We start from the raw sequence: 57671 nt of genomic DNA, 5'->3' as shown, positions 1-57671 counted from the left end.
AAACGCTGACTCAGGAGGTCAAAGTTACCCTGGCGGGATCGGAAACCGCGTTTCGTTTTTTGGCTCCCAGCTCAATCGTCGTCTCTCTCGATTTGGAAGATGTCGCGGCGGGCAAACGACAATTCAATGTGACTCCTGACACGGTACGCCATCCAAACAACCTACGCGTGACAGCCATCGAGCCACGCTCGGTTCGTGTGAAGGTCGAACCGCATTAGCCTTCCAAGGATCGGCAACGTCGACGTTTGTCGCGTTCAGGGTTTGCGTCGAAACGTTTCCTTGCGAAGCCCGTGACGCTTCATCATCAAATACAGTGATCGGGTACTCAGCCCGGACGTTTTTGCGGTTTGGCTGATCCGCCCACCGGCTGCTTTCAAGTGATGATCCAAGTACGCATATTCGAGTTGCCTCGCCACCAGCGGTCGCAACGTGGACCAGTGCAGCGATTGCCACTCGCTCGGAAGCGGAATGGCATCGCCTGATTCGATCGCCGGGGGCGCATACGGTTGGTCACGCGAGGCCCCGCCGATTTCTGGTGGCAGATCAGCAAGCGTGATCTCGTCCCCTTCGCACAGCAGCGCCGCACGCTCGACGACATTGATGAGTTCACGCACATTTCCAGGCCACGCGTACTGACAAAGGGCAGTGATCGCGAGCGGTGAATAACTCAAGTCGGGCTTGCGAACCGTTGTGCGAAACTCGTTGAGATAGCGATCCAGTAGCGAGGGGATGTCTTCGGGGTGCTCACGCAGTGAGGGGATCGCGAGCGTCACCACGCTCAGCCGATAGTACAAGTCACGGCGAAACCGGCGGGCCTCCATTTCTTCGGTCAGATCGCGATTGGTTGCCGCCATGATCCGCACGTCGATCGGAATTGACTCTTCGCTGCCGAGTCGCTGAATCTGTCGCTCTTGCAAAACCCGCAGCAATTTCACCTGCACATACTTCGGCACTTCGCCGATCTCGTCCAAAAAGATCGTTCCGCCATGCGCCATTTCAAAACAGCCTCGGCGGTCCGATGACGCCCCCGTGAACGCACCTTCCTCATGGCCGAACAACTCGCTTTCGAGCAGCGATTCTGGAAACGCGGCGCAGTTCACCGGCACGAAGGGACGCTCGCCGCGTGGACTCGCTTCGTGAATCGCGCGGGCCAACCGCTCTTTACCCACCCCCGTCTCACCCAAAATCAACAGGGAACTGTCGGCTTGCACAACGCGGCGGACTGTTCGCATGAACCGCTGCATCGCTGGGCTTTCCGAAGCGAAGTCTGACAACCGCGTTTCCGTCGCGTCCCGCATGTCACTTTGGACTTGGCTATCGAGTTCCGCTTGGCGACGTTCGACCAACGCCAAAATCGTTTCGCGGAAGATGTCATCGGAAATCGTGGTCGAGAGGAGCGCGTATGCACCAGCGGCCAACAGTTCGGCGCGGTCATTGGCATCCTCGGTATCAATCAGCACAACGGTTTCGGGAAAGCTGGGAAGCTCGGCAATTGACTCAATGGTTTCGGCTGCGGGTTCAGGAATCCGGTTACGGCTGATTAACAACAAATCGGCCGGCTCGCCGACCGCGTCCCAAAACACAGCCGACTGATCCGCAACTATCAAAACGCAGGCAACGTCGAGGAGACAACGCTGCACTCGCTCGCAAGTGGATTCACGGTCGATGACGAGCTGGATGCGAGGAAGCATGGCTTTCGGCACTTTGGTTCACGAAACGCGGATTCAGCAATCTATTGCGCGCTAAACCGTACCTTATATGCTGATTTGTTGTTGACGCAGAGAGCTCAAAGTGATCGCTGTTTCGTAACTGCTTGCTAGCAGGCGACTTGCGCGGCAGTGCGGTTTAATTGGCACAGCTTGTGCATTAATTACGTCCTAACCAAGGCGACTCCGCTTTTGGCACCTCCCACAGTTTGCAAAAGGATTTTGAAATGCTTGTTCTCTCACGCAAGGAAGGCCAGTCCATTCACATCGGCAACGACATCGTGATTCAAATCTCGCGTATTCAGGGCAACCGGGTCCGCGTGGCAATTGACGCACCGCTGGAAGTGTCCATTCGCCGAGGTGAGCTGGTTGGAAAACTCGAGGCTGCCAAGACGACTCGGGCTACCGATCCAACCCCTGTTCAACGTCATTGCGGCTAGCACCGCAACCTTCTCTCGCTGCGCAACTTCGCGACCCGAGACTCCTCTGAATTTTTTGGAAGGCCGATCCCATGCACGACGTCATCCGCTCAACCCGTCTCAACGAAGATGTTTCGATCGACGGCGAACTGATCTGTGAAGCCACCTCGTCAATTGGATTAACGGCGTGCGATGAACGAACGTTTGTCTTAAAATCTTATGCGCTGCGCGGCGGCGGGTTCGCCGTTGTGATCGAGTTCCGATCATCCAGCAGCGGCATTCTCGATATTGTCGAAGTGGAGCTAGTCGATACTGCCACGGATGTCGAAATGGTATTTGCGACGTTCGAGCCGACAGAGTTTGTCAGCCGAAAAACGCTTTACGGCGACTCGCAGTTTTCGCAGCGTTGCGACCGGATGCGGAAACGGCTGAGCCAGGCCTACTACAAACCGCTGAACATCGTTCAGCGAGCGACTGAGGCCTACGTGTCGGCACATCCCGGATGCGAATATATCAAGCCGTTACCACCGTCACCGGCGAGTCCCAATCGGATCCTCAGGTTCCTCGGACTGATCAAGTAGTTGTGGACTCTGTTTCGATATCCGATCGCTAATCAGTGACGCATCGAAAAGAGGGCAACAGGAGCGTTCAGCGATTAGGAAATCACCAGCGCGCTCGCATGTTTTGAGATCGCGTATTGGATCGCCCATGCGATGGTCGTCCCAGAAGTGAGTACCAGAAAAGCGAATGGACGGCACCTAAAGTCGTAAAAAGTTTGTTTCGACGTCCGGATTGACTTAGATTGATCAACGTCTCGACCGTGATTTTCTGAGGTGTATCCATGTCGCTTGCAAAACTAGATCGACGCCCCCGCCATTGCGTATTAGGGATCGGTTACGAGCTCATGCTGGCGGGGGCGGAAACCGATGACGGCTACGAATTGATGCGGTTCCTCGTGCCTCCCGGAATGAGCCCGCCCCCGCACGTGCATCACTACGAGGACGAGTGTTTTTATCTTGTCAACGGCCAGCTTGTCGTCCAGCGCGGCACGAAACAAATCTCCGTTTCGCCTGGCGATTCGATTCACATGCCTCGTGGCGTCCCGCACACGTTCCGCAACGAGTCCGACGGGTTTGCCGAATTTCTCTGTTGGGTACGCCCGGCAACCCTCGAATCATTCTTCGCCGCTTTCATGCAGGATTGGCCTGAGGACGAAGACCTGCCGCCGGCACCGACGCAAGAGCATCTCGATGCGATGATGGCGTCGGCAAGTGAACATCACATGGAAATCCTGTTGTGACCGATTGCGACATCGTGTCTGAGACCGGACGGTACGTGGCGTTCCGCTAGGCTTTTTAGCGGCAGCCCGCGAGCCCTCCGGTTCGAGCACCCCTCAAAGAAAGTGAGGTTACTTGGTGGATTTCACCTGAAATCGGCTTGGTTAAGATTTCTAGTCAATTCATACGCAATCAGATGACAAGCATTGACCGTTTAACACTCGAACCGAACGCCACATCGATCTTTTGCCTGGCCCTTCCATACATTCCCGGAAGGAAACGTGTGGTCATCAATGAACTCTTCATGAAACTCCAGCCCCCAGCCGGGAGCGGTCGGCGTGACGTATCGGCCTTCACGCACGGCGACAGGGTGTTCGACGGACTCCTGAAGGAAATCAATGTACTCGACCAATTGCGTGTTCGAATGACCGCTGACCGCGATCTGATCCCACATTGAAAAGTGCTGGATCATGTTGCAAAGCGCAATCCCACCTCCATGCGGGCAGACAGGTACGTCAAATTTGGCGGCCATCAGAATGATTGCCATGACATCGTTGACACCAGCAACCCGAACCGCGTCGATCTGGCAATATCCGATCGCGTGGGCCTTGAGTAATTGCTTGAAGATTACCGGTGAAGCCGCATGTTCTCCACACGCGAACTGAAAAGAAGCGTCTTTGAATGTTTGAGAAAGCTCGATGTAACCCAGAACGTCATCGCGAGCGATCGGTTCCTCCACCCACTTCAGTCCGTACGGACGGTATCGTTCGATCTGCTCTTTCGCCTCACCAACTCCCCAAAATTGATTCGCGTCGACCATCAAGTCGCAATCGGGGCCGATCGCGTCCCGCATGAACGCGATCCGATCAACATCACTTTTGGGATTCTGGCCCACTTTCAGTTTGAAAGCATTGAAGCCATTCTGACGTAGCTTCTGGATCGTTTCCAAAATCTGTTCGTTCGACAGTCCCAACCAGCCGGCGGTACAGTACGCCGGTGGGCCGAGTTCCGACATCTCGGCTTCACGCCGGTCTTGATTGGCCTTGGCTTTGTTGAGGATCGCCAATGCCTCGTCCGGGGTCAGCGCGTCCTTGAGATTTCGCCAATCGATGCACCCGATGACAAACTCAGGTTCGAGGTCAACCAATAGCTTCCAGAGCGGTTTGTTCTCTGATTTTGCCCACAGATCCCACATCGCGTTGAGGATCGCGCCGCACGCCATTCGGAACACACCATCGTGCAACCAGCGAAGTTGATGGTGATCGATCAAACGACGGTAAAGCGTCAAAGGCGACTGGATGAAGTCCGCCAAGTCACTTCCGATGACGAGCTGCGCGAGATCTTTGACACCGTGGCACACCCAGTCGGTTCCCGCTCCTACGGTGAACACCACTGAAACGCCTCGAAGCCCCTCATCCGTTTCCAAATGAAGCAACGCTGACGAGTAGTCGGGTTTGATATGAAATGGATCCGACCCGAGCATTTTGTCTGAAGTCGGAACACGCAGATCAATCACCCTGGCGGACGTTATTTTCATACTTGGTGCGTTGGAATGGAGAGAGACTTGTGGTTGAAGATCGAGAAAGTTTGGGTAGTTCGCATGCGGTCGTGCCCCAGTTCAGTCCTCCTGAACGGCAATCTGTTTTTGGGCTCCCAGTCCGGCAATCCCCAACTCAACGACGTCACCGGCTTGCAGATACTTGGGCGGTTGATGCCCAAGTCCGACCCCAGACGGGGTTCCCGTCGACACCACATCGCCGGGCAGCAATGTCATGAATTGACTGATGTAGCTGACAACTTGCTGGACGTTGAAGATGAAATCGGATGTGTTGCTGGACTGTACTTTGTCGCCGTTCAAATTAAGCCACAAATCAAGATTATTGGGATCAGAGATTTCATCTTTGGTCGCCATGAACGGGCCGAACGGTGCAAAGGTGTCAGCCGATTTCCCTTTCACCCACTGCCCCAATCTTTCCAACTGCCACTCACGCTCGGAATAGTCATTGTGTACTCCGTAGCCGGCAACGTACTCCAAGGCAGATTCCTCGGGAACGTATTTCGCTTTCTTGCCGATGACGATCGCAAGTTCGACTTCCCAATCTGTCTTCGTTGAGTTCCGCGGAATCACGACGTTGTCGTTTGGTCCCGACCAGGCACTCGATGCTTTGAAGAAGAGAACCGGTTCCGAAGGAGCATCCATCCCGGATTCGGAAGCGTGCGCCGCGTAGTTGAGGCCGACGCAAACGATCTTTGACGGACGTGCGACCGCTGGAGCCAACTGGACGTCCGATCGATTGAACTTGGGAGCTCGCTCTTGATTGGCAGAGAGCCAATTTGAAAGCTGATTGATCCCATCGTTTTCAAAAAAAGCCTCGTTCCAGTCCTGTCCGAATTCGGAACAATCGAGGATCTCGGTTTCTGATACGAATACACCGGGAGTAATGGATCCCGATTGGTTTCGGATGCGTGTCAGTTTCATGAAATCGGTCGTCAGCAGTGAACAAATACGGAAACAAAGACATCGAGCCGGAAGACTTTAGTGGAGCGTTGCAAAAACTCCAACCTACCCCAACACGGTGTCACCGCCTTCGATGCGGTAGGGATCGATAAGGTAGGCCATAGCCGTGATGAAAGAAGGCTGTTTGATACACAGAAACGAGCGCAGATCGGCGAAATCATCCGACTGCCCATTTGGTAGAGCGGCTGAAAATCGGAACGCGTTTCAAGCATCACTGGGCGGTTGGATTTCCTTGGTCGTTGCATGTGCGGCACGGTCGTTTGATTTAACGATCACGGCGTATGACATCTGCTAGTTGCCGCGATCACTCTGCCGAATCCCAGGCTTGGCTTCAGCGACGACAACGTTACGCATGTCTACTACGTGTGCTCTCGAAAACCGAGCGGAAATTAAATCGCAAGCGAAAAACATAGCACGCTACACCTTTCCGAGATTAAGCCAATGGCGCGAGCGCCTTCAGAATTTCCCTTAAAATTGCTGCCGGTGATTCTGTCGCAGCAACATGAGCGTTCTGGCCGCGATACGATGTTGCGGATATCCGTTGAATGACCTCATGACGAAGCGTCACGCCTGACCGACGAACACGCAGGGGCAAGGCAAATCGCGCCAGCGGTTACGTCGTTGCGATTTTGGGATGTCTGCGAATGGTCATGTTTCAGGCCAACGTGATTGCAACCGGTCTTGCGGCAGCCCGAGTTCCGATCTGCTCCGCAACTGAACTTCCCGTTGCATCGCTTTGGGGGTGATGGGCAAAGTGAAGGCGATTCCACGGCCAACCGTTTCGAGCCAATACCACAAGTCCCTTTGATTTATTCGTGTTCAATTTCCTTCGAAACGCAGCCGGATGCATGTCGATGTACCGAACACACCCATTGACTTGGCGTCGACTCGGCAGGTTATCGGTGGCGTTGTTGCTTGTATCGCTAGGCGGCTGCCCATCGGGCGATCCTGGCGACAAAACACGGCGGCTGAAGATGGCGCATGTGTACGAATTTAATGCGCCGACGCATTCCTACGGGACGGCTCATTTCAACGAGCGACTGCAGCAAGCTGGCAGCGACCTGACTGTCACCGTCTATCCCGCCGCCCAGCTCGGCAGTGAACAAGAACTGCTCGAACAACTGGTTGCCGGCGAATTGGACTTGGCGATTTCCGGCCCTTCGTTTCTGGCCATGTGGCATCCGCCGTTGGGAGTCTTGGACGCCGCGTATGCCTCTCGCGATTTGGATCACATGTTGGAGACGGCGCGAGGTGATGAACTGGCACCGCACTGGGACGAACTCCGCAAACGTTTCGACGTGCGGGTGTTGGACACTTGGGCATATGGGTCTCGGCACATCACGTCCAACTTCCCGATCCGCCGTCCGGACGATTTGAGCGGTTTTCGTTTGCGGATGCCGGCCGCGCAGGTCTGGCAGGCTTCCGGTGCCGCGTTGGGAGCGAGCCCGATGCCGATTTCATTCGCCGAAGTGTATCTCGCCCTGCAACAGGGAATCGCTGATGGACAAGAAAATCCTGTTCCGGTGATCAAGGCGAAGGGGTTTCATGAGGTGCAGAAATGCCTCAATCTGACCGGTCACATTCAATCTTCGGTGCAGATCCTGATGAACGAACGCGCGTGGCAGCGATTGGACGCCCGTCAGCGGGCCGCCTTGCAGAAGGTGGTGCGAGACTTAGGCGAAGAAGTTTACCGCGGGGTGGTCGAGGATGAACAAAAACTCATTGCCGAGTGGCGAGAAAACGGCACGATGCAAGTCGTCGACGATGTGGATGTCGACGCTTTTCAAAAGCGGGCCAAGAAACATTTTTCGAGCGGGTACCCGTTTAGCGAACTGTACAACCAGATCACATCGCAACACGTCCGAGTGGATGGCCAGGGCGATGCAGCTCAATGATATTCATGATGAGAAAGTTAACCGCAATGAACTCTGCGAATCTCGACGAAGTGTTAAGCGAGGAGCATTCCGCGAACCATGCATCGGAGAACTCGTTGCCCTTTTCTTGCTGCGTGCGTTGGATGATTGCTGCAGAACAGGTCCTCGCGGCTTTGTTTCTATTGCTGATTTTGGCCTCGATGGGTTCGCAAGTGTTTGCCCGTTATTTCTTTGGAGCTCCGTTTTCATGGAGTGAAGAGGTTGCTCGATTCGCATTGATCTGGCTAACGTTCATGGCGGCGGCATTCACGATGGCGGAAGGCCGGCACATTACAGTCGACGTGCTTTCGCCAAGGCTTAGCGTGCGCGGAAAACTCTGGCTCGAGTGCCTCAGTCACGGCATCGTTGCGGGGGCGTGCTTGATGTTGCTCATCGGTGGAAGTCGATTCGTTTGGTATGTGGGCAAAGTCGGGTCGCCCTCGTTAGGGCTTCCCATGAGTTGGTGGTATGGCGGGGTCGGCGTCGGCTTGCTGCTGATGGCCATTCATTCAATCGTGAGCCTGATCCAGGCGTTGGCGACGGGGAGGCCGATCGTCATTGAGAGGGCGAGCGAAAGTATGGTCGAAGAAGAATCGCTTCATCTCGAATTGGAGCAGGGCGAATGATTCTTGCTGCGTTAGTCTGCGCCATGCTGGTGCTGTTGTTTATTCGAATCCCGGTCGCCATCAGTATGTTGCTGCCATGCCTCGTTTATGTGGCATGGTCTCCCGATATTTCACTGGGCGTTGCCTTGCAGCGCTGCATGGCGGCCATCAATTCGTTTCCGCTGCTAGCGGTGCCGCTGTTTATCATGACCGGATACCTGAGCAACGCCGGTGGACTTGCCGACCGATTGTTTCGTTTGCTGCTCTGCCTGTTCGGGAAAATTCCCGGCAGCCTGGGTTATGTCAACGTGATTAGCAGTTTGTTGTTTTCATGGATGAGCGGAGCTGCGATCGCCGACGCGGCAGGGTTGGGGGCCGTGTTGGTTCCGGCGATGAAGAAACGAGGATACGCCAATGGATTCGCTCTGGGGCTGACTGGAGCATCCTCATTGATCGGTCCGATCATGCCGCCCAGCATTCCGGCGATCGTGTACGCAGTTTCGGCGGGAGTCTCAGTGGGGGCGTTGTTCTTTGCGGGCATCTTGCCGGCGTTAGTGCTGACCGCGATTTTGTGCGTGTTTGTATTTGTGGATGCCCGCCGTAACCCACAACGAAGCGAAGACGCCGGGCCACGAATCCCGCTGAAGAAAGCGGTTGGTGCCGCACTCCCAGTTTTGCTAACGCCCGTGATCATATTGGGCGGCATTCTTGGGGGTGTGTTTACACCGACCGAAGCCGCCGCAGCGGCTGTCATGTGGGTGCTGTTCTTGAGTGTGTGCTATCGGTCGCTTTCGCTCCGCGACTTTCACGGTGTGCTGATCAAGACAGCGTCAACAAGCGGAACCATTTTGCTGGTTGTGGCAGCAGCCGGACTGTTCGGCTGGGTGATCGCGCGCGAGCAGGGGCCGCAAGCGGTCACGGAAGCCATGCTGCGGCTGACCGACAATCCTTATGTCTTCCTGTTGCTGATCAATGTCGCGCTGCTCTTGACTGGAATGCTGCTCGAGCCGGTGGCCGGATTGTTAATCACCGTTCCGGTATTGTTGCCAGCCGCAATGGAATTCGGCATCGATCCTTTGCAACTGGGGATCGTCATGATCCTCAATCTTGTTTTGGGATTGCTGACTCCACCGGTGGGTTTGGTGCTGTACGTGCTGAGCTCGGTAACGGGCACTTCGGTTCAGCAGGTCATTCGTGGGACCGTTCCGTTTCTGATACCGCTGCTGATCACGCTGTTGCTGATCACATTCATTCCCGCGTTCAGTTTGTGGCTGCCGAGCCTGCTGACCAAGTAATTTTGAATGACCAAACTACCAGCAAGATGCGGCTTCACGGCAGCTTGTTAAACGGACCTCGCGTTCGTTATAACCAAGTTCACCACGGCTGCTGCGGAAGTTTCCCGTTGGCGATATCGCTGAGTTGCTCGTCGTCGTACGGCGAGGCAACGACATCGGGTGACAGATGCCGGGTGCGAAACAGGTTCACGATGTATCCCATCCGTTGATGCAAGTCCCGCCAATCGTTCGCTTTGGTGTTGATCAATTGGTCACGGCCTACGTCCCAACCGGAATCGCCGTGCAGGAACACGCGGAGTTCGGTCGAATCGATATCGATGAGTGTGGGCGGAAAAGGCGTCTCGCTGAGCGGCGGAACATCATCATGCACCGCGAGCTGAGTCTCCCCGACGCTGTACGTCATCAGACGCTGCGTCACGCAACGGCTGATCAAGAACGGAAGTGACCGGGCGATGATCGGTTGCAGCCGATAGTGTTCATGCAGCACGGCGAGGCAGTTGCCGAAATAGGCTTGCTCATGTTTGGTTTTCAAATCATTGCTCGTCCGCGCTGCTTCGTAGCACGCAAACGCCCGGCCGAGCAAATCTTGCCCGTCGTCCTCACTCTTGCCCGGCCGCAGTGACGCTCGCCATTTTGCAAACTCCGCAGCACTCGCATTATCGCCGTTGTTATCCCCGGTGTCCTCGCGGCCACGCCTTAGAAAATCGAGATAACTCGCGGTCACTCGCCCGATGTCGTCGAGCACGATGCGGTTGCCCTGCAAAATCAACTTCGCTGCGCGGACCCGAGTGTATCTCGCCAGAAACCATCCACTGATGCCGCCGCAAACGATTCCCGTGAGGACCCAGATTGCAAGCGACGTCGGCAATCCGATGCTGGTGGCTCGGCTCATTCCCCACCCGGTCGCCACGCCGACCAGCCCGCCGACGATCCCGGCCACGATCGTTGCGTCGCGTGAAGCTTGATCCCGGTCGGCCTGCCGGATCGTGACGCCCGCTTTGCGCGAGCCCCAGATCGCCCACGAATGAAAGTTGGCACCGACGTTGTCACCGAGTTCCTCCGCCAACGCGTTGGACAGCAACCAGTGCACGCGGGTGATTTTGAAATTCGATACCCACGGATCACCCGTCCGGATCGCATCATCAATGAGCCCGTTCCAATCGCTGCTGGTCGTCACACTGCCGTTCATCATGCACACGCACTCCGCTGTTGATTCCACGTATCGATACTTATTTATCGGCTCAGGCTCGATCAGCGGACTGGCTTTGTGCGGCCGCATCGCCAGCATTGGTGATATCCACGCTCCACGGCCGATCCGCATGTGGGGCAATCCCATCCGGTGTCGTAGAGCCGGAGTTCGTTGAGCAAGATCTGGCGGGCTTCGTTGAATCGCTCCGCCTCCACCACGACGCTTGAAAAGTCGAGCGCGTCGAGGTGTGGTGTCGTCACGTGACATCCTGCGACGTGTTCGGTCGCGACATTCGCCAATTGTCGTCCGGCGCTGGCCTCCCAGGTTTCGTTTGCGCCGACGTTATCTGCAGACGTGAGATCAACGAGATGGTTGTGCGTGAAGCATCGAATCTCGTGCGATTGCAGCAGTGACAGGATGTAGTTTGATTCCGCATCGGTGCGGCAAATCGCCAGCGTGTCAAACATCGCGTGCCCGGCACGTGTCGCAACAGCACGATCGGGGCGGACCAAAATCCCGGTCGGGTCGTACGGTCCGCTACCGAGAACGTTGGGTGAGTTTTGCGAAGCGGCGAGGAACAACGCGTCGATGGGACGCACGTTTTCGTTGGCTGAGGAGTGTCCGGCAACGGGTACCGTGCGGATCGGAACGCTGATCGCGGTCAGCAATCGTCGCCACGTTTTCATCGGTGAGAGATGCAGGTCGCGCATGTCGCTGAGCACGATGTCGAAGCGAAAGTCCTCACGCAGTTTGATCTCGCCGGATGAGTGTCGGATGTGATTACGCAGCTTTTTCGATAACTCGCTAAGCCCGGCGCGATACTTGCCCAATTCAATGATGCGATCGACATGAGCCGTCGACTCGGCTTGCTCGCTTTCGATTTCCGCTTGCAGGCTGCGAATGCGTGCGCAGATTTGGTCGTCGACCGGCGACTCGGTGCAGGCGGCATAGACGGCCAGCGTATCGGGCTGCGACGACTTCAAGAATTCGGAATAGATCGCTAACGCCTTTTGGTAATATTCCCCATTGATGTCTTCGGCGACTTGCAGGTCCGATTCTAAAATCGCGCGATCCCATTTGGCTTCGGTGCATTCTCGCTCAAGCGATTCGACTTGTTCGGCGAGTTTGTCGCGTAACAGGGTTTGTTCCTCGACGCCGTGAATCTCTGCCGCCCGTCCACGAGCGGCTTCGAGAGCGACGAGCAATTGTTTGTAACGTTCTTGTTTTTCGCGAATCAGGTTGTTGATCGAATCCGGTGCTTCGGTGAGATACTCGTAGCTCGCGTTGGCCTTGTCAAAATCGATCAGCCTTGCGATCCAGCGATCCCACCGCCGTTCGAGTCCGGTCTTGGTGTACAGCGGCGTGCCATAGTTCTGCTCCCGCAGATAGCGAAACAGTTCGCACTCTTCAAAATCGGGCAATTTCTTCTGCGCATCCGCGGCGACGTATTCGAGTGCTGCGATTCCTCGTTGGATCTCTTGATCGACCTCGGTGATCTCAGCGGACAAACGAGAGATCTCGGGATCTTCACGCAACGCTTTTTGAAAGTTGCCGGTTTTGGAGAGCAGGTCCCTGCGTGCCTTCTCGAATCGCTCGGTCGTTTCGGCGAGCTGGTGTTCGAGATGGTCGCACCGGTCGTTGAGTTTGGAGAGATGGACCTGCATTTGTCGGCACGCATCGGACTGGGCCAGCAAGACTTCGCGGATGCGGCCGTGGACTTCGTGCCATGCCTGAGCGAGCGTTTGCTGAGTGAGGGCCGGCAGGTAGTGCTCGGCAAGCCGCACGAAAGCGTCGGTGCGTTTTTCGATTAATGCCGTGATTCGATGAGCGGACGCACGGTTGGACTGACGAATCGACTCGATCAGCCCGCCCGCCGATGCAATCTCGTCATCGATTTGGCGAAACAGGTCTTGAGCGGTTTGTGGCATGACGTAGTTGGGGGCGATGTCGTGACAAGCACAAGAGCGAGGGCTTTTCTTCTAGCATACCCGCCAAGGTGGTAGGCTCGCTGACGGGACCCCCTTTTTCTATGTTGGGGCGACGACGTGAGTTCATCCACAGTCGGATTGGCCAACGACCGAGTGTGTTGGCTCAGCAATTTCCGCGACACATCTACCAACCTCTCTTCACCGCCCGTATTCCTCAGACCTCGATTCTCATGACCTTCTCCACGCGTATCAACGAAGCCATCACACGGACCGGATCGGTAGCCTGCGTCGGGCTCGATCCACGCAAGTCTCAATTGCCCGCCCCGATTCGTGACGCGGTGCCAAACGAGTCCGCAGACGCTTGGGCGGCCGCCTACACGCAGTTTTGCTGCGAGATCGTCGATGTGGTGAAAGGCATTGTGCCGTGTGTGAAGCCTCAAGCGGCGTTCTTCGAGCAACTCGGCCCGGCCGGGATGGTGTCGCTCGGCCAGGTCATCAAGTACGCCGCTGATGCGGGATTGATTGTGATCACTGACGGCAAACGCAACGACATCGGCAGCACCGCGACCGCCTACGCCGACGCCTATTTGGGCAGCGCCGCTGGGATCTCGGCGGCGGGCGGCGATCCCGCCACGGCGAGCCCGTGGGGGGGCGACGCATTGACGGTGAGCCCGTATTTGGGCCGCGACAGCCTCGAACCGTTTGTCGAAGTCTGCGATCGCCGGGCGGCAGGCATTTTTGTCCTGGTCAAAACCTCCAACCCAGGCGGCGGCTATCTGCAAGACCTCAAGTGTGACGGACAAACGGTCTACCAAAGCGTCGCGAGCCTCGTCACGGAACTCAACACGGGGCGAGTCGACGCGGACGGCTATGGCCCCATCGGTGCCGTCGTTGGCGCGACATACCCGGAACAACTCGTCGAACTCCGCGCCGCGATGCCGCACAGCATCCTGTTGGTGCCGGGATTTGGTGCCCAGGGCGGATCGGCTGACGACGTGCGGGCGGCGTTAGACTCATCGGGACGAGGTGCCGTGATCAACAATTCTCGCGGAATTATCTTCGCTCACGCGCGTGCCGAGTTCGCAGATACCTACGGGGACGCCCGGTGGCAGGACGCGGTCCGCGCCGCGACGGTGGGCATGAACGATCAGCTCCGTGGCTGATAAGGGCGGTTGTGTCCGCGGAAGGCCCTTCGGAGGGCATTTTGGGAAGCTGACGCGACCTAGGAGGGTGGTGTCAGATCGTCCGAAAAAAACGATTCTGCAAGCGCCCTTTTCAGCCGCGACAATATGGACTCTCCTGTGCGACACAATGTCGCGGATCGAGCGCTGGCCTTGTCGCCGGAGCGGTCTGCGGCTGATAATCCCTGCCCTCAATCTTCGTTAGATGACAACTCTCAATCCTCTCGCTCGCAGGCAACGTTGCTGCTCCGCAGTTGAATGGGTGTTTTCAGGGGCGATTTCCCTGGAACCCGGTTCCGAGTTTCAGAAGCAGGGACGTGAGTTTTATTGCCGCAGAGTTCATTAGGTCGATCATGAAGCGATTTCTGTTCCCTCGTTGGATTAATCCATTCCTGGGTGTGCTCGGTTTAGCAGCCGTTGGCGGTGGCGTGTACGCTGCCGCGATGGGTGGCCTGATCACTGATCCGAAAACGCTCAACGTCGGTTACATGCCGACCCAGCCGGTGCCGTTCAGCCACGCGTTGCACGCCGGTCAGCTGAAAATGGATTGTCGGTACTGCCACAACACCGTCTTTGACGCCGCCCACGCCGCGGTTCCCCCGACGGCGACCTGCGTCAACTGCCACTCGCCGGCGGGCGAAGACGGCCAGCCGCCAGCACTCGGTGCCGTCCGCACCGAAAGCGCCAAATTGCAGCCGATCCACCAGAGTTGGAAGTCCGGCCGCAGTATCGCGTGGAAACGAATCCACAACCTGCCCGAGTTCGTTTACTTCAACCACGCCGCGCACGTGAACTCAGGCGTGAGCTGCAAGTCGTGCCACGGACGGATCGACCAAATGGAGGTCGTTTACCAAGCCGAGGAGTTGTCGATGGCGTGGTGCATCACCTGTCACCGCAACCCCGATGAGCACCTCCGCCCGCAGGAGTTCGTGACCAAGCTCGACTGGACGCCGCCCGAGGATTGGGACCAGGACGAGTTTGCGAAAGCACACCGGGAGAAACACAATATCAATCCACAAACTCATTGTGCTGTTTGTCACCGTTGAGAAAACGTTTCCTTTTTTAGCCTGTCTGTTTGACGACTTAATCGTTTCCAGCTAACCGCATAGCCATCCCTGCAGAATATGACCACCACTTCGCACTCCAACGATTCGTCCGGCGTCAACGGTTCTGATGCCACCACAGAGTCGGCTAGCCCGCGATACTGGCGCAGCCTGTCCGAGCTCCAAGGCGACGAATCGTTTGTGAACGATTATCTGCATCGTGAGTTTCCAGTCGCGGCATCGGAGTTCCCTGAGGGGGTTTCGCGTCGACGCTGGATGCAACTGATGGGCGCTTCGCTGGCGATGGCGGGTGTTGCCGGTTGTCGCTATCCCGAAGAGCTGATCTCGCCGTTCGTCGTACGTCCGGCCGGGCGTATTCCCGGCGAGTCCTATTCCTCCGCCACCAATGTTGAAATCGCCGGCGACGTTTACCACCTCTTGATGAGTTGCGTCGACGGTCGCCCTACTAAGGTCGAGCCGAATGCAGAGCACCCTGCCGGTGCGGTTGCTGGAACCTACGCCCAGGCCTCGGTTCTCGGTCTGTATGACCCCGATCGGCTTCGTGGCGAAACGGGCGTTCCCCTTCGTCGCGACGGCAAGAAACGCGTCGAATCGGATTGGCAATCGTTTAACAACTATGGCGCCGCGTTGGTCCGCTCGGCGGGCAAAGGCGAACGTTTGGCTGTCCTGATGGGCCCCACCACCTCGCCGACGACGTTGCGAATGTTGTCGAAGTTGAAGTCCAAGTTGCCTGCCGCGACGATCTGCGTTTACGACCCGATCCACGGTGACGTGGTCAACGAAGCGACCACGAAGGTTTTTGGCAAGCCCGCACGTCAGGATTTCGATTTCACTGACGCGAAAGTGATCGTGTCGTTGCAGTCGGACTTCATCGGCAACCAAAACGGATCGCTGACCAATGCGAAGTCATTCGCAAAGGCGCGCGACCCGCTCGCTGGTGACATGAGCCGGTTGTACGTCGCCGAAGGCGGCTACACGACCACGGGAGTCTCGGCCGATGCCCGTTTGGCGATTCGTCCGAGCCAGATGCCCGCACTGCTCGCTGAGCTCGGCCGCCGCGTCGAAAAGGCGAAGTCTGGATCGCTAGACAAAGCCAATTTGGCGGTCGAAGCCGTCATCGAAGAGAAGCAAGCGTATAACGAAGTCGGGCCGCAAGAACGGCTCGAGCGATTCCTTGATTCCGCCGCTGCCGACTTGGCTGCTGCTGGCGATAAGGGTGTCGTGGTCGTTGGTGAAACGCTCGGCGCGGACATGATCGCCGCCGGTATCGACATGAACTCGAAGCTCGGCTCGCTCGGTTCGATTCAGAAGTTCACGCCGGCCCCAGAGACCGCTCTGAAAAATCGCGTCAGCCTGGGCGAGTTGGTTGGCAAGATGAAGCGTGGCCAAGTCGACGAGCTTTTGATCTTCGACACCAACGTGGTTTTCACGGCGCCCGGTGACATCGACTTTGCTGAGGCACTTGCTCACGTCGAACACTCGATCTACCTCGGCATGTACGACGACGAAACCGCCGTCCAGTGCGAGTGGTCATTGCCGATGTGTCACCAATTCGAAAGTTGGGGCGACTGCGTCGGACGCAACGGCCACTACGGTGTTTGCCAGCCGCAAATCCTGCCGCTTCTCGGTGGCAAAACGCCTGCCGAACTGCTCGCCGTGATGCTGGGCGAAAAGGTCACCGATGGCGAGCAACTCGTCCGTCAAACCGCTAACAGCGTTACCGACTCTGCGATCAGCGATCGTCAGTGGCGTAAGTTGTTGCATGACGGTTTTGCCGAAGACCTCGTCGTCGAAGCACAGGCTCTCCAGCCTAAGTCCGTTTCGGTCGAGCTGCCCGCGGAAGGCCCGCAGGTTTCGTTGGATTACGAAGATGAGTCGTTCCGCGATACTTTCGAGGTCATTTTCACGCCAGCCGAATCGCTCTACGACGGGCGGTTTGCCAACATCGGTTGGTTGCAAGAATTGCCTCAGTCGGTCACCAAGCTGACCTGGGACAACGCGGCCATCATGAGCCCGCGTTCGGCCAGGGCATTGGGGACCAAGCATGGCCTGATGGTCGCGCTGCGTCGCGGCGAAACGACCGTCGAGCTGCCCGTTTTTGAGATTCCCGGCTGTGCCCCAGGCGTGGTCAGCGTCGCGATCGGATACGGTCGCAAACGAGTCGGCATGGTCGGCGGGTTGCCCGAGGAAGACGTGCCCACCGTCGGTGTCGACGTCTCGCCGATCCGTACCTCGGACTCGATGATGATGGTCGCACCTGTCGAAGCACGACCGCGACTCAACGAATACGAGCTGTGCACGACCCAAGATCACTGGGCAATTGATGAGCTCGGCCGTGACGAAGCCCAGGCACGCAGCTACATGCTGATCCGTGAAGGCACGACGGCGTTGCTCGAAAAACTGCCTGAGTTCACCGAGTCGAAAGGCCCGCACGTCCCTGCCGTCGGTAACGACGGTTCACTTTGGCAAGAGCCGATTGCGGCCATCGAAGAAACTCGCGAGAAAGTACCGCAGTGGGGCATGTCGATCGACTTGACCAAATGCATCGGTTGCAACGGATGTGTGATCGCGTGTCAAAGCGAGAACAACGTGCCGATCGTTGGTAAGGAACAGGTCGGTAATAGCCGCGAAATGCACTGGCTGCGGATCGACCGTTATTTCCAAGGTGACGAAGACATCGCGGACATCGTCCAAGAGCCGGTCGCTTGCATGCACTGCGAAACCGCCCCTTGCGAGCAAGTTTGCCCGGTTGCCGCAACGGTTCACACCGATGAAGGCATCAACGCGATGGCTTACAACCGCTGCATCGGAACGCGGTACTGTGCGAACAACTGTCCTTACAAAGTGCGCCGGTTTAACTACTTCAACTACAACCAAGACGTTGGTGTCGGTTACGGTATTGACGCTTATCCGGGAACGATCGAGTCGGCTAGCCGCAAGTTGCAGGCGCTCGTGCTGAACCCCGAAGTCACGGTTCGCGGTCGTGGTGTGATGGAAAAATGCACCTACTGCGTGCAGCGGGTTGAGAAGGCCAAGATCGAGGCACGCAAAGATGGCGGGCGACCGGTGGCCGATGGCGAAATCATCACCGCATGCCAGGCCGCTTGCCCGACCAGCGCAATCGAATTTGGTAACGTTGCCGATCCGAACTCGCGAGTATCGAAAGCGAAAGCCGACGTTCGGTCTTATGGCATGCTCGGCCAGCTCAATGTCAAGCCGCGGACGACCTACCTGTCCCGCATCCGCAACACTCCCGTTTCGCTGATGACTCGGGTTCAACTGGTTGACCTGACCACACTCGAGGCGCCTCACCACGGTCATGGCGGCCACGGCGAAGAAGGGCATGGCCACGATGACCACGGTCATGAAGAGAATGGTCACGACGACCATGGCCACGACGACCATGCTCATGACAACGACGAGAAGCACTCGCGTCGCATCCGCGGCAAGTTCCAGTTGCCCATCGTTTGATCCGCGATTTTCGCCCTAAAGTTTTTTCATACTTCTCACTTCTAATTTCCCAATTCGTTCCATGTCGCTCGCAGTTCCCAACGGTCTGGACAATTCGGTCGAACGCCCCGGCACACGTGCCCCGCTCGTGCTCGGCGAATCGAGTTACCATTCGATTACCGAAGCGGTTTGCAAGATTGCCGAGAACCCGCCGTCCAAATTGTGGGTGATCAGTTTCTTGGTCGCCGTACACTTGGCCACGATGTTGGGTCTTTGCATCGCCTACCTCTTCTACACCGGTGTCGGTGTTTGGGGTAACCGGAACCCGGTGTTCTGGGGCTGGCCGATTGTGAACTTCGTGTTCTGGGTCGGTATCGGTCACGCCGGTACGTTGATTAGTGCGATTTTGTATTTGTTCCGCCAAGAGTGGCGGACGAGTATCAACCGAACCGCTGAGGCGATGACAATTTTCGCGGTTGTTTGTGCGGGAACGTTCCCCGGCATTCACGTCGGTCGTGCTTGGTTGGCGTTCTGGTTGGCTCCGTATCCAAGTTTGAACTTGTGGATGTGGCCACAATTCCGCAGCCCGCTGTTGTGGGACGTTTTTGCCGTGAGTACCTATGCGACGGTATCGTTGTTGTTCTGGTACATGGGGATGGTGCCCGATTTGGCAACGTTCCGCGATCGCAGCAAGCATCCCGTCCGCCGCGCCGTTTACGGTGTGTTGTCGCTCGGTTGGAGCGGTTCGTCACGTCACTGGATGCGTTATGAAAAAGCCTATGCGTTGCTGGCCGCTTTCGCCGCTCCGCTGGTTCTTTCGGTGCACACGATCGTGTCGTTTGACTTCGCGGTTTCGCAGGTTCCTGGATGGCACACCACGATCTTCCCACCGTACTTCGTCGCCGGGGCTATTTTCTCTGGCTTCGCGATGGTGATCACCCTGATGGTTCCGGCCCGATCAATCTTCAATATTGAAAAGCTGATCACGATCCGGCACCTCGAAAACATGTGCAAGATCATTCTGACAACCGGCATGATCGTCGGTCTGGCGTACGGCACCGAGTTCTTCATCGCTTGGTACGGTCAGGTGACCGAAGAGAAATTCGCGTTCATCAACCGGGCAATGGGGCCTTATTGGTGGGCGTACTGGACGATGATTACGTGCAACGTGATTTCGCCGAACATCTTCTGGTGGAAGAAAGCTCGGACAACACCATGGATCATGTTCGTCGTCTCGATCTTCGTGAACATCGGAATGTGGTTCGAACGATTCGTGATCACCGTGACGAGCTTGTCGCGGGATTACCTGCCCAGTGCCTGGGCGTACTTCGAACCGACCTGGGTTGACTGGGCGATGTTGATCGGATCGTTCGGTTTGTTCTTCACATTGTTCCTGTTGTTCTGCCGCTTGATGCCGATCATCAACATGGCTGAAACAAAAGCGACCCTCGCGAAAGAGCTTCATATGGCCCACAAAGACGCCCATTAGAGCTCGAGCGATTCGCACCTGCTTCTCGATTCACATTTGATTTCTGACATTCGTAATTTTTCATAACGGTCTCTCTCATGAGTGAAACCAAACCTGCTCCAAAGACAGTCGCCGACGGGAACACCGTTCATGGCGTGGTTGCGGAGTTTTCCGACGTCGATTCCTTGCTCGCCGCATGCGAACGAGTTCGCGACGCCGGATACACGAAGGCGGACGCGTTCACACCGTTCCCCGTGCACGGCATCGACAAAGCCCTCGGCATCAAACCGACCGTTTTGCCATGGATCGCGTTGACCGCCGGTGCCATTGGAACGTGCACCGCGTTGACGATGCAAATCTGGATGAACGGGATCGATTACCAATACATCATCTCGGGCAAACCGTACATTTCGTTGCCGGCATTCATTCCGGTTTCGTTCGAATTGACGATTCTGTTTGCGTCTTTCGGAACGTTCTTCGGAATGTGGGCACTCAATGGACTGCCTCGCTTTAGCAATCCGATGTTCACGAGCCCGCGTTTTGACCGGGCCACCGACGACACCTTCTTCCTGTTCCTCGACGCCAAAGATAAACGGTTCGACGAAGCGGGTGCGAAGGTGCTGCTCGGCGATCTCGGTGGCGAATTCGTGGAGCCCGTCGTGGAAGACGACTCGCCGAAAAAGATCCCGAGCTTTTTGTTGATCGGGCTGGCGTTGGTGATCGCGTTCTCGATGATCCCGGCGTTGTTGGTCGCCCGCATGCGGGTCACCAAGAGCTCCTCGCCGCGATTCCATGTCTTCCCCGACATGGACTTTTCGCCTGCCAAAGACGCTCAGCAAATCTCGACGCTGTTTGCCGACGGACGTGCGATGCGTCCCGATGTTCCCGGCACGGTCAATCGTGGTGAATTGGACTGGGATGTTGATTTCCAGACCGGCATCGACATGGAGAAACTTGCCCAAATCGATGCTCCTCGCGCTCGTCAGCTCGTCGCGATGATGCAGTCGGACACCGAAATCGGTGAGGGCGATGGCGAAGTCGCCGGCGAAGAATCGCCAGCGGAAGAGGCCGTCGAAGAAGTCACCGAAGAGCCGCAAACCGAAGAACCGGCTGCGGAAGAACCGATGGCAGACGAGCCCGCAACGGAAGAGCCCGCTGCGGACGAGCCAGCCGCGGAAGAACCTGCCGCCGATGAGCCCGAAGCGGAAATGCAGGAAGAGCCCGAGTCGGTAAAAGAAGAGTCCGCCTCGGAAGAGCCTACTGCTGAAGAAACGGCGACCGAAGAGCCTGCCTCGGAAGAGCCAGCTGCTGAAGCACCCGCCGAAGAGATGGCTGCCGAAGAAGCTCCCGCTGAAGAAACACCCGCTGAGACGGCTCCCGAAGAAGCCGCCACACCCGCGGAAGCCGAACCACCCACTGAAAAACCGGCCGCTCCTGCCTCACTCGCACCGGCATCGGGTCCGACCGTGGACACGACGCCTTGGCTCACCGAAAACCCGCTCACGGTCGATGCGGAGGTGCTCGCCCGCGGCCAACAGCAGTTCAATATTTACTGCTCGGTTTGCCACGGCATGAACGGACGCGGAAACGGGTTGGTCAACCAACGTGCCCAACAAATTTTGGCAACGACCTGGACGCCGCCTTCGAGCTTGCACGACCAAACGCTTTACCAGGACGCATATCCTGACGGCAAGTTGTTCAGCACGATCAGCAACGGAGTTCGCAAGATGCCGGGCTACGCCGCTCAGATTCGCGCCAAAGATCGCTGGGCAATTGTCTCCTACGTCCGAGCGTTACAAGCGAGCCAGAACGCGACGTTAGACGACGTCCCGGCATCGCAACGCAAAGCACTCCAAGCCAAACAAGCCGAGGTTCAAGCCGAACTCGAAAAGGCCGCGGCGAAAGCAGCAGCGGACGCTCAACAGTCCGCAACCTGATTCCGCCACTCGAATTATTCACTCAGCCCTCAGTACTCAGCCCTCACTCCTCTCATGTCTCACCATCAAGCAGTCGCTCCCAAGCCCGCTGACGATCCGGCGTTCACGATGCCAGCGTTGCTGTCCGGTTTGTCTCTCCCATTGTGCATCGGCGGCCTGATCGCATTGGTCGGCGGTGCGTTTTTGGGGACCACTTCGCTGGGCGGCCGTTTCGGCATGTCGGTTTACCTGACCGCCTTCATGTACGCGTTCACGATCGCGCTCGGGTCGCTGTTCTTCGTCCTGATCCAGCACCTGTCGCGGGCCGGTTGGAGCGTGGTGGTTCGCCGCGTCGCCGAGCTGATGATGGTCATGGTTTTGCCTTTGGCGATTCTGTTTCTCCCGATCGCGTATTCGGTTTGGTTCGGATCGCTGTACTCTTGGACAGATGCGGGTTACCAAGCTGAACATGGTGTGCCGATCGCGGTCTGGAGCGAAAAGCTTCGCTGGCTCAATCCGCAATGGTTCACGTTCCGCGCGTGCTTGTATTTGGTCATTTGGGGCAGCACCGCATGGTGGTACTACTCCAAGAGCCAACGCCAAGACGAAACTGGTGAAATCACACTGACCGAATCGATGCAAGCTCGCAGCGGACCGGCGGTCATTTTGTTCTCGTTCTGCACCGCATTCGCAGCGTTTGACTGGGTGATGAGTTTGGCACCGATGTGGTTCTCGACCATGTTCGGCGTTTATATTTTCACCGGCAGCGTCTTGTCAGCTCACTGTGCGATCGCACTTTTGTGCTATGTCTTGCAGCGACAGGGTGCGATTCGCGACGAAGTCACGGTGGAACATTACCACGACCTCGGCAAACTGATCTTCGGCTTCATTTGCTTTTGGGGATACATCGCGTTCAGCCAGTACATGCTGATCTGGTACGCGAACATTCCGGAAGAAACGCACTGGTTTGCCGCTCGCTATCCCGGTTTCTCGTCTACATTTGGCCCGATTTCGATCGCCCTGATGGTCCTGCACTGGGGACTTCCGTTCCTCGGAATCATGAGCCGGCACGTTCGCCGCCGCCCGTGGGCGGTTGCCATTTGGTCGGCCTACATACTGATCATGCACTTCGTCGACCTGTATTGGGCGATCATGCCCGAAGCCAGCCTTGGCGCCGGTGGTGCCGTGGGTGTGTTGTCGTCGCTGTTATGCGTGATCGGAATGGTCGCATTGATGCTGGGGCTGATCATTACCGTTGGCTCGGGTACCCGTTTGATCCCGGTTCGCGATCCGCGACTGGGCGAATCGCTGGCCTTTGAAAATATCTAGGCCAGACACGCTTATTATCTCGCTGATTCCCATTCCCGTATTCACATTACCTCCATCTCAGAATCTCCCATGGCTGCCTACGACGATCTCAATGGCAAACGAATTGCGACGATCAGTGTGATCTCGATCGCGGTGACTGCGGTTACCGTGCTAGCGGTCCAGGTGATCTATTTTGCACTGGCCGATTTGGTCGATTCGCAAAAGATCAAAGATTCCCGATACACCCGCTCGAACCAAGTGCTGTCGCAACAGGCAGACGAAATCAGCGGCTATGGCGTTGACCCGGACACCGGAAATATCACGATCCCCGTCAGTGAAGTGATGAAAAAGATGGCGGCCGAAAGCAAAAATCGCAAGAATGAAGAACAGGTGAGCGTGCCCACCCAACCCCAACCGATCTCCTAATCGAATCCCCGGACGAACCCATCATGTCAGCCTTGACGCCCTATCGAGCACCGATTCACGCAGGTCATCTCCTGATCGTGGGTTGTGTGCTGGTTGCGTCGATGTGCGGCGGCATGAGTGTATCCGCCCAGCCCATTTCGGGTGCCGCGCAGGACGGTTCGGCCGACGTGCTCCTCAACGACCGCATGCCCCGCGAAGTCCGCGACGTGACGGTTAAGCAGAACCTTGGCGATCAAGTCACGCGTGAACTGCCGCTGATCAACTCTCAGGGCGAGGAAGTCACCCTTGGTGATTACTTAGACGGTGAGCATCCCCTGATTTTGACTCTCAACTACAGCAACTGTCCGATGCTCTGCAACGTGCAGCTGAATCAACTCGCCCAATCGCTTGAGAAGGGTGACTTGAAGATCGGCGAAGACTTTCGCTGCATCAGCATCAGCATCGACCCGACCGAGACCAACGAGCGATTGCGGGAAACACAGGCTCGCTACGTCGAACAAGTGCCTTCGCACCCTAATGCTCAAACGGGGTGGGCATTTTGTCGCACAACGCAAAACGTCATCGATCAGTTAGCCAAGGAAGTCGGATTTTCGTACAATTACAACGAAGCCACCGGCGAATACGCTCACCCGGCCATGCTCGCATTTTTGACTCCGGAAGGTGTGATCACGCGGTACTCACTTGGTGTCGCGTTTCCTCCCGATCAGATGAAGCTTGCCCTGGTCGAGGCCGGTCAAGGCGAAGTCGGCAGTTACATCGATCAGTTCGTGATGCTGTGTTACACGTTTGATCCCGCCGCGGGCAGTTATGTCCCGGAGGCGTGGAAGATCATGCGGTTGGGCGGCGCGATTACGATCGGATTACTCGGCATCGCATTGCTTCCCTATTGGCTCGGCCGGAAGGGTAACCCGCTTCGTCGAGAGAAACCGAACAACTCCCCCGAAGCCGCTGCACCGTCCGCAGACGGCACCGTGCCGCTCAAACCCACGCAGTGGTTCGGCGGATAAGACCTTCCGTCAGTCTGACCGCGAGACGTTCACACGCCCGACGGTTCACCTGATCGCCAAACACTCCCATCCTCAACGTATTCCTTTTTTAACGCCACTTCGGCCTGTACGACTATGACCCCGGTACTTACTAACTTGATGCGACCGATGCCGTTCCTCGCAGACGTCGAAGATAGTTTTTGGTTCCCCAAACAGGCGTCCTCGTTCGCGAGCGAAGTCGACTGGGTGTACGACTTCATCCTTTACATCTGCGTGGCGTTCTTCGTTCCCATGATGGCCTTCATGCTGTGGACGATGATCAAGTACACCAAGAAAAAAGGTGAGAAGGCGGAAAGCCAAGTCACGCACAACACGCCTCTCGAATTGGCATGGTCGATCGGACCGTCGGTCTTGCTGGTTTGGATGTTCGTGCAAGGCTCGATCTCTTACCTCGACATGCGGACCCCGCCGGAAGGCTCCTACGACGTCGGTGTGACCGCGTTCAAATGGGGCTGGACGATGGATTACGGAGCGGGCACGTTCCATCCTGAACTGCACATCGTCAAAGACGAGCCAACCAAGTTGTCGATGCGGAGCACCGACGTCATCCACAGTCTCTACATCCCTGCGTTCCGGGCCAAAAAAGACATCGTGCCGGGCCGTTACAACTACATGTGGTTCAAACCGACCGTCGCCAGCGAAAAGGTTTCCGACGAGGAACTCGCCAAAGCCAAGAAACAAAGCGAAGGCAGCGATGGTTGGGACTATGACAAGTACCAATTCACCCCCGACGGATACACGTTCTTCGACCTCTACTGCGCCGAGTACTGCGGAACCAACCACTCGCAAATGCAGACGGTCGTCGTGGTTCACGAAACGCAAGAAGAACTTCAAGCGTGGATCAAAGCTAACAGTTCGCGTCCCGAAGACCAGACGCCTGCCGAGTGGGGCCAACTCCTCTACAACCGTCGCGGTTGCTCAGGATGTCACTCCAACGACGGCAGCAAACTGGTCGGTCCCTCGTTTAAAGAATTGTACGGTTCCACCCACGCACTCGCGGCCGGTAGCGACATCACGGTCACCGACAACTACATCCGCGAATCGATCATTGATCCCAAAGCAAAGGTGGTCGCCGGTTATCAACCGGTCATGCCTAGCTACAAGGGGCAACTCAGCGACGACGATATCGCTTCGATCATCGCGTACCTGCAATCGCTCAGTTCCAACGTCGCTGAACCAGCGGCCGCCGCAGCAGAATAACAATACCGGAAAGCCCGACAGGGTCAGTGACCTGACGCTGTCGGCACCCCAGCAATCCCCATCCAAAATCACTTTCGATCGTCTTCCAAGAGGACACTCCTGATATGTCCACCTCCACCATCAGCCGCGACCCCGGCTACCCGACCGATCGCGAAAACTACCTGACCAACTCGTCGGGCATCCTGAGCTGGATGTTCACTCTCGATCACAAACGCATCGGTTTGATGTATTTGATCGGTGTGATGACCGCTTTCGCGGTGGGTGGTTTGCTCGCCTTGGGCATCCGCTTGCATCTTCTCGATCCGGAAGGCTGGATGTTCACGGGTGCGGAAGCGAACAACATCTACAACCAGGTCTTCACCCTCCACGGTGCGATCATGGTGTTCCTGTTCATCATCCCGAGTGTGCCCGCGGCACTGGGTAACTTCCTCGTTCCGGTGATGCTGGGGGCGAAAGACGTTGCCTTCCCGCGATTGAACCTGAGCAGTTTTTACCTGTGGTGTTTCGGGGCGATCTTCTTCGTCTCGGCTCTCTTTAGCAGTGGGCTTGATACCGGTTGGACGTTCTACACACCGTACAGCACGACGACCGACACCTCGGTGATCTTGGCGACCCTCGGTGCATTCATCCTCGGATTCAGTTCGATCTTCACCGGTTTGAACTTCATCGTCACGATTAACACGATGCGTCCACCAGGGATGACTTGGTTCAAGATGCCTTTGTTCCTGTGGGCAACCTACGCGACGAGCATCATCCAAGTTTTGGCAACGCCTGTTCTCGGTATTACGCTGTTGCTCCTCATCGCCGAACGTACGATGCACGTCGGGATTTTTGATCCTGAATTCAACGGCGACCCGGTCACCTATCAGCACTTCTTCTGGTTCTACAGCCACCCTGCGGTTTACATCATGATTTTGCCGGCTTTCGGCATCATCAGTGAATTGATCAGCGTTCACAGTCACAAGCATATCTTCGGATATCGATTCATCGCTTACTCCTCGATCGCGATCGCCCTCCTGGGCTTTCTCGTCTGGGGACACCACATGTTCACCTCGGGCATGAGCTCGTTGACGACGATCATTTTCTCCGCATTGACGTTCACCGTTTCGGTGCCGTCGGCGATCAAGGTGTTTAACTGGCTCGCGACGATGTACAAGGGTTCGATCAGTTTGACGACCCCGATGTGCTACGCGATCTCGTTTATCTTCCTGTTCACGATCGGTGGTTTGACCGGCTTGTTCCTCGGAACGCTCGCAACCGACTTGCACCTCCACGACACGTACTTTGTCGTCGCTCACTTTCACTACGTGATGGTAGGTGGAACGTTGATCGCGTTCTTGGGCGGCGTATTCCACTGGTGGCCGAAAATGGTCGGCAAAATGTACAACGAGTCCCATGGCCGGATTGCTTCGCTGTTGGTCTTCCTGGGATTCAACGGCACGTTCCTACCACAATTTGTCCTCGGCAGCCGCGGGATGCCTCGTCGCTATGCGACCTACGATCCTGAGTTCGCATTCCTGCATCAAATGAGTACCTACGGTGCCTTGCTGCTCGGCTGCGGATTGCTTTACGCGTTCATCGTCCTGATGCTGTCGCTGGCCAAGGGACGACGTGCCCCGGCCAACCCTTGGGGTGGAGCGACGCTCGAGTGGGCATGCACCAGCCCGCCGCCATACTACAACTTTGAACGTCCGCCGGTTGTGGGCGATCCTTATGACTTCCACAACATCGAGTGGGACGCTAAGGAAGAGAAGTACATCTCGACTGAGCCAGAACGCAAACTGGTTCCCGAAGAGACTCCGGGCCAAGTTCCGGCTCACCACTAGGAAACCAGGCGTTTACGAGTTTCAAAGAAAAAAAGTAGCGGCAGGCTAATCCCCTTCCGCTTTCCAGCCGCGGGTGGCATCAGCCGCCCCGCCCAATAGTTTTCATTTCACTTCGACACATTCATGCGTGGTTGCCCTCATTGAGGGCATTTCATCAGCGAACGGTTTTCGGCACATGGCAACGATCGACTCCCTCTCCTCCGAATCGGAAACGCACGACGAACATGGTCACGACCATGACCATCCCGCGTGGCTGGCTCACCACTTCGACACGCCCGAGCAACAATTCGACAGCGGCAAGCTGGGAATTTGGTTGTTCTTGGTAACGGAAGTGCTGTTCTTCAGCGGGATGTTCTGTGCCTACGCGATGTTTCGTATGTTGCGGCCAGAAGTCTTCGAAGGTTGTAGCCAGTTCCTCAACACCAAACTCGGTGCGATTAACACCGGGGTGCTGCTGTTCAGTTCATTGACGATGGCGTGGGCCGTTCGTTGTGCCCAAACCGAAGAGTACAAAAAACTTGTCGTCATGATCGCCAGCACGCTGTCCTGTGCGATGGTCTTCCTCGGCGTGAAGTCGATCGAGTATTCGCACAAGTGGGGCATGGGGCTCCTGCCTCCGGGAAGCTATTTCTATGACGAAGCCAACCCGCACCCGACGGCTCAACAAATTGTTGACCAGCACGGGTTCTCCGAAAGCGCCGCTTACTTCTTGACCCACAGTCTTTACTTCCTCTGTGCACCCTTTCTGATCTTGCTGATCGGAGTGGCCATTTGGGCGGTGTACTCGAAAGTGACTGACAAGCAGTTCCAGTATGCATGTGCCAAACCGTTGCTCGTCGTTTGCTTGAGCTTCTTCGGTGGCGTCGGCCTCGGCATGATCCTTGAAAGTGGTGGTGGCGAACACGCGGTCGCACACGTCGATGGTGAACATGCCGGTGACCATGGTGATGCCGACCACGCTCATGCCGATCACAGTCACGATGCACCTGCCGAGGTCGCAGCGACCCACGCCGTTCCGGCATTCGATATCGAGAGCGATGACGCAGCGATCGAATTGCTCGCCGAAAGCGAGCTCAACACCGGTGCCCGCGCGATGCTCGAAGCCAAGCAGGCTCAAGCCGAAATGGCGACGGGGCAAATTGTTGCTGCCGGCGTGGAAGCCGACTTGGGTATCCACAGGATCGAGCAAGACGTGCAAACCAAGCGTCAGGCGGGTGTGTTCTTTGGAATCTATTACTGCATGACCGGCGTTCACGCGATTCACATTCTTGGCGGTATCGGCGTCCTGGTTTGGTTGCTGATCCGCTCGATTCGCCAAGACTTTAACCGTCAGTACTTTGGACCTGTCGATTACGTCGGTCTGTATTGGCACTTGGTCGACTTGATTTGGATCTACCTATTCCCGCTCCTGTATCTGATCCGCTAGTAGGCGACATCCACACGCTCGCGACTCAATCTTCCACTCACCCACTTTCCATCCTAAACGCTCTTATGGCTGCTCACGGACACTCTGACGACGGAACCGATTTCGCACACCCAATGCCCCTGCCGGTATTGTTGGCCGTGTTTTTCGCCCTGGTCATTTTGACGATCATTACCGTCGCCCAGGCAAGTCTCGACTTGGGCAGCTTTGATGTGGCTGTCGTGATGGGAATCGCAACGATCAAAGCGATCCTGGTGGGAGCATTCTTCATGCACCTGATCGCGGACAAACCGTTCAACATCATCGTGTTTTTGTCGTCGTTCGTCTTTGTCGGCCTGTTCGTGATCTTCACGCTGAGCGATAGCAAGATGACCTCGCCCGCGTTTGAGCCCAAGATTGACGAACCGGCCGCAACCGCCGGCATGTAATTTCCCGTTCGATGCATGCGTTAGGATGCGTCGGACGTTTCGAATGCGATGGCCGGCCTCTCGGTAAGCTGCAACGGGAACTCGTCTCAAGAATTCTCTACGCAAGTCGGCTCTCTGCCGGCGTTTATCGTGACGGCACAGTTTGGAAGGTGACTGCACGGCAATGAACATCTCCTGGTTCCGCACCTTCATTGCGATCGTATTTCTATCGTCGCCCGCGTTCGGCGAAACGCCGACCGATTCCACTGCAACGGACTCGAACGTTCCGCACAATCTTCTGGCGTTGCCGGGCGGTATCTACTGCGGAGCCCAGCCCGAGGGCGACGATCAGTTCAAGTCACTCGCCGAACTTGGCGTGCGCACCGTTGTCAGTGTCGACGGAGCGATCCCGGATCTGGCGTCCGCTGAAGCACACGGACTCCGGTACATCCATATTCCGATCGGATACGACGGCGTGGACGAGCAAGCCGGGTTGTCGATCGCACGTTTGGTGCGAGAAATCAAAGGCCCCATCTACGTCCACTGTCATCACGGCCAACACCGCGGTCCTGCCGCCGCAGCGATCGCGTGCATTGCGGGCGGATTTGCCGACAACGACAGTGCCACGGAAATCCTGCGTCGTGCCGGGACCAGCGACAACTATGCCGGATTGTGGCGAGACGTAGCCGCGTATGTCCCGCCGCCCGAAGACGCCGAATTCCCCGAACTCGTATCAGTTGCTCCGGTCGACAGTTTTGTTACCGCGATGGCGAATACCGGCGTGGCCATGGAGCATCTTCGTCTCTGCCAGAAGGCTGATTGGTCATCGCCGGAGCAGCACCCCGACTTGGTTCCGACTCAAGTCGCGTTGTTGGTCCGCGAAGGGCTGCACGAATCGCAACGCCACGCTCCCGATGACGTCGATGCGCGTTTTCGCGAGTCGATGCAATCGTCAAACGACATCGCGGCGCAGTTGCAAGCGGCACTCCAAGCGAACCGCACGGGTGACGCCGATGTCCTGATCGGAAGACTGGAAACATCCTGTTCCCAGTGTCACCGCGACTTTCGCAACTAGGGCATCGACTCATCGACGATCAATCCACCAGCGCGTTCATCATTGAGCTTGCTCGCAACCTTCATGCGAGCGGTTCGCCCGCGTATGAACTCGACCAACGGATGGAGACCGTCGCCCAATCGCTAGGCAATCCGGCGACGTTTTTCTCGACACCGACCGCGATCTTCGTCTCCTTCGAATCCGTTCCGGCATCGACGCGACTGATTCGTGTCTATCCCGTCGATGTGAACTTGGCGAAATACGCCAATCTGTATGAACTGCAACGGGAGATCGACGAACAGTCGCTGCCAATCGCCGAAGCATGGCGACGTCTCAAAGAGATCGAACATAAGAACGACGACTATCCGACTTGGCTAAATATCATTGCGTTCGGTCTCGCGGGATCCACGATCGCGGTGTTGGTCGGTGGCAACGTGATTGCCCAGGCCACCGCGGGTTTCATTGGTCTGATCATCGGTATTGTCGTGTCGATATTGATGCATTGGAAATTCCCGACGCACCTCGTCAACGTGATCGCAGGTTTCGTCGCGATGATGTTGACCGGCGCGTTTCACTCGTTCTTTCCTGGCGGTAACGTCACGTTAACCGTGCTTTCGGCGCTCGTGGTTCTGCTGCCCGGGTTGCAGTTAACGGTGAGCGTCAATGAACTCGCCACACAGAACTTGGCGTCGGGATCGGCGAGAATTGCTGGAGCAATGACGACGTTACTGACAATGATCTTTGGCGTGGTCATGGGACATGGTTTTATCAGTTCGCTAGTCAAAGTTCCGATCTCAGCGCCGCCACTGACGCCAGATCTGTACCAATCACTGCTCACGCTCATCCCGATCACGCTGGCATTCGGGATACTCTTTCGCGCCCGCGTCCGAGACGGTTTTTGGATGTTGCTGTCGACCGTGATCGCGTTCGGGTCATTGAGTTTCGCGCGAGCGTTCATGGGGCCACTTGGAGCGGTGGCGGTGGCGGCATTGATCGTCGGCGTGTCGAGTAACCTGTTTGCGCGATGGAAGGGGCTGCCCTCAGCGATCATGTTGATGCCGGGATTGCTGTTGCTCGTGCCTGGTAGTCTTGGATTCTTCGGGATGTCGGCGATGTTGATCAGCGACGACTTTCCGGGCGGTTTTCGGCTGATTGTCAACATGATGTTGGTCACCGTGTCGATCGTTGCCGGCTTGTTGCTCGCCGGCGTCGTGTTCCCGGCCGAGCCGGCTGCGTCGACTTGGCGCATGGCGGAATCCCCGGCCCCTCTTGCCGACGAGCGGACGAAAGACAACGATAAATGACCGTGGTGCCGGCGAATTTCTCAAGAAAATCGGTCAGCACGTTTGTTTCGTTTCGCTCGCCTGATAGACCCCTCTCATGAGTGTCGCCACTTCGACCGTTTCTACACCTACGTTTTCCGCCCCTGGAACCTACGACGCGCTCGCCGAACGAGTGCTCGCGGGCGGTTCGATCACGCGTGAGGAAGCTCTGTCGATCCTCGAAGCACCCAATTTGGACGTCCCTGCGATTTTGTCTGCGGGATATCGCATCCGTCATCACTATTTCGGCAACTCGGTTCAGCTGTATTTTCTGATGAACGCGAAGAGCGGCCTGTGCCCCGAAGATTGCCACTACTGCAGCCAATCGAAGGTGTCTGACGCTCCGGTCCCGAAATACAACATTCTCAAACGAGACGAGCTGCTCGATGCCGCACGCGTGGCCGCCGAACGGGGCGCGAAAACCTACTGCCTCGTCATTAGCGCCCGCGGACCTAACGAGCGTGAGATGAGCGCCGTCGAAGCGATCGTTCCCGAAATCAAACAAAAGTACGGCTTGGACATCTGTGCCTGCTTGGGGCTGCTTAGTGTCGAGCAAGCCGAACGGCTCAAGGCATGTGGTGTCGATCGGGTTAACCACAATCTGAACTCGAGCGAATCGCATTACGAGAAGATCTGCACGACTCACACCTACGCCGACCGAGTTCAGACGCTCCGCAACGTCCGCGACGCTGGTATGGAAATGTGCAGCGGTGGGATCATCGGAATGGGCGAATCCAAAGAGGACATCGTTGCGATGGCATTCGACTTGGCCGATCTCGGCGTGCAGTCGATTCCCGTGAATATTCTCAACGCCATCGATGGCACGCCGCTCGAAGGCACCGACGCGATGTCGGCACAGGATGCGTTGAAGGCGCTCGCGATGTTCCGCTTCGTGGCACCGAATCGTGAACTGCGAATCGCAGGCGGTCGCGAACTGCACTTGCGTACGTTGCAACCGATGGGCCTCTACGTTGCCAACAGCCTGTTCGTTGGCGATTACCTGACGACTAAAGGTCAAGCACCGCAAGCCGACTACGACATGATCACCGATCTCGGTTTTGAGATCACCGGATCGTGCGAAGAAGTGAGCTTGGATCGTTGAGCTTGTCTCCGCCGAATTTAAGCACTCCGAAAAGTTTGGCGGTCGCACGCACGAGTCTGCAGGCCACATTCGATTGCGACGCCCCCGTGGCACTCGTCACCGGCAGCGGTGCGGCACGAGTGGGGCGTTGCATCGCGGAAGAGTTGTCGAGGCGCGGTTGTCATGTCGCCTTGCATGCCAACACGAGCGCCGACGAGGCAACCGACGCGGCTGAACGTTGGCGAGAGCGTTTTGGTCGAGAAGCGTTCGTGGTGACCGGTTCACTCGAAGACGACGCCACATGCGACCGAATCGTTGATCAAACGCATCAGCACTTCGGTCGGCTCGACATCCTGATCAACAGCGCCGCGATCTGGACGCCGACGAGTCTTGAACAGATCACCGGCGACGAGATCCGGCGATACTTTCAAATCAACTCGGTCGCGTCACTGCTTTGCGGCCGGGCCGCTGGACGTTGGATGCTCGACCAACCTCAAGGCGGTTCCATCATCAATATCGGGGATTGGGCGACCGGACGCCCCTACGCCGACCACGCTGCGTATTTCCCGAGCAAAGGCGCCGTGGAAACCATCACGCGCTCGCTCGCCGTCGAGCTCGGCAGCCGTCATCCGCGAGTGCGTGTCAACTGTGTGCAGCCCGGCCCGGTCATGCTCGCTCCCGATGTCGACGCGACGACAGTTCAATCACTCGCTGAGAGCACACTGGTCGGTCGCATCGGAAGCGGCGAAGACGTTGCCGGGGCGGTGGCGTTCTTATGCGAAAACACGTTTGTGACCGGCGTCTGTCTGCCGGTCGATGGCGGGCGTGGAATTTTTGCCCCCGATGGTCTGCAGGTGGGACGAAACACCGGGTAATCGGTTATTCTCTGTTACCCACGACGCACCTCAACGCAAATTGCTTTTTACTCCAGCCCGAGCCGCCAACTTTGAGTGAATCGTCCCTGCCACCCGTCCTACCAACCGAAGCCGTCGCGGCACCTCCGGTAAACCCCGAGTTCCACGCGGTCGGGCAACTCTTCGAGCGAATCCAAGCCGAAGTCGCCAAGTTGTACGTTGGACAAGACGAACTCGTACTCGGAACACTCACCGCGTTGTTCTCGGGTGGACACGTGTTGATCGAAAGCGTCCCGGGATTGGGCAAGACACTGTTCGTACGCACGCTCGGGCGGATTCTCGGGTGCGAGTTCGGGCGGATTCAGTTCACCGCCGACCTGATGCCATCGGACATCACCGGCGCCCCCGTGTTCGACATGCAAAAGAGCGAGTTCCGTTTTCGCCCGGGCCCCGTCTTCACGCAATTGTTGCTCGCCGATGAGATCAACCGCTCACCCGCGAAGACGCACGCGGCGCTGCTCGAGATCATGCAGGAGTACAGCGTCACGATCGACGGCACGACTCACCCGGTCCCCCGCCCGTTTCTCGTCCTCGCCACGCAGAACCCGCTCGAAAGCGAAGGCACCTACAACCTGCCTGAGGCGCAGCTAGACCGGTTCATGTTCAAACTCCAAGTCGATTACCCATCGGCGATTGAAGAAACCGAGATTCTGAAGCTGCATTCCCAACAACTGGATTTCGGCAAACGTCTCGAGGCGGAGATTCAAGCAATCACCACCCCCGATGTCGTTTCACGGGTAATCTCGACGTGTGCCAAAGTACGGGTCGAAGACAGCCTCGTCGGCTACATCAGCTCGCTGGTGCGGGCGACCCGCGATTGGCCGGCGTTCCACATCGGTGCCTCGCCGCGGGCAGGAATCTCGCTGATGCAAGCGGCGAGAACGTTGGCGGCGTTCTCCTCACGGGATTTTGCGGTTCCTGACGACGTCACGCAAATCGCACTGCCCGTGCTCCGACACCGGGTTTCACTGACCGCGGAAGCCGAAATCGAAGGCAAACAGGTCGACGAAGAACTGCGCGCGATGATGCGTGGTATCGAAGTACCGCGTTCGTAGTGTTTCATGCCGGTTTGTGGCCGCAGCCACGGAATCCAGGAAACGCCCCTGCGGCCCCCCGCTTACTCGGTGAAACACGTTGACAGGGTTCGTTCGGATTTGATAGTTCGCAGGGAGACAAAGTGGAATCTATCCAGACTCCTCCGCGAACAAATCTTTGAAAACCGCCCAATCTCCCTCCATCGACTTCGCACACGCGGACGGCTTGCTCCAAAAGTCGCGTCAGTGCGGACCTGCGCGACCATTCGCGGCATCGATTCTGGTGATGGCGGTTTGCGGTCTCGTCTCGCTCGCCGGTTGCCGGGGACGTGCCCAGGAAGACCTCTACCGACAAACACTGCAACGAGAAGTCCGCACGCTCGAAGACCAGCTCTACGAAGCCGACTACGAAAACCGCATCCTGATTGAGAAATTGCGGCGCGAACGGTCGGCAAAGGCCGCAGTCCAGTCGTACCGCGATCCGTCGATGCGTGACTCATCCATGAGTCATGATCCGGGTTACGTGCCCGCCGATTCAGACCGTTTTGATCTTGGCGATGGACTCGACGACCTCGAAGCTGACGACGCGTTTGACTCAAACGGCGGATCAACAAACCAATCACAACCGCTCCCCAAACCTCGTCCGCTTCGGGATCCGAAAGGCGATGGCACCCGACCGAGCGACTCCTCCGGTTCGGGCGAGCGACCTGCCCCGGTTCCCGATCCAAACAGCAGCGGTGCGGACGACGACGATGGTCTTCCCGACATGGATTCGCTTGTCGATCCAGGCGAACTGGTTGATCCGGGCGAATTGGTCGATCCGGGAACACTCGTCGATCCAGGGAAACTCATCGACCCCCAAACGCTGCAAAACTCCGGTTCTTCAAGCCGTTCTGGAGGCTCCAATCAGGGCACGCTGCAACGTCCAATTCCGACCCCGGATCCCAACAGTTCCAACGGCTCAGGTGGCGGCTTCCAATTGCCCGATCCTGAACTTCTGCCACCTCCCGGTGGCCCGATGCCTCCTGGAACACCAGATCTACAAATCGATCCGATCGAACCCGGTGATCCGTTGCCGCCGAACTCGCCCAACGGCCGGCCTGATGGCCCGCCCGGTAAGATCAACTTGCCCGGCGTCAGCATGCTCGGCGGACTCGGCCAAGTCGCCGGCTCGACGCCCAAAATCGTGCTGCAACCGTCCAAGGTTCACATCGACGCGACCGCTACTTACGTCCGTGTCGTCCATGAAAACGGAATGAATCCCGATGCGGAAAAAGACGCCAAGTCGTCTGATTCGACACCAGCTGTCTTGACCGAAGGTGTCGACCTCGTGATCCGAGCCGACGATCAGTACGGCCATCCGATCGCCTTGCTCGGCCGTAGCCACGATCCGACCGACCAACTCCGTCCGTCCAACACAGTCGCAACACGTCCACTCCCGAAAAACGTGACGCGTTTGAGCGTGATCGCGCTCGATCCGACCAAAACGGGTGAAGACGCCCAATTGGGCCGGTGGGATTTTGATACCGAGCAATTGCGGCAACTCGAAACCGCCAGTCTCGCGACGGCAAGCAACGGATACGCAACCACGGTCCCGATCCGGTGGCGCGATCGCGTCCCGATGGGCGAAACGGTTATCTTTTTTGCCCGCTTGGAAACGGACCAACGTGACCTGCGGTGCGAGTCCGAAATCGGTCTCAAAAAGCAGCCCTCCGTCGCCGGATGGCTTCCCCGCCGCTAACCGGGCTGAGGCTAAACCGAGATTCGAGATCCAACGAGTCATTCCGAACCCGGTTGCGCCAGTTTTCAAGTTGCCAGTCTTAACTTCACCCTCCCGCGTGGGACGTTGATTGTTTGAGTGCCTTTTTTAGCGGAACGGCGCAAGCCGTCCGGTCCCGAGTCACCGGACGGCTCGCGCCGTTCCGCTACGTTTGAAATCCTTCAGTTATACAATCGACGTCCCGTGCGGGAGGGTCGGACGCGCTAGCGGCCGGGGAGGGCCTTCTCCAACCCTGCAATCCCAACAGTCAAGTGGAGGCAACATCAGCGAGGATCGCATCACGATCCATTTTCCCTCACTCACGCAGCGGTTTGTCTGAACACGCAGTTTCAGCGTATCCGAGCGACCGGTCACCTGGGATTTGTCGCTCACGCGTCGGCCGGAACAGCCAATTGCCCGTGATGCCAAGTGGCCATAATTGCACCCCCTCGTCCCTCAGAGGGCATTAAGGGCGGATAATGGTTTGTTTTGCGGTGGATTAGAAGTCATACTACTAGTCCCCACAAACTCATGCCCTCGCTGGGTAGCAACGTTATCGCCCCAGGCCCTTGCAACCGTGTGCCTCTCTCGACACATAATCGCCGCCATCGTTCTCGGCGTTGCATTCGCTTTGTCGGCGTCCTGGAACGCTGACCAGGTCTACGCTGACGGACCGCTCGCAATGAGGAACGCGACCGTTGTCGGCGAGTCCGCGCCGGCAACAAGAATCGCGATGGCCCCCCAACGACCGACTCCACCGGGATCGGGTGAGTCGGGCAAAGAGGGTGAAAAGCCGGGCGGTAAAAAAGACGGTGAAGAGGGAAAGCCCGGCGCTGAGTCGGCGACCCCGAAAGTCGTTCGCCGCGACGGTCTCGATCTTCCCGAAGGCGACCCCGCCGAACTCAAGGCGACCGTGGGCGAAGATGGCAAAGTCTCCTTTCGCTTTCGCAACCAAGGCTGGATCGACCTGATCGGCTGGCTATCCGACATCTCCGCCCAACCGATCGATTGGCAAGAACTCCCCGGTGACGCCGTCAACCTGGTCAGCCCCACACGTTTGTCCGTCTCCGAGACCGCCGATCTGATCAATCGCCACTTGCTCTCGCGCGGTTACACGATGCTGCAACTCGATGGCGGAATCACGATCACCCAAACCGCTGAGATCAATCCGGGAATGGTTGGGCGTGTCAGCACGCAAGAGCTCGAAAAGCTGCCCGATCACACTTACGTTCGAACCATGTTGGATGCCGGATGGTTGTCGGCTGAGAAACTCTCCGAAGAGTTAAAACCGATGCTCAGTAAATCGGGGAAACTCACCGCACTGGCAACAACGAACCGCATCGAAGCGATGGACGCCGCCGTGAACCTGCGCCAGATCGCTCGCCTGCTTTCGGAAGAACGTGACGTCGCCAGTCGTGATGCGCTTGCCCCCGAATTTCGTCTCCGGCACATCCCGGCCGAAGAAGCCAAGCGTTTGCTCGAAGAATTCCTCGGTGTCGAAAAGAAAGAGAAGACGCCGATGACGCCTGAGCAGATGCAGATGATGCAGCGGATGCAACAACAGAACGGAGGCAAGCCGCCGCAGCCCAAACCAGAAGTCGAGATCTCCATCGTCGCCAACGTTCGTCAAAACTCAGTCCTCGTGCGGGCACCGATCGATCGAGTCGCGATCGCTGCCGAGTTCATCAAACGGATTGACGTTCCCGGCGGCTCACTGCGTTCTCTTACCGATGCGACCGCCCGTGTCGATGTGTTCCGGCTCGTCTCGTTGGACCCGGAAAAACTAATCGAGATCGCGATGGAAATGAACGTGCTCGAACCGACCACGCGGATCCGTGTCGACAAAGACAACGACGCGGTGATCGTTTCGGGATCCGCCGCCGATCGCTTCATTGTCAAATCGTTGATCGAGCGACTCGATGGCGGTAAACGACGTTTTGAAGTCCTTCAGCTCCGCCGGCTTGAAGCCGCTGCCGTGGCTGAATCGATTTCGTTCCTGATGGGCGAAGAAAAAGACGAAGACAAGAACAGCAACCGTAGTCGGTATTCGTATTACGGATGGGGCGGCAGCAATAACGACGACAAGAAAGACGAAGACAAATTCCGAGTCGCCGCCAACACGCGTTACCGCCAAGTCTTGCTGTGGGCAAACGAATCGGAAATGGAAGAGGTCCGATCACTCCTGATCAAACTCGGCGAAATGCCTCCGCCGGGAGGCAGCGGACAAACGATGCGACTCATCGAAGCATCTGCAACGCCCGAAACGCTCGAGTATCTTAAAATGCTCAAAGAACGATGGAAATCCATCTCGCCCAACGAGCTGCTGTTACCCGACGAGAGCGAGTTCACTGACCCGAGTCTTGATACCGACGCCGAAATCGAGGAAGACGCCGGGGACGATAAGAATACCGACGCGTCGGGTGATGGCGAGGCGAACCCGAACAATTCGAACGGGCCGAGCGACGATGCGAATGAATCCGAAGAAGAACTTAACGGCGGCAATGTTTCGGATCCAATCGTTGCACTCGAGTCTGCAACGTCCCCGTGGGCAACGGACGCAAACGCAACGCAAGACGACTCCTTCACGTTGACCATGCAACAAGGAGCTACAAACGCCAACGGTTCCAGCCAACGGCCACCGGTCGAAATTCGACTCGACGCGAATGGCAATTTGATCCTTTCGAGCAACGACACCAAAGCACTCGATGCTCTCGAGAACTTGATGCTCGACATGAAACCGCCATCGCGTCCGTATCACGTCTTCCATGTCAAAAATGCTTCAGTCACGCTCCTTACGCTCGACCTCGAAGACTATTTCAAAGAGGACGACGAACAGGACGACAGCAACGACAGTTTCTCTCGTTGGTACTTCGGCTTCGGTAACGACGATGACGACAAAGGGCCGACCGGGCTCGCGAAAGGGGGCAAACTTAAGTTTTTGCCCAATTCGGATACCGGCACGATCATTGTGTCTGGCGCGACGAGCAGCCAATTGCAAACAATCAAAGAATTGATTTCTTTATGGGATGTTGCCGAACCGCTCAACCCAAAACGTAGCCGGTTCACAAAACTCGTTACAATCCGTTATGGTCGCTCTGAGAAGATCGCGGAAACGGTAAAAGATGCCTACCGTGATCTGCTCAGCAGCAACGACAAAGCGTTCGCGAGAGGCGGTGGCGGACAAAACGGCGGAAGACGATCGTCTAACCGCAGTGAAGGTACCAGCCTAGAGGACTCCGGGAGTGGCCAAGATGGGGGTGGCAATGACTTCTCCTTTAGCGGAAAACTCTCTCTAGGCGTCGACGAGATCGGCAACACTTTGTTGGTGAGTGCCGAAGGCGAACCCTTATTAGACCTCATCGTTTCAATGATTGAAAAACTAGACATGGCCGCCCAACCCGGCGGCGACATTGAGATCGTGCGATTCTCGGGAGATGTTTCGCCGGAAACGCTTCGGCAAGCCATGTCGGCATTTGGCGTCACCGCCGAGACACCTGCTCGAAACGACCGATCGAGCTCGCGGTCACGTGATAACGACCGCGGGCGTTCACGAGATCGGTCGTCGCGTGACTAAGCCATCATCGCGTTTCGCACACGTCGTCATCTCCCACGCAAAACTCATCGTGATCGTGTGGGTGCTGCTCGCCGTGTTCGCCAAGACGATGGCCCCCTCGTGGAAGTCGGTCGCACTCGATGGCGACTTTGACTATCTCCCCAGCACCAGAATCAGCGTCGCGGGAGGGCGGTTACTCGATCAGGCGTTCAAAGGAACCCGCTCGCGTAGCCAGATGGTGGTGGCGTTGGCACGCGACAGCGAGCAATGGACCGTCCAAGATCGTTTGCTCGGGCTCGACATCCTGCGGCGTCTGTACCATCGACTTGGCGAAGTCTGTTGGCTGCGATCCGAAGAAATCGTTTGCGGAGAAGTCGACCAATCCAAAATTCTCATACCGCATCCCGACGCTCAAGCCGATGCGACCGATAAACCGAACGCGGACGAACGCGGTTCTGAATATACGATTTCCACCAACACGGTCGAGTCAGCCGGGCCGGTCGGTAACGCCGCATCTTTAGAACAAAGTCCTGCCCAGCGTTGGCTCGGTGTTGCGGTGGAAGCGTTCGACCAAGCGATCGAAATTGATGCGGAGTTCTACAAACTGCTCGGCGATCGTGTCCCGCCGAATGCCCCCACCGCCTACGAACCTCGCATGGCGATTGCATACTGGGATCGTGGCCAACTTGCCATGGCACGCTGCGCCGACCCCAAGCTAATCGAGCAAGACCTCGAGTCCGCCCGCGTCCTCGACCCCAACATCGCCTCGACCGCACTGCCAATCATGGAGCGGGATCTCGAAGCTTGGACGGTGCTGTTGGACGTTTATAGCTGGAAGGAATCCGTCATCGGTGGCCAGCTACGAAAGACTCGCTCTCGCATCGCCGTGCTGACCTTGGCCAGCGAACTGGCGGCGACGGGAAACATCGCGTTGCTCGAACAACTGCAGGAAATCGTCGACCGCTGCGTCGAATATCAATCGGAATACTTGCCGCCCGAAGAACGCGGCCAAGCTCGCGATTTGAAAGTGAAAATCACCGGTTCGGCCGCGATCGGTGGCGAAACTCTGTTGGCGGCCCGGTCCGCCATCACCTACACCGAATGGTTCACCGTGGGCATGATTTTGATCATCCTCGCGGTCGTCTACCGAGCGCCTTTGTTAGTCGCCGTTCCGCTCGTTTCGATCGCGGTGGCCGTGATGGTGGCCACTGCCGTGGTCACCATGTTGACTTCGCTCTCCGACTCTGCGGATTGGTTTTGGCTGGACCTCAAGGTATACACGACGAGCCGCATCTTCGTCGTCGTGATCCTGTTTGGTGCCGGCACCGATTACTGTTTGTTCTTGATCGCCCGTTTGCGTGAAGAAGCCGCCGTGCATCCGTGGCCGGTCGCGTGTGAGCGGGCACTCGGCAATGTCAGCGGCGCGTTGCTGGGCAGCGCACTCACCACGATCGTCGGTTTGGGCATGTTGTGGTTTGCCGACTTCGGAAAATTCCACCACACCGGTCCGATCATCGCGATCTGTCTGTGTGTCGGATTACTGGTCTGCATGACGATGACCCCGGCGTGTCTCCGACTGCTCGGACCAAAAGTCTTCTGGCCAGCTTCGCTCGAAGAACAAGCTGACCGTCCCGTCGTTGCCCTGCTGTCTAACCGTGACATCAACAGCGGCGATTCCACCACCAGCGGCCACTCGACAAAAAGCGGCTTGATGTCAGGCAGCCGGATGTGGAATGCGACCGCGATCGCGCTGACACGCTATCCGGCATGGACCCTCGCCGCGGGATGGCTGCTGTTGATCTTGCCCGCCGCCGGAGGTCTGTACCACGAACAAGACGTGACCTACGACCTCAGCGGGCAATTGCACCAAACCGCGGGCAGTCGGCAGGGGATGCAACTGCTCGATCGAAACTTTGGCGTCGGGGAGTTAGCCCCGATTTCGATCTTGGCCCTCGCGGAAACTGATCAATCCGAAGATTCCTTAGTCACGACCAGCGACCGACTCATCAAACGGCTGTACTCACTCGACGGCGTTCGACGGGTGAGATCACTGAGCGACCCGCTCGGTGACTTCCCGCCCGAACGCGAAATGGGATTACTCAGCAAGGAAGCCTGGCGACGACGCACATTGCAGAATCACCGCCTCGCACGACTGCACTTCGTCGCCAACGAACCCACCTACACCCATCGCTTGATCCGGCTCGATGCAATCGTCCAAGAAGATCCGTTTTCGCAAACCGCAGCGGCCAAGCTGAAATACATTTCTGACGAAATCGGCACCGTCCTCGCACAAATCGAAGCTGAAACAGGAACCCGCTGGAAACTGTATACGACCGGCACGACCGCCTCCATCGTCGACCTCCGCGAAGTCACGCTGCGGGACACACGCCGAATCAAGGTCGCGGTCATCCTCGCCGTCCTCGCCGTTTTGATCGTCGTCATCCGGCGACTCGCTCTCTCGCTGTACCTGATCGCCACAGTCTTGCTGAGCTATTACGCGACGCTCGGATTGACGTATTGGTTTTTCCGTGCAATCGACGGCCCAGACTTTTTGGGCTTGGACTGGAAACTGCCACTGTTCCTATTCGTAATCCTGGTCGCCATCGGCCAAGACTACAACGTTTACCTCGTGACCCGCATCATGGAGGAACGCAAACGCCTCGGTTCGCTCGCCGCCGTCCGCCGCGCCGTTGCCAGAACAGGCGGAATCGTCACGGCCTGCGGGTTCGTCATGGCGGCAACATTTTTTAGCATGACAGCGTCGGCGTGGTGGCCGCCACTGAGCCAACTGGTTTGGCCATCGAACGTCGCCGAGGCCACCCAGCAGACCACCCTCCGCGGCATCACCGAACTCGGCTTCGCGCTGGCCCTAGGCGTCATGATTGACACCCTCTATGTCCGCACCGTTCTCGTACCGAGCTTCGTCGTTCTGCAAGATCGCTTCCGAAAACGACCCTCGACGCATCACGCGAACCAGCCGAAGCAGTCAAACCAGCCGAACCATTAAGATTCGCGGTGAATGCGACTCGCTATTGAACAGGATTCCCCGACGATGTGGTTAATCGCCATCGATGAAGCCGGCTACGGACCCAAGCTCGGACCGCTCGTGGTCGCCGCAACGGCCTGGCACCTTGATGACGCGAGTCCAGGTGCGAAATCGCAAATCAATCACGATGTCTCGAGCGATCAAATTACACCTGACCCTTTTCTGAATGTTGCGTCGCCGATCCGCGTCGGTAACGCAACCATTCGTGTCGACGACTCTAAAAATATCTTCCGAGGCGGTTCGCTCTCAACGCTGCACGCGATCTTTTCGGTCGCCAACCACGCACGCGGCCGCAGCGATGCGACGCTGGCCGACTGTCTGCCTACGCTGCTGCCTCTAGACCACGAATCGATCCTCGACATCGCATGGTTGAAAACGACCAGTGGCCCCGCCTCCAAGCCGATCGAACTCGTCCCCATCGCGCAGGCTCGAGCCGCAGTCGATCAATGGAATCGGTGCGAGTGGAAACTGCGTGACGTCGCCGCTCGCATGATTGATGCCGGTGCGTTCAATCAATTCTGCAGCGGTAACGGGTCAAACATCCTCCCACGTGGGAACAAGAGCGACCTGCTCGGCGAAACCAGCCTCCGTTTAGCCGTCGACCTACTCGATCGGGCAACCGCTTCGACAGTAACGCCCGCGAAAGCAACCAAACGTCGCACCGGAGCTAAGCCGTCCCAACGCAAAACCACGCCGCCGGAACCCGTCCAGATTTTCTTCGATCGCCACGGCGGCCGCCGGTACTATGCCGGCATGATCCAAGAAATCTTCGGCGGTGGTCCGGTTCGCATTCTCAGCGAGAGCAAAACGCAGAGCGTTTACGAAACCGTTCGAGACAATCGAAACGTGCGGTTGCATTTCACCGTCAAAGGCGACCGGTTTGTCCCGGTCGCACTGAGTTCGCTGCACGCAAAGTATCTGCGAGAACTCGCGATGGCATCCTTCAACGCCTACTTCCGCGAGGCGATGCAGGTCGCGTCAGCGTCTCCATCAACAAAGAAAACCGAAGCAACCGAGTTCCGCCCCACTGCGGGCTATCCCGTCGACGCGGACCGTTTCATCGACATGATCCGCCCCGTGATGAAGGCAAATGGGATCACCGATGCCGAATTGATCCGCTGTCGTTAAGACGAATCCCGCCGCCGATCCGATTTCGCCATCCATGCGACAATGCGTGACTTCGCCATCCAGCCCGATTCACCCACGACTCCATTTTGATACGATAGGGCATCGCCAAAATGCCGCCTGGCAATTCCCCGCTCGCGGGCGTTCCCAACTCCTCACCGGCGAGCTCGCTCGAGCATTTTCCCCACTTCGACGTCCGTCCTCTTTTGCAGCCCTCTTCTTATGAGCGAACCGAACTACACCCAACGTCAACGGCAGCTGCGAAACCTCGTGGTCATGGCGCTCGCCGACGGCTCAATCGGCGGACGCGAAGTTGCGTTTTTGGCCGACCGCTGTGTTGAATTAGGGCTCGGCCAAGCCGAATTGCAGTCGGCGTTGGAGTTCGGCCTCGGGGACGATGCCGCCCTCGAACTGCCGGCCGATGAAGCGACCCGTGAAGAATTGCTCGCCGACTTGATCGTCATGATGGCCGCTGACGGTGTTCTCGCCGAAACCGAAAAACGACTCTTCGCACTCGCTGCCGCTCACATGAATATCGTCGGCGACCGGCTGCAACAAATCATCTCGTCGGTCATCGCAGACAAAGCCAGCTCTGGACCGAAAGACGCCTCGTCGTGAACGACTCCAAACCGGCATCCGTGAAAGTCCTGATCACCTCCGGCCCGACCAGACAATACCTCGATCCTGTCCGTTACCTGACCAACGCGTCGAGCGGCCGGATGGGCGCCGCACTCGCCGAAGCGGTGCTCAAACTCGGCCATGACGTTGTGGTCGTGTCAGGCCCCGTCGCCGTCAAATATCCAGCCGCCGCCGAGGTTGTCGAAGTCATCACCACCGATGACATGCTCCGCGTTGCCAACGAAATTTTCCCGCATTGCGACGGCGCGATCGGTGCCGCCGCCCCGTGCGACTACAAACCGTTGCACGTTTCCGACCAAAAACTCTCCAAGACCGGACGGCCATTGCAACTCGACCTCGTCGAAACTCCCGATGTGATCGCGGTTCTCGGCGAGTCCAAACGCAACGACCAATGGGTCGTCGGCTTCGCACTCGAGACCGATGACCGCCGCTTCCGAGCCACCGTCAAACTCGAAAAAAAACACTGCGACCTGATGGTCAGCAACGGGCCCGAAGCCATTGACGCCTCCGACAACCATGTCGAGTTGCTCGACCGCGACGGTAGCGTGATCGAAACCATTTCAGGCAACAAGCAACACGTTGCCAATCGCCTCATCCAACAAATTCATAACCGATTGATTCTCCAATGACTTCGCTGACCGATGTGAACGCCCCCACGCTGCAGACAAGCCTGGGTCGACTCGTCCTGCCCAACCCGATCATGGTCGCTTCTGGCACGTTTGGGTACGCGCGCGAAATGCAAGAAATCGTCGACCTCAATCGGCTCGGCGGGATCCTGCCCAAGACCATCACCGCCGAACCACGCATTGGCAACGCACCCTGGCGAACGGTTGAAACGTCCGCGGGACTGCTTAACGCGATCGGTCTCGATAACGATGGCGTCGACGCGTTCATCGAATATCACCTGCCCTACCTGACTTCACTCTCGGCGCCGATCGTTGTCAGCGTCGCCGGCCGAACCGTCGAAGACTTCACCAACCTCGCTAGCCGCGTCGGGCAATGCCAAGGCGTCGCGGCGATCGAACTGAACCTTTCCTGCCCCAATGTCAGCGGCGGCATCGACTTCGGCACTAACGCCGAATCCTGCCAACGGGTCGTCGCATCCGCACGCGAAGCCACCGAGGTTCCGATCCTGGCCAAACTGACACCCAACGTAACCAGCATCGCGGATATCGCACGCGGCGCCGCCGAGGGTGGAGCCGATGCGGTCTGCCTCACCAACACGGTTCTCGGCATGGCAGTCGACTGGCGCAAACAACGCCCCATCCTCGGCAACGGCATGGGCGGCTTGAGCGGCCCAGCGATCAAACCGATCGCACTGCGGTGCGTCCACCAAGTCCGCCAAGCCGTCGACATCCCGATCATCGGCATCGGAGGCATCGCCTCACTCGACGACGTGATGCAGTTCCTCGTTACTGGAGCGTCGGCGGTCCAAATCGGAACCGCAAACTACTACGATCCCACGCTTTCGATGCGGCTCATCGACGAACTCCCCGCCGCCCTCAGCGAACTCGGCGCCACCCAAATCAGCGACATCGTGGGTACCCTCAAACTCAAGTAAAAATTCACCCTTCATCGACCGATTGCCATTTTTCACTATCTCCTCAACCGTTTCGTTCTTCGCCCATCGCGTCATCCGATCCAACCGGAAGGATTGATTCGGTGTGAGATTCCAGTTCCAAACGTTGGGAAATCTCAACGCGGTGAGAAGTCGATACTTGACACCTTTGTCGCAACGAACCTGACGCCCGGTGCGCTACCGACTTCGCCCGAGCCCACCGACCTGACGCGCGACTGGCGCACCATCCCACCACCGCAAACCCTGCTTCTCAAATTCCCCGGGACCGCCGGACGCGCCGAACGCTCGTCCGCCTTTCCCGCCAACTTGGTACCGCCTCACGACGACAACCGTTATCACGATCTCGGCAACCACTACGAAGCTTGGACGTGGAACCCGCCAGGGTACGGCCGCAGTAGTGGTCGGGCGACGCTGAAATCGTTCGCCCCCGCAGCCGAAACGTTTGCATCCCAAGTCCTTGAGGCACGGTTTGCACCGAACACGCAAGTTTGGATTTGCGGCAACAGCCTCGGGTGCTTGCCCGCCCTCTCGCTCGCCGCTCGACTCGACCAGTGGCGTCCCAATGATGTCGCCAAGGATCGCTTCTCGCTCTGGCTCCGCAACCCACCGCATCTTTCTGACGTCGTCTTGGGTGTTGCCGATCGGTACGCCGCCAGACGATTGATGAAGCCCGTTATCTCACGGATCCCCGATTCGCTTCACGCCATCGAATCCGCCTCGCGATCCCAGATCCCGGCAGTGTTTTTGATGTCCGAACGCGATGAACTCGTGCTCCCGACGATCCAGCAAAAGATTCACGCCGCTTATGCGGGAGAGCATCGCATCGTCACGCTGGCGGATCTCGATCACGGCGGCTTGATCGACGAGCAGCACCGAGAGGAAGTCGAACGGGCCGCGAAATGGCTCGCCTCCCTACACGTCTGATCACAAATGTTGCGAAACGCACGGTCACATGAAGCTCGTCCGCGTTTCGATCGAGCAGAAGTTAATCGTCTCGTTCGATGCTAGCATCCGCGAACTGGACATCAAGACTTTTCACGTAGCTCGGTCTCTCCGGGCATCGATTGTTCTAGTGCTTTTCTTAGCGGAACGGCGCAAGCCGTCCGGTCCCACGTTACCGGACGGTTTGCGCCGTTCTGCTACTTCTGAAATCCCGCAGTAATTAAATTGGTGTCCCCAAAGACCGGGAATTGAAGCGTTTCAGAGATGCAATAACTCCAATACGTCTGCCAGAAAGTGGCGTTATCCAGCCACAGCAGTTCTATTTTCGCCGTAGCCACCGTCGCCAGACGGTGGGCAACGTTCTGGCAAGACCCACTAGGCCTTACTTGTCGCCCAACTTGTACAGCGGCAGGTGACGGTAATAAACCTCGAGGCAATAGATCGAGAAGCATGTCGTGTACAGTCGACCCGACGCGTTGCCGTGTTCATCCGCTTGAGGTGACCAGCTCCCGGCTTCCGATCCACGTTTCACTTGCATCCGGGGCAACACCACTTTCATGTTGCTGTTCCAGATCTCCCATGCCGAACCGCCGTAGTGATGCAGTGCTTGGGTGGCGTAGTACCAGTAATAGACGTTCATCGATTCACGATTGATCGGCCAATCCTGCACCAACGTGCTCAAGCCAAGCGACATCGCTTGACGGTCGCGATTCCAACCAAGGTACTGACGACAGAGCAGTCCCTCCGCTGTCATCGATGGGCTCGGTGGCCGTCCTCTCTGATAACAATAGCCGGCCCCATTTTCGACCGCGACCGTATCTAAGTACCCGTTGATGAACGCAAGCGTCGAAGGCTCCACCGCGATCCCCGCCGCTTGGGCACTCGACAATGCCATCACATACCAACCCGTCACCGACAGGTCGGAATCCCCACGTGGATCGTATCGCCAACCGCCCTCGCGCCCTTGAGCACGGACCGAATAGTCGATCGCCGCTTCGGATGGAACTCGCAATTTCGAGTCCTTCGTCATGCCATAAAGTTCGCACAGCGCGATCGTCGCCTGAGCATGTGCGTAGGCGCGTTGGTGATCCGGTTCACCCCCCGCAAAGAAGCCGTCGCGGCGACTCTGTTTGTTTAAAAGATATTTAAGTCCCTTTTCGACGACCTTCGCATACGGGCCGTCGAAATGGGTGTTGCCGTCACCTTGGAACGCCAGCAACGCCATCGCCGTCGCTGCCGTGCGGTTCTCTTGGAACGATCCATCGTCGTACGGACCACGCATGCTCCACGAACCGTTGTTTTGCTGTTGGCGGGCCAACCACTTCAGCCCCAGATCGACCGCTTCGACGGTATCGGAGTTGCCGCCGTACATGGCTAACAGAGCTGATTTCATTGCTCCCGTACGACCACCAAACATCGGCTTGACGACCAAGTCCGAGGACGTAGCGCCAATTTCGAGCGGCGCAATATCAGTCGGTTCCGCAATATCGATCGACTCGATCATCGCTTCCACTTCCAAATCCACCGGCGCTTCGACCTCCGAGTCCGCGCTGTCTTCTTGGAAGACCGAATCTGCGCTTTCGAGCGCGTACTCCTGCAGCTCGACCGACTCCGATTCTTTTGCCTCTCCAAACTCCAGCACGACGCGAGAAATCCCGTCGCCGACCGGCAGCGTCCAAAGCGCGAGTGCCAACAGCAACGTCATGTGGAAGATCATGCTGACCAACCACGCCGGAATCGAACGGCGAACCGGTTCGAGCGGTTCATCCTCATGAGTGGACTTTTGCGACGCCGGCGTCACCAGCCCGCGCCACCGAGGAATCTTGCCCCCTTCGCCGCCCGATTGACCGCTGGCCAGCGGCTTGGCCGAGTTGGAGCTAGTTTGGGGTTCCGCAAGCCCTGCCCGCGTAGGCTGTTGTGCCCGTGTCGCTGGCTGTGGTGATTGCTGTTGTGGTTGTGCCCCTGGTTGAGGCCGCGAGCGTGGCTGCGGCTGCACGGGTTGCCGCGGCTGAGCCGGCGCCTGTGGCTGGCGTGGCTGCGGGCTTACCGGCTGCTGCGGGTTGATCGGCTGAGGATCAACCGGCTGAGGATCAACCGGCTGGGGGCTCGCCGGCTGAGGCGAAGCCGATGGCTGCGAGGGTGGCTGGGGAGGTGCCAGCTGGGGCGATGTCGACAACGGCGGCAGGCTCGCCCGTGGCGGCGGGGGTGGAGGCACAGGCGGCGGAGGTGGGGCCGCTGGCGGAACATTCGGCACAGACCGCGGATTCGGCACTGGACCTGCGTTCGGCTCGGGCACCACAGGCGAAAAATCGCCGGAGCTATCTGCCGATGCGGGTTCCGAATGGTTCATGAAAAGACGCCTGGGGGCCCGCCAGATCGAGGGGGGCGGCACGAATCGAGTTCAATGATGAGAAACGGGCGGGAACAACAGATTCACTGCGGAGCCGACAAATCACAGTACAACAGAACGAACAGACCGCCACCTCGTCAAGTTTAGGCCAGCATAACGGATAGAACGAAGCCACATTCAAAAAATCTTCGCCGCCCCCTCGCATCCTCGGTTGACAGATCAGGGCGTTTAAGGAATGCTTATCCAAAGACGAGCCAGCGAATGTTGTTCCCAAAAACCTTGTTCCAAGGTGCATGGAAAGTGAACCTCGGAAGCATCAGGAACGTCTAAAAATACCGCGGGATGGAGCAGCCCGGTAGCTCGCGAGGCTCATAACCTCGAGGTCGTCGGTTCGAATCCGGCTCCCGCAACTTCTCTGTTTGGTTGGAACACTTTCCGACCCACCAGTAAACGAAAAGCCGACGTGTGCTCCACGTCGGCTTTTTTCGTTTTATCCCGTTATCCCGCAACCACTTGCGTCGATGTTCACGGCGGCGGTTTCTCTGTCGTCTCAGAATCCTGAGAACACTCTGGCCGGCACTCGCGGGCGGATTTCGGTTTCTCGGCCAGAATTCTTACGTTCTCTGTGTCTTAGCCGGTTTGGGTTAGGAGCCGTAGCGACCTCCCTTTCGGTCCAGTTGAGAACTACGTTTGACCCAGCAAATCGCGATGTTTCCAATCACCCACTTCGTAGCGACCCACCGAAACGGAGCCCAAACACCGTTTGCCGGGTCATTTGATTTGGAGACACTGAGAAAGCTGGGAGACGCGAATCTCATCGCGATTTCAACGCCGCCCACCAGACCCAAGCGATCAGTACACCTTGCAGAGGCAGTCGTGCAACCAATGCCCAAACCGGGATCGCCGGAAACTGGTCCGCGTTCATCAGCATGTCCACGTTAGCTGGGAAGACGGCAACAAGCAGTGCGATCAATCCCCACCCAGCCGCTAGTCGAAGCCGTGGCACCGCCAAGCCCGCACCACCAAGCACCTCAAAGAACCCCGAGACGTAAACCAAAGCCAACGGCCAAGGCAGATAGTCCGGCATGATCTTCAGGTAAACGCCCGGCGCGACGAAGTGATTGATGCCGGCTGCGATGAAGAGGAGCGCAAGAAGTGCGACGTTGAGGCTCCTCACTTCGCGCAATCGTGGGCTTGGCGTTCAATCATTTTCAATTGCTGATCGTTGCACCGAGCGAGGACGCGGAACAAATTTGGATGATCGAAGATTTGCTGGGCGATGGTTTGAGGAACGTGATGTGCAAGCAACAGCAATTCTTCCTCGTCGGCGTCCAGTACATCGGCTAAGCGATGAATCAGGGATTCCGAAGGCGCCCCGCCAAAATCGAGACGCCCGTTTTCCACTTTGCTGAGGTACGAGAAGCCGACGCCAACCAAAGGGGCCAACTTTCTTAGCGAGTACCCCTTGGCAGTGCGCAACTTGCGAATCCGATCACCCAGTTCATTGCCCGATACATTGACTCGTGAGCTCATGGTTCGGCCTGCATGCATAAAGAGGTTGGCCAGCTTGTTCATTCCCCACCAAAATCTTACGATTGTAGCACTCACTAGGCAACACTCTCGCGAGACGCCCGCTATCAATCGCTCGCCAGCTAATGGAGATCGGTGGCGGGCTCACCTTCATATCGGCTACGGCACTATCAAGCCAATCCCCACCTAAGCAAGACGCGACCGCATGAATCAATTGGATGCTTTCCGGGAACAGGGCGATGTCATTTGGAACCTCGCAAACCTGCTGCGTGGTCCGTACCGACCTCCGCAATATCGTCGCGTGATGATTCCGCTGACAGTTTTGCGCCGGCTCGATTGTGTTCTTGAAGACAGTCGCGAGGATGTACTCACGGAATATGACCGGCTGAAAAAGCAGACCAAGACGAAGGATGGCAAGAAAGTTCCCAAGTATGACAGCGAGACGATCGAAAAGATCATCAACCAGAAGTTCAAGCTGACGTTCCATAACACCACCGAGTTCACGTTTGAAAACCTGCTGGGTGATCCCGACAAACTAGCTGCAAACCTGACCAAGTTCATCGCAGGATTCTCCTCGCGGGCGCGAACGATCCTAGAGAAGTTCAAATTCGAGGAAGAAATCGAGAAGCTCGATGACGCCAATCGGCTGTTCGAGATCGTTAAAGAAGTTAGCAAGGTCGACCTGCATCCGGACAAGATTCCCAACATCGCCATGGGATACGTGTTCGAGGACTTGGTACGGCGGTTCAATGAGCAAGCCAACGAGGAGGCGGGGGATCACTTCACGCCTCGGGAAGTCATCAAGATGATGATCAATGTGCTGTTCACGCACGACGACTTGGTCTACACCGAAGGTAAAGTCATTCAGATTTATGATCCCACCTGCGGCACCGGTGGGATGTTATCGGAATCAGAAAAGTTGATCGTTGATCCGGAAACGGGGCTGAACCCAAGTGCCAACCTGGAACTGTTCGGCCAGGAATACAACCCGGAATCGTACGCTATCTGCGGCAGCGATTTGATGATCAAGGGCGAAGATGTCACGAACATTGTGTTCGGTGATACGCTGGGCACCGGGCGTCCCAAGGAAGGCACAGTCGATGGCGATGGACATCCCGACGAGCGGTTCCACTACATGCTGGCCAATCCGCCGTTTGGTGTGGAATGGAAGCCGGAGAAAAAGCACGTTACCAAAGAGCACGACGAGTTTGGGTTCAACGGTCGGTTTGGTCCCGGTCTGCCGCGGATCAACGACGGAGCGTTGCTATTCCTGTTGCACATGATTTCTAAGATGCGGCCGGTCGGCAAAATGGACGATGGCAGTGAAGGCGAAGGGTCGCGGATCGCGATCGTGTTCAACGGCTCGCCACTGTTCACCGGAGACGCCGGCGGGGGCGAGAGCAATATCCGACGATGGATCATCGAGAATGACATGCTCGAAGCGATTATCGGGATGCCAGATCAACTGTTCTACAACACCGGCATCTACACGTATGTCTGGATCGTCACTAACCGTAAACGCGAGGGACGTCGCGGCAAGGTGCAATTGATCAACGGTACCGACTTCGCGTGGAAGATGGACAAGAGCCTTGGGGACAAACGTAAACGGATCGGCGACGGCGAGCGAGGTTCGAGCGACCACATCGCGATGCTAACGCGGTTGTATGCCGAGTTCGGTCACGATGTTCGCATGACGCTCGGCGAAATCAACTCGAACGTCGATCCGTCGCGGGATCAGAGCAAGAGTCAGTTTGTCAGCAAGGTGTTTGACAATCGCGACTTCGGCTACTTGAAGATCGTTGTCGAACGACCGTTGAGATTGAATTTTACGATCAACGACGATCGGATCGAGCGATTCAAGCAAACGAGTGCCTTCGAGTCGCTGGCGGTATCGCGGAAGCGGAAAGACAAAAAGAAAAAGCAACAAGAAGAGATGGTTGGCCGCGAGGCTCAAGCTGCGATCTTGGCGGTTTTAGACGAACTTCGACGCGATTTTGACGGTGGGCGATTGGTGAAAGATCGGGCCGAGTTCATCGAGATTCTTGAAGCCGCATTTGAGAAGGCCGAGTTGTCGCTCGATGCGTCGATCAAGTCAGCGCTGACCTCACCGGGTAGCTTGGGCGAGAAAGATCCGAAGGCGGAGATTTGCTACGACAGCAAAGATCGTCCCGAACCCGACGCTGATTTACGAGACACTGAAAATGTGCCGTTGCCGCCGAACATCACGTTGCCGCTGCCACTTGACTACAAGGGGAAGGGGAAAAGCAAGTCGGCCAAGCCCGACGTCAGCAAGTTGCTGGAACTGGTCCGCGATCACTGCGAAGCCCATCTCAAGAAAGAGGTGTTGCCTTACCGCGACGACGCCTGGATCGACCATTCCAAGATCAAACTCGGCTACGAGATCCCTTTCAATCGACACTTCTACGAGTACGAGGAGCCTCGTCCGCTGAAGGCCATCGAAAAGGAGATCAAGGGGCTAGAGAAGGAGATCATGGACATGTTGAGCGAGGTGGTTTGATGAAGCCACCCAGCTACGAAAGCGTGAAAAAAATTCCTGGAAAGGTCGTCACGCGACTACCCAGTCATTGGGATGCACAAAAACTGAAATTTCAAGTGTCAAAAGTTGGCAGTGGTGTAACCCCCAAAGGCGGTGCCGAATCATATGAACAGGAAGGCATCCCATTGCTACGAAGTCAGAACGTCTATTTCGATGGACTTAGGTTGGATGACGTTGTATTTATTTCTGAACAGGTGCATGCGGAAATGAGCAACAGCCAAGTTGAGGCTGGTGATGTTCTTCTCAACATCACTGGTGCCTCCATCGGCCGTTGTTATTACGCCGATGATGCTCTTGGAGATGCCAATGTGAACCAGCATGTATGCATTGTTCGCCCTGATAGAAGTTTATCCACTCGCTTTCTGTTCTACGTCCTGTGCTCAAACGTCGGCCAAAACCAGATAGACCTTGAACAAAGCGGCAGCGGTCGCGAAGGGCTAAATTTTTCGTCTTTGAAAAATTTTAGCATTCCAATTGTTCCACCGAACGAGCAGCAACAGATTGCTGACTTTTTGGATTGGAAAACGGGTCAGATTGACCGTTTGATTGCGAAGAAGCGGGCGTTGGTGCAGTCGCTTTCGGAGAAGCGAATGGCCATCATCACCCAGGCCGTCACCCGAGGGCTTGATTCAACTGTCCCTATGAAGGACTCCGGCAGCCCGTGGCTGGGGAAAATGCCTAAGCACTGGCGAATCATGCGATTCGGATATCAAACGCGAGTCAAGGAAGGTCAGGTGGATCCTGAAATCGAACCCTACGTCGATCAACCGCTCATCGCACCAAACCACATCGAATCTAATACTGGAAGAATAATCTGTCTCGAGAGTGCCCGCGATCAAGCAGCGATTAGTGGTAAGTATCAGGTTTCCAAAGGCGACATCGTCTACAGCAAAATCCGTCCGCATCTCAACAAGTGTTGTTTGGCGACGTTTGATGGATTGTGTAGTGCTGATATGTATCCAATTCATCCATCCGACGAGATGGACTCGCACTTCTTGTTGTACTGGATTTTGGCAACGCCGTTTCTTGACTATGCCGAGTTAAACTCGATGCGTGTCGCAATGCCAAAGCTGAATCGCGAGACTTTATCTGCCGCACCCCTTCTAGTTCCGCCCATCGACGAACAAACGGATATTCGGGATTTTCTAATTGAAGAAACGGATCACATTGATCAACTCACCGAAAAGACCGAGGCAGCCATCGACCGCCTCACCGAGTACCGCACCGCCCTGATCACGGCAGCGACGACCGGCAAGATCGACGTGCGTGATGTCGAGATCCCCGGCCAATCCAGATAAACAGCAATAAATCCTGCGGAGCGCGCCCAATTGGACTCTCCTTCAAGCCTGACCTCTTAACGACTCAGGAGGTTGTTCATTGTCAAACGAATCAAAACACAATCCATATCTAGTCGCGTTGATCCCCGTGCTCGCTGCGGCGATTCTTGGGTTCATTGTCTGGATGTACCAAAGCACATTTGATGCTGGCAAGTTGCAGAGCCACGTTGACTATCGCACGGAGGCGGTCGGCCCGAATCGTATGAAGGTATTGATGAATCTCCAACTGACGAATAACACCGACGAGACGATTACAACAACCGAAGTGCGGTTCCGTTTGCGATCTGAAGGAGAGATCGTTCACGACGCTGCACAGACCGCAACGATGACCGTCTCGGAGGAACTGAATGTGATCCTTCCCAATGTTCCGCCGGGCGAATCGTCCGAAGTTCGCCAAGAATTTAGGCACGTGATGAAAGCGGGCGATGACGACTGGAGTCGGTGGACGATTCACCCGCCACGCGGGACACAGTGGCAAGGCGTAATGAACGTGCAACCCATCCTGATTCACAGCGGAGGTGAACTGATGTTGGACGAGGTAAACGTTGCCGTCGAACCCTGGGAAGAACGCGGCGGACTCATTCTGAACCTGCCTGAAGACCCCGAAGCGACCATCGAAAGGATCACGATCGGTAACGGAGTTGTCGAAATGTGATTTTGGTCAACGCATCCCGTCAATGGTCAGCGGGGGTGTCGTCGATCGTATCGGTTTGTCGAATTGTGATACTGTCAAAATCCCATCGCTGCATCGAGTCCAAGTCTTCCAGCGTGACTTCGTCTCTGGATTTCACTTGGCATTCGACGACATTGATTCCATCACATCCCTGCAGCAACGCCCTGAATTTTTTCCCCAGTTCGATCGTTGCTTCGTAAGCTTTATCGCTTTCCAAGGCTTCGTCCGCTGCGATGCATAGGATGATCGCGTTGTAGTCCTGGCCGGCGGGAAGTTCGTCTCCGGTGATCTGGATGTGGATTTCGTGGAAATGGCCGGGGCTCTTTTGCAAGAGCTTTTTGATTTTGTCGTCAGTCTTCCTTCCGATGCGGTCGTTGAACGCGCCGGGAAAAGCGGCTCGATAGTATTTCCGGGAGACCCAGCGTGCGAGCAGCTTGATGCTGTCGCGACTGAGAGGCACTTCATTCGGCTGGAAACTGCAAAGCTGCCAGCGTGGGATTGTTTCGCGATCACGGGCATGAAATGCAAGCGATTGGCCAAGCGATTCATCTCGGAGATGCAGTTCCCTGGCGTTCTTACTCCACGTGTATCCCTTGTTGGGTTTGTCGACGTGTCGCGCGAGGACGACTTCGACTTTCGGTTCACCCGAAAGATCGTGATGCACGAGGTCGCAGTCTTGCGTTAAGACGCACCAAATGCCTTCACTTGGTTGATCAGGAAGCAACCGCTTGGCAACCAAGTGATCGACCATGGATTTAGAGAGAATTGAGCCCTGTCGCCAGCCAGCGTTCTCGATCTTTTGAGAATCGAAAGTTGGCGGATCGCTCGGTTCCGCGCAGCCGTCATCAAATGTTTGTTGCAGCCATCGCCCGAACCTCGCCAGTAGTTTCACTCTCGCTCCGTCCTGTGGAGTCAATCATTGGTTAGCCGGCGACCGGACTCGATATCTCGGATGAGTTCCGCATCCGGATGAGCTTCCGACGAAAGTCCATGCTTAGCCGAAAGCTCTTTCGTCGACGGCAGCTTTTGCGACGACGGCAGTTTCGAGAGCGCTAGCAGGTGCTTGTCGATTTCATCGAAATCGAGCTCGTCACTTTTCAGCAAGCTGAAAAGGGTCGTTCCGTTTTCGTCAAAGGCATGTCGTAGATGACGGCGGAGTGGTCTCCCGCTGAGTTCATCCCATCGCTGGGAAATCTGGTGAAGGAATGCAATGCGTTCCAAGTTCCGAGGATGAGGTTGCGAATCGCCGCGAAGCCAAGAGTAGATGGTTGGGCGCTTGACGTCCAAGATTGCGGAAAGCTCTGTGATGCTAAGCGAAAGCAAAGCCCGGATGTCGGCGACGGCCGCTGCGACATCGGTGACCGATGTGGTGTGCGATTCCTCAAGTGGACGCAATTGTTCGCGAACTCGATCCAAGTTCTCGACGATTCTCGCCTTCGTCTGATCAACGGCTCTTCGCCAACGAGTTGATTCGGCTTCAGCGACAACAAAATCAGCAGATTCGCTAGACCCGGTTCCAGCGGTGAAATAGATGTCGTTGTAGCTGAATCGTCGCGACAATTGATTCGTATGGTGAATTTGTCGTAGTCGATCTAAAGCGCTCCAGTCGCT

45 protein-coding genes and 1 tRNA gene (2 of these 46 cut by a window edge) are annotated in these 57671 nt (G+C 57.0%); 36 read left to right on the top strand and 10 right to left on the bottom strand.

Going from position 1 to position 57671, the window contains the following annotated elements:
* On the top strand, positions 1 to 218 hold the 3' portion of the coding sequence (locus tag NB063_RS09635) for a diadenylate cyclase (RefSeq protein WP_250928512.1). It extends 943 nt beyond the left edge of the window; only the last 218 of its 1161 coding nucleotides appear in the window; its start codon lies beyond the left edge, outside the window; it ends in the stop codon at positions 216 to 218.
* Between the two features lie 36 nt (positions 219 to 254).
* Here NB063_RS09635 and NB063_RS09630 read toward each other — a convergent pair whose 3' ends face one another.
* Positions 255 to 1691: a sigma-54 interaction domain-containing protein gene (locus NB063_RS09630; protein WP_250928511.1), complete on the bottom strand. Its 1437-nt coding sequence runs from the start codon at positions 1689 to 1691 to the stop codon at positions 255 to 257.
* Positions 1692 to 1933: 242 nt separating this feature from the next.
* On the opposite strand from NB063_RS09630, the gene NB063_RS09625 reads away from it, so the two are divergent.
* The 3 genes from NB063_RS09625 to NB063_RS09615 all read left to right on the top strand — a co-directional run bounded on the left by NB063_RS09625 (position 1934) and on the right by NB063_RS09615 (position 3425).
* Positions 1934 to 2146, top strand: a complete 213-nt coding sequence (locus NB063_RS09625; RefSeq protein WP_250928510.1) for a carbon storage regulator — start codon at positions 1934 to 1936, stop codon at positions 2144 to 2146.
* Positions 2147 to 2217: 71 nt separating this feature from the next.
* Complete coding sequence (locus NB063_RS09620; RefSeq protein ID WP_250928509.1) at positions 2218 to 2706, top strand: hypothetical protein; 489 nt, start codon at positions 2218 to 2220, stop codon at positions 2704 to 2706.
* 260 nt (positions 2707 to 2966) lie between these two features.
* Positions 2967 to 3425: a cupin domain-containing protein gene (locus NB063_RS09615; RefSeq protein WP_250928508.1), complete on the top strand. Its 459-nt coding sequence runs from the start codon at positions 2967 to 2969 to the stop codon at positions 3423 to 3425.
* Between the two features lie 191 nt (positions 3426 to 3616).
* Here NB063_RS09615 and NB063_RS09610 read toward each other — a convergent pair whose 3' ends face one another.
* Both NB063_RS09610 and NB063_RS09605 read right to left on the bottom strand, forming a co-directional pair.
* Entirely contained in the window at positions 3617 to 4939 is a 1323-nt protein-coding gene (locus tag NB063_RS09610; RefSeq protein WP_250928507.1) for an enolase C-terminal domain-like protein, read from the bottom strand.
* An 81-nt stretch (positions 4940 to 5020) separates the two neighbouring features.
* Positions 5021 to 5881, bottom strand: coding sequence for a fumarylacetoacetate hydrolase family protein (locus tag NB063_RS09605; protein WP_250928506.1), 861 nt, complete (start codon positions 5879 to 5881; stop codon positions 5021 to 5023).
* Positions 5882 to 6735: 854 nt separating this feature from the next.
* On the opposite strand from NB063_RS09605, the gene dctP reads away from it, so the two are divergent.
* Genes dctP through NB063_RS09590 form a run of 3 tightly spaced genes read left to right on the top strand, consistent with a single transcriptional unit; the run spans position 6736 to position 9733 of the window.
* On the top strand, positions 6736 to 7815 hold the full coding sequence (dctP, locus tag NB063_RS09600; RefSeq protein WP_250928505.1) for a TRAP transporter substrate-binding protein DctP: 1080 nt from the start codon (positions 6736 to 6738) through the stop codon (positions 7813 to 7815).
* Positions 7816 to 7841: 26 nt separating this feature from the next.
* Entirely contained in the window at positions 7842 to 8459 is a 618-nt protein-coding gene (locus NB063_RS09595; protein ID WP_250928504.1) for a TRAP transporter small permease, read from the top strand.
* Entirely contained in the window at positions 8456 to 9733 is a 1278-nt protein-coding gene (locus NB063_RS09590) for a TRAP transporter large permease (RefSeq protein ID WP_250928503.1), read from the top strand. The genes NB063_RS09595 and NB063_RS09590 overlap by 4 nt, the downstream gene beginning before the upstream one ends.
* Before the next feature lie 79 nt (positions 9734 to 9812).
* Here NB063_RS09590 and NB063_RS09585 read toward each other — a convergent pair whose 3' ends face one another.
* Positions 9813 to 11012 carry a hypothetical protein gene (locus NB063_RS09585; protein WP_250928502.1) on the bottom strand — a complete coding sequence of 400 codons (1200 nt, stop codon included), beginning with the start codon at positions 11010 to 11012 and terminating at the stop codon, positions 9813 to 9815.
* Positions 10985 to 12850 carry a coiled-coil domain-containing protein gene (locus NB063_RS09580; protein WP_250928501.1) on the bottom strand — a complete coding sequence of 622 codons (1866 nt, stop codon included), beginning with the start codon at positions 12848 to 12850 and terminating at the stop codon, positions 10985 to 10987. The genes NB063_RS09585 and NB063_RS09580 overlap by 28 nt, the downstream gene beginning before the upstream one ends.
* 230 nt (positions 12851 to 13080) lie before the next feature.
* On the opposite strand from NB063_RS09580, the gene pyrF reads away from it, so the two are divergent.
* From pyrF to NB063_RS09455, 25 genes are all read left to right on the top strand, one after another.
* Entirely contained in the window at positions 13081 to 14013 is a 933-nt protein-coding gene (gene pyrF, locus NB063_RS09575) for an orotidine-5'-phosphate decarboxylase (RefSeq protein ID WP_250928500.1), read from the top strand.
* 371 nt (positions 14014 to 14384) lie between these two features.
* The gene (locus tag NB063_RS09570) at positions 14385 to 15077 is read left to right on the top strand and encodes a cytochrome c3 family protein (RefSeq protein ID WP_250928499.1); all 693 of its coding nucleotides are present in this window, start codon (positions 14385 to 14387) and stop codon (positions 15075 to 15077) included.
* Positions 15078 to 15155: 78 nt separating this feature from the next.
* The gene (locus tag NB063_RS09565) at positions 15156 to 18566 is read left to right on the top strand and encodes a TAT-variant-translocated molybdopterin oxidoreductase (protein ID WP_250928498.1); all 3411 of its coding nucleotides are present in this window, start codon (positions 15156 to 15158) and stop codon (positions 18564 to 18566) included.
* A 61-nt stretch (positions 18567 to 18627) separates the two neighbouring features.
* On the top strand, positions 18628 to 20034 hold the full coding sequence (gene nrfD, locus NB063_RS09560; protein WP_250928497.1) for an NrfD/PsrC family molybdoenzyme membrane anchor subunit: 1407 nt from the start codon (positions 18628 to 18630) through the stop codon (positions 20032 to 20034).
* Between the two features lie 77 nt (positions 20035 to 20111).
* Positions 20112 to 21950: a quinol:electron acceptor oxidoreductase subunit ActD gene (locus tag NB063_RS09555; RefSeq protein WP_250928496.1), complete on the top strand. Its 1839-nt coding sequence runs from the start codon at positions 20112 to 20114 to the stop codon at positions 21948 to 21950.
* A gap of 54 nt (positions 21951 to 22004) precedes the next feature.
* Positions 22005 to 23258, top strand: a complete 1254-nt coding sequence (locus NB063_RS09550; protein ID WP_250928495.1) for a hypothetical protein — start codon at positions 22005 to 22007, stop codon at positions 23256 to 23258.
* Between the two features lie 69 nt (positions 23259 to 23327).
* A complete protein-coding gene (locus tag NB063_RS09545) occupies positions 23328 to 23663 on the top strand; it encodes a hypothetical protein (protein ID WP_250928494.1) in 336 nt (111 codons plus the stop codon).
* A 23-nt stretch (positions 23664 to 23686) separates the two neighbouring features.
* Positions 23687 to 24670 carry an SCO family protein gene (locus tag NB063_RS09540; protein WP_250928493.1) on the top strand — a complete coding sequence of 328 codons (984 nt, stop codon included), beginning with the start codon at positions 23687 to 23689 and terminating at the stop codon, positions 24668 to 24670.
* A gap of 114 nt (positions 24671 to 24784) precedes the next feature.
* Positions 24785 to 25909: a cytochrome c oxidase subunit II gene (locus NB063_RS09535; protein ID WP_250928492.1), complete on the top strand. Its 1125-nt coding sequence runs from the start codon at positions 24785 to 24787 to the stop codon at positions 25907 to 25909.
* Positions 25910 to 26013: 104 nt separating this feature from the next.
* The gene (locus NB063_RS09530) at positions 26014 to 27735 is read left to right on the top strand and encodes a cytochrome c oxidase subunit I (RefSeq protein WP_250928491.1); all 1722 of its coding nucleotides are present in this window, start codon (positions 26014 to 26016) and stop codon (positions 27733 to 27735) included.
* Between the two features lie 175 nt (positions 27736 to 27910).
* The gene (locus tag NB063_RS09525) at positions 27911 to 29161 is read left to right on the top strand and encodes a cytochrome c oxidase subunit 3 (protein ID WP_250928490.1); all 1251 of its coding nucleotides are present in this window, start codon (positions 27911 to 27913) and stop codon (positions 29159 to 29161) included.
* A 65-nt stretch (positions 29162 to 29226) separates the two neighbouring features.
* Entirely contained in the window at positions 29227 to 29586 is a 360-nt protein-coding gene (locus NB063_RS09520; RefSeq protein ID WP_250928489.1) for a cytochrome C oxidase subunit IV family protein, read from the top strand.
* Between the two features lie 163 nt (positions 29587 to 29749).
* The gene (locus tag NB063_RS09515) at positions 29750 to 30640 is read left to right on the top strand and encodes a protein-tyrosine phosphatase family protein (RefSeq protein WP_250928488.1); all 891 of its coding nucleotides are present in this window, start codon (positions 29750 to 29752) and stop codon (positions 30638 to 30640) included.
* Positions 30616 to 31923: a threonine/serine exporter family protein gene (locus NB063_RS09510; protein WP_322975100.1), complete on the top strand. Its 1308-nt coding sequence runs from the start codon at positions 30616 to 30618 to the stop codon at positions 31921 to 31923. Before NB063_RS09515 ends, NB063_RS09510 begins: the two co-directional genes overlap by 25 nt.
* Positions 31924 to 31999: 76 nt before the next feature.
* A complete protein-coding gene (gene bioB, locus NB063_RS09505; protein WP_250928487.1) occupies positions 32000 to 33043 on the top strand; it encodes a biotin synthase BioB in 1044 nt (347 codons plus the stop codon).
* Between the two features lie 2 nt (positions 33044 to 33045).
* Complete coding sequence (locus NB063_RS09500; RefSeq protein WP_250928486.1) at positions 33046 to 33897, top strand: SDR family oxidoreductase; 852 nt, start codon at positions 33046 to 33048, stop codon at positions 33895 to 33897.
* Between the two features lie 11 nt (positions 33898 to 33908).
* Positions 33909 to 34991, top strand: coding sequence for an AAA family ATPase (locus tag NB063_RS09495; protein WP_407652587.1), 1083 nt, complete (start codon positions 33909 to 33911; stop codon positions 34989 to 34991).
* Positions 34992 to 35148: 157 nt separating this feature from the next.
* Positions 35149 to 36711, top strand: coding sequence for a hypothetical protein (locus tag NB063_RS09490; protein ID WP_250928484.1), 1563 nt, complete (start codon positions 35149 to 35151; stop codon positions 36709 to 36711).
* A 700-nt stretch (positions 36712 to 37411) separates the two neighbouring features.
* Positions 37412 to 40303: a secretin N-terminal domain-containing protein gene (locus NB063_RS09485; protein ID WP_407652586.1), complete on the top strand. Its 2892-nt coding sequence runs from the start codon at positions 37412 to 37414 to the stop codon at positions 40301 to 40303.
* Positions 40296 to 43289 carry an MMPL family transporter gene (locus NB063_RS09480; protein WP_250928483.1) on the top strand — a complete coding sequence of 998 codons (2994 nt, stop codon included), beginning with the start codon at positions 40296 to 40298 and terminating at the stop codon, positions 43287 to 43289. The genes NB063_RS09485 and NB063_RS09480 overlap by 8 nt, the downstream gene beginning before the upstream one ends.
* 12 nt (positions 43290 to 43301) lie before the next feature.
* Entirely contained in the window at positions 43302 to 44456 is a 1155-nt protein-coding gene (locus NB063_RS09475; RefSeq protein WP_250928482.1) for a hypothetical protein, read from the top strand.
* A gap of 219 nt (positions 44457 to 44675) precedes the next feature.
* Complete coding sequence (locus NB063_RS09470) at positions 44676 to 45071, top strand: tellurite resistance TerB family protein (protein WP_250928481.1); 396 nt, start codon at positions 44676 to 44678, stop codon at positions 45069 to 45071.
* A complete protein-coding gene (locus tag NB063_RS09465; protein WP_250928480.1) occupies positions 45068 to 45721 on the top strand; it encodes a phosphopantothenoylcysteine decarboxylase domain-containing protein in 654 nt (217 codons plus the stop codon). Before NB063_RS09470 ends, NB063_RS09465 begins: the two co-directional genes overlap by 4 nt.
* Entirely contained in the window at positions 45718 to 46653 is a 936-nt protein-coding gene (locus tag NB063_RS09460) for a dihydroorotate dehydrogenase (RefSeq protein WP_250928479.1), read from the top strand. The genes NB063_RS09465 and NB063_RS09460 overlap by 4 nt, the downstream gene beginning before the upstream one ends.
* Before the next feature lie 93 nt (positions 46654 to 46746).
* Positions 46747 to 47595 carry an alpha/beta hydrolase gene (locus tag NB063_RS09455; protein WP_250928478.1) on the top strand — a complete coding sequence of 283 codons (849 nt, stop codon included), beginning with the start codon at positions 46747 to 46749 and terminating at the stop codon, positions 47593 to 47595.
* A 400-nt stretch (positions 47596 to 47995) separates the two neighbouring features.
* On the opposite strand, the gene NB063_RS09450 is transcribed toward NB063_RS09455, so the two are convergent.
* Positions 47996 to 49963, bottom strand: a complete 1968-nt coding sequence (locus NB063_RS09450; RefSeq protein WP_250928528.1) for a prenyltransferase/squalene oxidase repeat-containing protein — start codon at positions 49961 to 49963, stop codon at positions 47996 to 47998.
* 336 nt (positions 49964 to 50299) lie between these two features.
* Between NB063_RS09450 and NB063_RS09445 the strand changes: the two genes are divergently transcribed.
* A tRNA-Met gene (locus NB063_RS09445) sits at positions 50300 to 50373 on the top strand.
* A gap of 404 nt (positions 50374 to 50777) precedes the next feature.
* On the opposite strand, the gene NB063_RS09440 is transcribed toward NB063_RS09445, so the two are convergent.
* Entirely contained in the window at positions 50778 to 51140 is a 363-nt protein-coding gene (locus tag NB063_RS09440; protein WP_250928477.1) for a DoxX family protein, read from the bottom strand.
* Positions 51137 to 51496 carry a helix-turn-helix domain-containing protein gene (locus tag NB063_RS09435; RefSeq protein ID WP_250928476.1) on the bottom strand — a complete coding sequence of 120 codons (360 nt, stop codon included), beginning with the start codon at positions 51494 to 51496 and terminating at the stop codon, positions 51137 to 51139. The genes NB063_RS09440 and NB063_RS09435 overlap by 4 nt, the downstream gene beginning before the upstream one ends.
* A 202-nt stretch (positions 51497 to 51698) precedes the next feature.
* Here NB063_RS09435 and NB063_RS09430 point away from each other — a divergent pair, with 202 nt between their 5' ends.
* The 3 genes from NB063_RS09430 to NB063_RS09420 all read left to right on the top strand — a co-directional run bounded on the left by NB063_RS09430 (position 51699) and on the right by NB063_RS09420 (position 56042).
* Positions 51699 to 54011 carry a type I restriction-modification system subunit M gene (locus tag NB063_RS09430; RefSeq protein WP_250928475.1) on the top strand — a complete coding sequence of 771 codons (2313 nt, stop codon included), beginning with the start codon at positions 51699 to 51701 and terminating at the stop codon, positions 54009 to 54011.
* The gene (locus NB063_RS09425) at positions 54011 to 55348 is read left to right on the top strand and encodes a restriction endonuclease subunit S (protein ID WP_250928474.1); all 1338 of its coding nucleotides are present in this window, start codon (positions 54011 to 54013) and stop codon (positions 55346 to 55348) included. Before NB063_RS09430 ends, NB063_RS09425 begins: the two co-directional genes overlap by 1 nt.
* A 79-nt stretch (positions 55349 to 55427) precedes the next feature.
* Entirely contained in the window at positions 55428 to 56042 is a 615-nt protein-coding gene (locus NB063_RS09420; RefSeq protein ID WP_250928473.1) for a hypothetical protein, read from the top strand.
* Positions 56043 to 56061: 19 nt separating this feature from the next.
* Here NB063_RS09420 and NB063_RS09415 read toward each other — a convergent pair whose 3' ends face one another.
* Positions 56062 to 56811: a hypothetical protein gene (locus tag NB063_RS09415; RefSeq protein WP_250928472.1), complete on the bottom strand. Its 750-nt coding sequence runs from the start codon at positions 56809 to 56811 to the stop codon at positions 56062 to 56064.
* A 161-nt stretch (positions 56812 to 56972) separates the two neighbouring features.
* Positions 56973 to 57671: the 3' portion of a helix-turn-helix domain-containing protein gene (locus NB063_RS09410; protein WP_250928471.1), read on the bottom strand. It continues 24 nt past the right edge of the window; the window shows 699 of its 723 coding nt (coding positions 25–723); the start codon falls outside the window, past its right edge; the stop codon is at positions 56973 to 56975.

The sequence above is a fragment of the Aporhodopirellula aestuarii genome, from assembly GCF_023701485.1.
Lineage (GTDB): Bacteria > Planctomycetota > Planctomycetia > Pirellulales > Pirellulaceae > Rhodopirellula > Rhodopirellula aestuarii.
Note: the sequence above shows the minus strand (reverse complement) of the source record. Positions and strands in the feature narration are given on the sequence as shown.

What these genes read in the sequence shown, in the direction of transcription:
- NB063_RS09620 (WP_250928509.1), top strand. Translation starts at nt 2,218, where the DNA reads ATGCACGACGTCATCCGCTCAACCCGTCTCAACGAAGATGTTTCGATC.
- NB063_RS09475 (WP_250928482.1), top strand. Translation starts at nt 43,302, where the DNA reads ATGCGACTCGCTATTGAACAGGATTCCCCGACGATGTGGTTAATCGCC.
- NB063_RS09565 (WP_250928498.1), top strand. Translation starts at nt 15,156, where the DNA reads ATGACCACCACTTCGCACTCCAACGATTCGTCCGGCGTCAACGGTTCT.
- pyrF (WP_250928500.1), top strand. Translation starts at nt 13,081, where the DNA reads ATGACCTTCTCCACGCGTATCAACGAAGCCATCACACGGACCGGATCG.
- NB063_RS09630 (WP_250928511.1), bottom strand. Translation starts at nt 1,691, where the DNA reads ATGCTTCCTCGCATCCAGCTCGTCATCGACCGTGAATCCACTTGCGAG.
- NB063_RS09580 (WP_250928501.1), bottom strand. Translation starts at nt 12,850, where the DNA reads ATGCCACAAACCGCTCAAGACCTGTTTCGCCAAATCGATGACGAGATT.
- NB063_RS09555 (WP_250928496.1), top strand. Translation starts at nt 20,112, where the DNA reads ATGAGTGAAACCAAACCTGCTCCAAAGACAGTCGCCGACGGGAACACC.
- NB063_RS09625 (WP_250928510.1), top strand. Translation starts at nt 1,934, where the DNA reads ATGCTTGTTCTCTCACGCAAGGAAGGCCAGTCCATTCACATCGGCAAC.
- NB063_RS09595 (WP_250928504.1), top strand. Translation starts at nt 7,842, where the DNA reads ATGAACTCTGCGAATCTCGACGAAGTGTTAAGCGAGGAGCATTCCGCG.
- NB063_RS09590 (WP_250928503.1), top strand. Translation starts at nt 8,456, where the DNA reads ATGATTCTTGCTGCGTTAGTCTGCGCCATGCTGGTGCTGTTGTTTATT.
- NB063_RS09425 (WP_250928474.1), top strand. Translation starts at nt 54,011, where the DNA reads ATGAAGCCACCCAGCTACGAAAGCGTGAAAAAAATTCCTGGAAAGGTC.
- NB063_RS09525 (WP_250928490.1), top strand. Translation starts at nt 27,911, where the DNA reads ATGGCAACGATCGACTCCCTCTCCTCCGAATCGGAAACGCACGACGAA.
- NB063_RS09550 (WP_250928495.1), top strand. Translation starts at nt 22,005, where the DNA reads ATGTCTCACCATCAAGCAGTCGCTCCCAAGCCCGCTGACGATCCGGCG.
- NB063_RS09470 (WP_250928481.1), top strand. Translation starts at nt 44,676, where the DNA reads ATGAGCGAACCGAACTACACCCAACGTCAACGGCAGCTGCGAAACCTC.
- NB063_RS09450 (WP_250928528.1), bottom strand. Translation starts at nt 49,963, where the DNA reads ATGAACCATTCGGAACCCGCATCGGCAGATAGCTCCGGCGATTTTTCG.
- bioB (WP_250928487.1), top strand. Translation starts at nt 32,000, where the DNA reads ATGAGTGTCGCCACTTCGACCGTTTCTACACCTACGTTTTCCGCCCCT.
- NB063_RS09540 (WP_250928493.1), top strand. Translation starts at nt 23,687, where the DNA reads ATGTCAGCCTTGACGCCCTATCGAGCACCGATTCACGCAGGTCATCTC.
- NB063_RS09615 (WP_250928508.1), top strand. Translation starts at nt 2,967, where the DNA reads ATGTCGCTTGCAAAACTAGATCGACGCCCCCGCCATTGCGTATTAGGG.
- NB063_RS09530 (WP_250928491.1), top strand. Translation starts at nt 26,014, where the DNA reads ATGTCCACCTCCACCATCAGCCGCGACCCCGGCTACCCGACCGATCGC.
- NB063_RS09415 (WP_250928472.1), bottom strand. Translation starts at nt 56,811, where the DNA reads ATGGTCGATCACTTGGTTGCCAAGCGGTTGCTTCCTGATCAACCAAGT.
- NB063_RS09535 (WP_250928492.1), top strand. Translation starts at nt 24,785, where the DNA reads ATGACCCCGGTACTTACTAACTTGATGCGACCGATGCCGTTCCTCGCA.
- NB063_RS09545 (WP_250928494.1), top strand. Translation starts at nt 23,328, where the DNA reads ATGGCTGCCTACGACGATCTCAATGGCAAACGAATTGCGACGATCAGT.
- NB063_RS09460 (WP_250928479.1), top strand. Translation starts at nt 45,718, where the DNA reads ATGACTTCGCTGACCGATGTGAACGCCCCCACGCTGCAGACAAGCCTG.
- NB063_RS09585 (WP_250928502.1), bottom strand. Translation starts at nt 11,012, where the DNA reads ATGCGGCCGCACAAAGCCAGTCCGCTGATCGAGCCTGAGCCGATAAAT.
- NB063_RS09435 (WP_250928476.1), bottom strand. Translation starts at nt 51,496, where the DNA reads ATGAGCTCACGAGTCAATGTATCGGGCAATGAACTGGGTGATCGGATT.
- NB063_RS09570 (WP_250928499.1), top strand. Translation starts at nt 14,385, where the DNA reads ATGAAGCGATTTCTGTTCCCTCGTTGGATTAATCCATTCCTGGGTGTG.
- NB063_RS09430 (WP_250928475.1), top strand. Translation starts at nt 51,699, where the DNA reads ATGAATCAATTGGATGCTTTCCGGGAACAGGGCGATGTCATTTGGAAC.
- NB063_RS09515 (WP_250928488.1), top strand. Translation starts at nt 29,750, where the DNA reads ATGAACATCTCCTGGTTCCGCACCTTCATTGCGATCGTATTTCTATCG.
- nrfD (WP_250928497.1), top strand. Translation starts at nt 18,628, where the DNA reads ATGTCGCTCGCAGTTCCCAACGGTCTGGACAATTCGGTCGAACGCCCC.
- NB063_RS09520 (WP_250928489.1), top strand. Translation starts at nt 29,227, where the DNA reads ATGGCTGCTCACGGACACTCTGACGACGGAACCGATTTCGCACACCCA.
- NB063_RS09605 (WP_250928506.1), bottom strand. Translation starts at nt 5,881, where the DNA reads ATGAAACTGACACGCATCCGAAACCAATCGGGATCCATTACTCCCGGT.
- NB063_RS09485 (WP_407652586.1), top strand. Translation starts at nt 37,412, where the DNA reads ATGAGGAACGCGACCGTTGTCGGCGAGTCCGCGCCGGCAACAAGAATC.
- NB063_RS09610 (WP_250928507.1), bottom strand. Translation starts at nt 4,939, where the DNA reads ATGAAAATAACGTCCGCCAGGGTGATTGATCTGCGTGTTCCGACTTCA.